This window comes from Microbacterium sp. Root322, from assembly GCF_001425645.1.
Lineage (GTDB): Bacteria > Actinomycetota > Actinomycetes > Actinomycetales > Microbacteriaceae > Microbacterium > Microbacterium maritypicum.
This window is the reverse complement of record NZ_LMCS01000001.1, coordinates 114,849-170,870: the sequence shown is the minus strand read 5'-3', so window position 1 is coordinate 170,870 and position 56,022 is coordinate 114,849. Positions and strand designations below refer to the sequence as shown.

Sequence of the window (56,022 nt, the reverse complement as noted above, 5' to 3'; positions counted from 1 at the left end):
GGCATCGGCTGGGCACAGACGCACACGTCGACGACGTCGCCGCTTTCGAGGCTGCAGCGCTGACCGACATCGGACTCGACGATCCGGCCGTCCCGACCCGATACTCATCCACCTACTTCGCCCATGTGTTCTCCGGCGGCTACAGCGCCGGCTACTACTCGTACATCTGGAGCGAAGTGCTCGACGCCGACACGGTCGAGTGGTTCCGCGAGAGCGGCGGTCTGACGCGAGGCAACGGCGACCGATTCCGCCAGCGCCTGCTCGGAGTGGGCGGCTCGAAGGATCCGCTCGAGGCCTACCGCGACTTCCGCGGCCGCGATGCCGACATCGAACCGCTCCTGAAGCGCCGTGGACTGGGCTCGTGAGTCGTGAGACCCTGAGCGCATGAGTGCATTCCCCGACGCCCCCTTCGGTCCTGCCGACCGGCTCGACCTCGACGCCGTCCCCCTCGCCGTCATCCGACACAAAGGCATCCGCATGGCCGACCTCCCGGCCGCGTTCGACGCGAGCTACTCGGCGATCGCACTGACGTTCGCGGGCGACGTGTTGATCCCGACCGGCCCTGCGCTGGCGATCTACCACGGTGATCCGATGGGCGTGTTCGACCTCGAGATCGGTTACCCCGTGCAGTCGCCGCCCGATCATCCCATCCCGACCGCCAGCGGGAGTGTCATCGTCGCCTCGACCCTGCCCGAAGGCCCAGCGGTCGCGACGACCCTGTTGGGTTCCTACGAAGAGCTCGGCGCCGCGTGGGCAGGGCTGGTCGAGCGCGCAGCGGCAGAAGGCCTCCGTCCCGGAGGCGTCTGGATCGAGGTCTACGTCTCCGACCCGAGCACTGCCCCGGCGGAGCTGCGCACCGATCTGCTCATGCAGACCGCCTGACCCGGGACCAGGCAGCGCCGACTACTGCGGCGGAGCGGTGTGGCGATCCCCGCCCCTCGCCGCGGCACCGGTCATCGTCCGAGCCAGTCCATCGCCTTGTACCAGGTGAGCTGGTGGTAGCTCTGCGAGAGACGGTCACCGAGCCCGTCGAGCGACAGCACGTGCACGGCGATCGACTCGCCGTCGTCGAGCGACTGCTCCGCGACGCGCCGGCATCCTCGCGCGAGGAAGTGGTGCACGCGGTTGGTGTGGTTGCCGAAGTTGGCCCACGTCGCACCGAGCCCGATGAGGTCGTCGGACTCGAAGCCCGTTTCCTCGAGGAGTTCCCGGACGGCCGCGTCCTCCGGCGACTCCCCGGGCTCCACTCCCCCGCCGATCGTGCCGATGGCCACGATGGCGGCGCCGTGACGGTACTCCTCGACAACGATCGCGTCGTCGTTCCCGTCGAGGGCCAGTACCGAGATCCAGTCGCCGTACTCCAGCACGTAGTACGGCGCTATCGACCGGCCGCTGGTGTCTTCGCAGTCGTCCGCGCGCAGACGGATCCACCGGTCTTCGACGACCGTCCTGCGGGCGATCGTCGTCCAGGCGGCCGGCTCAGCGCTCACGCGCTCTTGCGCTTGCGCTCCATCACGATGGTGGGCGGTGCGCCTTCGTCGACGGCCGCGCGCGTGACGATGACCTTCGCGACGTCTTCCGCCGACGGGATCTCGAACATGATCGGTCCCAGCACGTCTTCCAGGATCGCGCGGAGTCCGCGGGCACCGGTCTTGCGCTCGACAGCGAGGTCGGCGATCGATCGCAGTGCATCCTCTTCGAACTCGAGCTGCACGCCGTCGATCTCGAACATGCGCTGGTACTGCTTCACCAGAGCGTTGCGCGGACCGGTGAGGATGTCGATGAGCGCGGACTGGTCGAGAGGCGACACCGAGGTGACGACCGGAAGACGCCCGATGAACTCGGGGATGAGTCCGAACTTGTGCAGGTCTTCGGGGAGCACCTCGCTGAAGAGATCGAGGTCTTTGCCCTTGTCGTGCAGCGGGGCGCCGAAGCCGATGCCGTGCTTGCCGACACGCGCCGACACGATGTCTTCCAGGCCTGCGAAGGCTCCGGCGACGATGAACAGCACGTTCGAGGTGTCGATCTGCAGGAACTCCTGATGCGGGTGCTTGCGGCCGCCCTGCGGCGGAACCGAGGCGACCGTGCCCTCGATGATCTTCAGGAGAGCCTGCTGCACGCCCTCCCCCGAGACGTCGCGGGTGATCGACGGGTTCTCGGCCTTGCGGGCGATCTTGTCGACCTCGTCGATGTAGATGATGCCCTGCTCCGCGCGCTTGACGTCGTAGTCCGCAGCCTGGATGAGCTTGAGGAGGATGTTCTCGACGTCTTCGCCGACGTAGCCGGCCTCGGTCAGCGCGGTGGCATCGGCCACGGCGAACGGGACGTTGAGGCGCTTCGCGAGCGTCTGTGCGAGGTAGGTCTTGCCGCATCCGGTCGGGCCGATGAGCAGGATGTTGCTCTTGGCGATCTCGACCTCTTCCGCCTTCTGCTCGGCGGTCTGCAGGGTGCCGTGCGCACGCACGCGCTTGTAGTGGTTGTAGACGGCGACGGCGAGGGCACGCTTCGCAGGCTCCTGGCCGACGACGTACTCCTCGAGGAACGCGAAGATCTCACGCGGCTTGGGGAGCTCGAACTCGGCGACCCCGTCGGCGGACGACTCGGCCATGCGCTCTTCGATGATCTCGTTGCACAGCTCGACGCACTCGTCGCAGATGTACACGCCGGGGCCCGCGATGAGCTGCTGGACCTGCTTCTGACTCTTTCCGCAGAAAGAGCATTTGAACAGGTCAGCGCTTTCACCGATGCGTGCCATGCGCGTCCTCCTAGGGGGGATCAGAGATCGTCCTTCGAGCCTAACCGCTGCATACGACACCGGGCCGCATTGGCGCGTAGTGCTTTGCGCATACCGGCGAGCTCTGGTCTGCGGCGAGTCGGATCCGGACTCACTGCGCGGGCAGGCACCCTCCGTCCATGATGTATCCGCCCGCCTCGACGCGGACCGCGTCCTGACGCACCTCGCCGAACACGCACCCGCCCTCCGGCGCGCCGGCTCCGAACTCCACGGCAGCCTCGTCACCGCGGACCACGGCGTCCGGGAGACCGATCTCCTGCAACGCCTGCTCGACGGCCCGGATCGAGATCTCGCCTTCCGTCCGCAGTGCTTCCAGACGCACACGCAGGTCGGCCACCGGCTGCACCGCTGCTGCCGCAGCCTCGTCAGAGAGCTCCATGCGATCCCGATATCGATCGTTCTGCGCCATGGCGTGATCTGGATCGTACGGCGCGCATTCCGGGGGAAGCACCGCACCGTCCTTCTGGGGGCACGCCACGGTGGGCGTGGGCGGGGCCGGACTCCCCGCACCGCCCGTCTCGGCCGGCACCACGGCGCATCCCCCGAGCAAGAGTGTCCCGGCGAGCAGGAGCGACAAGACCGCGGAGGGATTCCGACGTGGCGTGATCGTCATGCCGTCATAAAACCACAGTGATGCTCCCGCAACGCCCTTTCGAGAGAGAAGGCCCTGCGGCGCGATGCGCGGCAGGGCCCTCCGTCGTTCCGACGTCCGTCAGACCATGCTCTTGGTGTGCCAGACGGTCTTGATCTCCGTGAACGCGCCGATCCGCTCCGGAGAGGCGACGACCTCACCCGGAGTCAGCACGCGCTTGAGCGTCTCGGCCGCAGCGATCTGCATGTCGACCCAGTCGAGAGCACCCGCTCCCGCCAGGTCGAGCGCGTTCACGTCCTGGTGCGAGGCCAACCACGGGGCGATCTCCGCCGGCGAGCCCGTGAGCACGTTGACGACGCCACCGGGGACGTCGCTGGTGGCGAGCACCTCGGCGAGGCTGATGGCCGAGAGCGGGTGCTGCTCGCTCGCGACGACCACCACCGTGTTCCCAGCGACCAGAGCCGGAGCCACGACCGACACCAGACCGAGCAGCGCCGAGTCCTGGGGTGCGACGATCGCGACGACCCCGGTCGGCTCCGGCACGGAGATGTTGAAGTACGGACCCGAGACGGGGTTCGCGTTACCCGCCACCTGGGCGTACTTGTCGCACCATCCGGCGTACCAGACCCAGAGATCGATGGCTTCGTCGACCTGCGAGGCCGCGGCCGCCGCCGAGACGCCTTCCTGCGCCGAGATCTCCTCGACGAACTGCGCACGACGGCCTTCGAGCACCTCCGCGACGCGGTACAGGACCTGTCCGCGGTTGTAGGCGGTCGCACCGGACCAGCCCTTGACCGCAGCACGAGCGGCCACGACGGCGTCACGAGCGTCCTTGCGGGAACCCTTCGCCGCATTCGCGAGGAAGGCACCCTTGGGGGTGAGCACCTCGTACGTGCGGCCGGACTCGCTCCGTGGGAAGGCCCCGCCGATCGCCAGTTTGTACGTCTTGGGCACGGTCAGTCGCTTGCTCATGCTGCGGCTCCCTTGAGGTAGGCGGTGAGACCCTGGCGGCCGCCCTCGCGGCCGAACCCGGACTCCTTGTAGCCGCCGAACGGGCTCGACGGGTCGAAGCGGTTGAAGGTGTTGGCCCAGATGACACCGGCACGCAGGCGGTCGGCCACAGCGAGGATGCGCGATCCCTTGTCGGACCAGATGCCTGCGGACAGGCCGTAAGGCGTGTTGTTCGCCTTCGCGATGGCCTCGGCGGGTGTGCGGAAGGTGAGCACCGAGAGCACGGGGCCGAAGACCTCATCACGGGCGATGCGATGCGACGCCTCGACACCGGTGAAGATCGTCGGGGCGAACCAGAAGCCCTGCTCCGGGATCGCGCAGTCCGCGCTCCAGCGCTCTGCGCCCTCGGCTTCCCCGATGTCGCTGAGCTCACGGATGCGCGCCAGCTGGGCTGCGGAGTTGATCGCACCGATGTCGGTGTTCTTGTCGAGCGGGTCGCCGAGGCGCAGCGTCGACAGGCGCGTCTTGAGCCGGTCGACGACCTCATCGTGGATCGACTCCTGCACCAGCAGGCGGCTTCCCGCGCAGCACACGTGACCCTGGTTGAAGAAGATCCCGTTCACGATGCCTTCGATGGCCTGATCGATGGGGGCGTCGTCGAACACGATGTTCGCGGCCTTGCCGCCGAGCTCCAGCGTCAGCTTCTTGTGGGTGCCTGCCACGGCCCGTGCGATGTCGCGGCCGACACCGGTCGAACCGGTGAAGGCCACCTTGTCCACATCCGGGTGGCGGACGAGAGTGGAGCCGGTGGCACCGGCACCGGTCACGATGTTCACGACACCGGCCGGAAGGTCGGCCTGCTGAAGGATCTCCGCGAAGATCAGCGCCGTGAGCGGCGTGGTCTCCGCAGGCTTGAGCACGACCGTGTTGCCGGCGGCGAGTGCAGGCGCGATCTTCCAGGCGAGCATCAGCAGCGGGAAGTTCCACGGGATGATCTGCCCGGCGACGCCGAGAGCGCGGGGGTTCGCGCCGAGTCCGGCGTGATCGAGCTTGTCCGCCCAGCCCGCGTAGTAGAAGAACCACGAGGCGACCAGCGGCACGTCGACGTCGCGACTCTCCTTGATCGGCTTGCCGTTGTCGAGGCTCTCGGCGACGGCGAGCTCGCGGGCGCGCTCCTGCACGAGGCGCGCGATGCGGAAGAGGTACTTGCCGCGATCGCGGCCGCTCATCTTCGACCAGGTCTTCTCGTAGGCGCGACGAGCGGCGGCGACCGCGCGGTCGACATCCTCGTCACTGGCCGAGGCGATCTCGGCGATGTGCTTCTCCGTCGCCGGCGAGATGGTGTGGAACGGGGTGCCCGAGCCGTCGACGAACTCGCCGTCGATGAACAGGCCGTAGCTGTCCTTGAGGTTCAGGATCGCGGTGGACTCCGGTGCGGGAGCGTATTCCAGAAATGACATGTTCGTCTTCCCGTCAGTCGATCGTGACGTAGTCGGGGCCCGAGTAGTGGCCGGAGCTGAGCTTCTGACGCTGCAGGAGCACATCGTTGAGGAGGCTGGATGCGCCGAAGCGGAAGAGGTGCGGCTGGAGCCACTCCTCGCCCACGGTCTCGGCGACGGTCACGAGATACTTCACCGCGTCCTTCGAGGAACGGATGCCACCGGCCGGCTTGACGCCGATCTTCTCTCCGGTGCCACGGTGCCAGTCGCGCACGGTCTCCAGCATCAGCAGGGTGGTCGGGAGCGTCGCGGCGGGCTGGACCTTGCCGGTCGAGGTCTTGATGAAGTCGCCTCCGGCCAGGATGCCGAGCCACGAGGCGCGCTTGATGTTGTCGTAGGTGTTCAGCTCACCGGTCTCCAGGATCACCTTGAGCGAGGCGTAGGAGCCGTCTTCGCGACGGCACGCTTCCTTGACCTGGGCGATCTGGTCGAACACGAGACCGTAGCGGCCCGACAGGAACGCCCCACGGTCGATGACCATGTCGATCTCGTCGGCTCCGGCGGCGACCGCCTCAGCGGTGTCGGCGAGCTTGATCGCGAGCGACGAGCGCCCGCTCGGGAATGCCGTGGCCACCGCCGCGACGGAGATCAGACCGTCGTCGGGGTCGCCGTGCAGGCTCCCCAGCGCCGTGACCGCGTCGGCGACCATGTCGCCGTAGACGCAGACGGCGGCAACCCGCGGGGTCGACGCATCGGCGGCATCCGGGTTCTTCGCCTTGGCGACCAGGGAGCGCACCTTGCCGGGGGTGTCCGCGCCCTCGAGCGTCGTCAGGTCGATCAGCTTGATGATCGTGTCGAGCGCCCACGCCTTCGAGGTGGTCTTGATCGAGCGGGTGCCGAGCCCGGCAGCGCGCTGCTCCAGACCGACGGCGTCCACTCCGGGAAGTCCGTGCAGGAAACGCCGGAGCGTGGCGTCGTCGGGCTCTCCGCCCAGAACGTCCACCGCCGTCCTGCGGTTGAGTTCTTTGGTCGTCACTGTTCCTCCAACAATGCTCGTGCTGTGGTCTCATCGGTCACCAGAACGCCGCACAGGCCGCTGGTCACGACAGTGCGCGCGATGTCGTGCTTGGCGGGTCCCGCCGTGACGAAGATCGCGCGGGTGGCTCCGCGCAGGCGGTCGAGCGAGACGCCGACCGTTCGCGCATCGAGCTGCGAGTCGACGATGTTGCCCTCGGCGTCGACATAGCGCCCGAGAACGTCTCCGACCGCGCCACGACGCGCGAGCTCTTCCACGTCCTCGGCGCTGAGGTATCCGTTCTCGACGTGAGCGGAAGAGGCATCGCAGGGTCCGGCGGTGAACAGGAACGCCTGCGCCTCCGCGGCTTCTTCGAGCACCGCGGCGACCGTGCGGTCGGACTCGATCGCCTGCTTCGTCTCCACGCGCTCGAGGATCGCGGGGCTCGGAAGCAGGGAGACCTGTCCCGAGGCGCGCTGCGCGATCGTGACAGCGAGGCCGGCAGCACCGCCGGAGCGCCGGTTCAGGCTCACTCCCCCGTTGAGCTGCACGACGGTCACGCCGTTCGCCCACCCGTCGGGGAGCGCTTCGGCGACTGCGCGGAGCGTGCGTCCCCAGCTCACCCCGAGAGTGCGGGGCACCGGCCGGAGGGCGGTCAGGAAGTCTGCGGCGGCCTGCGCGACGCGCTCGAGTGTGCCGTCATCGCCGTCGGGCGCCGGCACGACGACGGCATCCGTCAGTCCGAACCGGTCGACCAGAAGCCGCTCGAGGCCGAGCCTGCGGGCGCGCGGGTGCACGATCTCGATGCGCACGATGCCTCGTTCACGGGCCTGCGTGAGCAGCCGACCGACCTTCCACCGGGAGATCTTGAGGAGTCCGCCGATCTCGTCCTGGGTCTTGTCCTCGTCGTAGTACAGCTCGGCGACGCGAACCATGAGCAGATCTTCTTCCACGGCTTCCTCCTTCCTCCTCCAGAGTAGGCCTTTGACAGCGTTCGCGCACCATCTTGCTCATATGCGCATTCTCCACCAGGGCGAGTGCACATCCGCCGGGACGACGAAAGGGCGCCCGTCGTGATGACGGACGCCCTTCGAGTCGATCGGGATCAGACGCGCTTGCGCGTCGTGAGCACCTGGTCGACGATGCCGTACTCCAGCGCCTGCGATGCGGAGAGGATGTTGTCGCGGTCGATGTCGCGGTTCACCTGCTCCGGGGTGCGCTTGGTGTGCCCGGCGAGGGTCTCCTCGAGCCACGTGCGCATGCGGAGGATCTCCGCGGCCTGGATCTCGATGTCGGAGGCCTGGCCGTGCCCGGCCTCCCCCATCGCGGGCTGGTGGATGAGCACCCGGGCGTTCGGGAGCGCGAGGCGCTTGCCCGGCGCGCCGGCCGCGAGCAGCACGGCCGCAGCAGAGGCCGCCTGGCCGAGCACCACGGTCTGGATCTGCGGCGCGACGTACTGCATCGTGTCGTAGATCGCCGTCATCGCGGTGAACGAGCCACCGGGCGAGTTGATGTACATCGTGATGTCACGCTCGGCATCCTGACTCTCCAGGACGAGGAGCTGCGCCATCACGTCGTCGGCCGAGGCGTCGTCGACCTGCACGCCGAGGAAGATCACGCGGTCTTCGAACAGCTTGTTGTACGGGTCCTGACGCTTGAAGCCGTAGGCCGTGCGCTCCTCGAACTGCGGGAGCACGTAGCGGCTGGAGGGCAGGTCACCGGCTGAGCGGAAGGTGGGTGTGTACATGAGCGTCCTTTCGCTTTCCGTTACTCGGTGTCCTGGTCGGTTCCGCCGCCGCCGATGACGTCGGAGGCCGATTCGCGGATGTGGTCGACGAAGCCGTACTCGAGCGCTTCCTCGGCCGTGAACCAGCGGTCGCGGTCACCGTCGGCGTTGATCTGCTCGACGGACTTCCCGGTCTGGGCCGCCGTGATCTCGGCGAGGCGGTTCTTCATCGACATGATGAGCTGCGCCTGGGTCTGGATGTCGCTCGACGTTCCGCCGAAGCCACCGTGCGGCTGGTGCAGCAGCACTCGCGCGTTGGGCGTGATGTACCGCTTGCCCTTGGTGCCCGCGGTGAGCAGCAGCTGGCCCATCGAGGCGGCCATACCGATGCCGACCGTGACGATGTCGTTCGGCACGAACTGCATCGTGTCGTAGATCGCCATGCCGGCGGTGATGGAGCCACCGGGCGAGTTCACGTAGAGGTAGATGTCTCGCTCGGAGTCCTCTGCGGCGAGAAGAAGGATCTTCGCGCAGATCTCGTTCGCGTTCTCGTCGCGCACCTCCGACCCCAGCCAGATGATGCGGTCCTTCAGCAACCTGTCGAAGACGCTCGTTGCGAGGAGGGGTTCTGCAGCCATGTCAGCTCCTGATTCCGTGTTTCAGTGATTCGAATCTACCGGCGTCAACGCAGCACCCAGGCCGTGTTCGCCGTCGGCATATCAGGTGTCGGCGTCCGCGATCTCGCGGGCATATGCCGTCATCGACCGGTGGTAGCGCGGCAGATGCGGCACCAGGGCGAGCAGAGCCACCGACAGACCCTGCGCCGGCCGTCCCGCGCTCGCGAGGATGAGGGCATGGACGCACGCGATGGCGTCGCGATACGGACCGTCCGCCGACAGCTCCTCCTCGGCGCGGATCACGGCGAGAGCGTCGTCGTACTCGCCGAGGTTCCGCAGAGAGCTGGCCATCTGGATCACGCACTGCGGGCGATGCTCCTCGTCCAAGCCCAGCGTCAGGGCGCGCCGATACAGCACGACGGCCTCCGCCGGCCTCCCCGCGGAATCCCGCGCACCACCGCGCTCGAACTCCGCACGAGCGTCATCCGGTCCGCGTTCGGCGGCGAGGGCGTCGATGCGGGCGATCGTGTCGTCGCCGACCTCTTCGCCTGTCGCGTCATCCCACACCTCGTCGATGCGCTCATCCCACGTCTTCATCACTGTCCGCTCCCTGTATGGAAAAGAGGGCGGATGCCGCAGCATCCGCCCTCTTCACTGGATCGTGTCCGATCACTCGGCCTTGTCGGCCGCCTTCTTGGCCGGAGCCTTCTTGACGGCGGGCTTCTTGGCAGCCGGCTTCTCGGCCTCGTCAGCCGCGTCGGCCTTCTTGGCCGGAGCCTTCTTGGCAGCAGGCTTCTTGGCAGGAGCCTTCTTGGCCGGCTTCTCCTCGACCTCGGCGGACTCGGCCTCGGCGGCCTCGTCGTCGGTGACGATGAAGTCGGACAGATCGACGGGCTTGCCGTTGCTGTCGACGACCTTCACCTTGCCCAGGGCGATCGCGAGGGCCTTGTTGCGGGCGACCTCACCGACGAGCGCCGGCAGCTGGTTCGAGGACTGCAGCGCCTCGACGAACTCCTGCGGAGCCATGCCGTACTGCGCAGCAGACTGGATGAGGTACTGGCTGAGCTCTTCCTGCGACACCTGCACATCGGCCTGCTCGGCGATCGTGTCGAGGAGAACCTGCGTGCGGAACTGCTTCTCGCTGGCCTCGGTGACCTCGGCGCGGTGCACCTCGTCCTCGAGACGGCCCTCGCCCTCGAGGTGGTTGTGCACCTCGTCTTCGATGAGCTGCGGCGGGACCGGAATCTCGATCTGCTCGAGCAGCACCTCGACGAGCTTGTCGCGCGCGGCGGAGCCCTGCGTGAAGACGCCCTGCTGAGCGACGCGCTCGGCGAGGCTCTCGCGGAGCTCGGCGATCGTGTCGAACTCGCTCGCGATCTGCGCGAAGTCGTCGTCGGCCTCGGGGAGCTCGCGCTCCTTGACCGCCTTGACCGTCACGGAGACCTCGGCCTCGGAACCGGCGTGGTCGCCGCCGACCAGAGCCGAGCGGAACGTGGTGTCCTCACCGGCGGTGAGCGACTCGATCGCGTCGTCGATGCCCTCGAGCAGCTCGCCGGAGCCGACCTCGTAGGAGACGCCCTCGGCGCGGTCGATCTCGGCGCCGTCGATCGTGGCGACGAGGTCGAGCTCGACGAAGTCACCCTTCGCGGCGGGACGGTCGACCGGGACGAGCGTGCCGAAGCGGGCGCGCATGTTGTCGAGCTCTGCGTCGAGCGCGGCGTCATCGGCCTCGACGGCGTCGACCGTCACCGTGATGCCGTCGTAGGAGGGCAGCTCGATCTCGGGGCGGACGTCCACCTCGATGTCGACGAGCAGGTCGCCCGAGAAGTCCTTCTCGTTCGGCCACTGCGTGATGTCGGCGGCCGGGCGGCCGACGACGCGCAGCTTGTGCTCGACCGTCGCGTCGCGGAAGAACTTGTCCAGGCCCTCGTTGACGGCGTGCTCGATGACGGCGCCACGACCGATGCGCTGGTCGATGATCGGAGCCGGGACCTTGCCCTTGCGGAAGCCGGGGATCTGCACGTCCTGAGCAATGTGCTCGTACGCGTGAGCGATGCTGGGCTTGAGGTCGTCCGGGGTGACCGTGATGGTGAGCTTGACCCGGGTCGGGGTCAGCTTCTCGACGGTGCTGTTCGCCATGCTGGTGTGTTCTCCTTGTGATTTCCGCTTCGAATCGCGGCTGTAAGGTCCGTGGGGGCCGTGTCGGGGCGACAGGAGTTGAACCTGCGACCTCCCGCTCCCAAAGCGGGCGCTCTACCAAACTGAGCTACGCCCCGGGGAATCCGCACGCGGATTCAGCCCCACCGAGTCTAACGGACAGGAGCATGCGTCAGAGTCCGGTATAGTCGATGAGTCGGTACCGAACCTTTCCGAAGGTGCGGATCCGGGGCTGTAGCTTAGTGGTAAAGCCTCTGTCTTCCAAACAGATGATGCGAGTTCGATTCTCGTCAGCCCCTCCACTCCAGAAGGCCCCCACCATCGGTGGGGGCCTTCTCGCATTCCTGTCCCTCCCGTCGAATACGCTGACAGCACCGCTGCACGCAGTCTCCGACCGGAAGGCACCATCGAATGGGTCAGACGCTTCGCGACGGCGGGCACCAGCTGCCCGTCCAGTTCTCCGCGGCATCCTCCGCCCCTGTACCGACGCCGCCACGCCGAAGCACGCGCACCGGACTCCTCCTCGGCCTGCTCGGTGGAGCCGCCGTGATCGCGGCGTTGGCCATCACTCAGGTGACCTCGAATCTCGGATACGACAGCGCCGCGTCGCAGTACGAGAACGCCGCCGAGACGACATCGAGCGCGAAGGCGCAGGTGCGCGACGACATCGCCGACCTGCGTGCAGCAACCGATGCGGCCGGACGGGTCATCTCGGGAGGGAACCAGCCGATCGCCGTGCCCGACGATGTGCATGCCGGGCTCGCCTCGGCGGTCGAAGACAGCACCGCCACGGCCTCGGACGCGGATGGCGTCGTCGCGACGGACATCCCTGCCGTTGGCACGAAGCCCGGCTGGTTCTGGGAGCTGTTCGGTGCCACGTCGGAACTGGACGAGCGACTCCGCGACGTCGATGCCCTCGCCGACGAGCTCGTGGACGCCTCGACCGATATCGAAGACGCACGGGCGACGGTGACCGAGAGCGGTCTGGCTGTGATCACCACCGCGGGCGAGGCCGCGCCCGGGTTCGAAGGCGCTCATCTCTCGGCACGCACCGAGACCGTGATCGCCCTGCGTGACGCGGCCGCGGAGGCGACGGCCGCGACGGCGGTGGATGAAGATGCGGCCACGGCCTACCTCGCCCTGCAGGACGCGGCTGCGCAGGTCATCGCGACCGAGAACGAAGAGCTGGCGGAGAAAGCCGGGCCGCTTCTGGACACCCGGCTCGAGATCGAGACGTTCGCGCGGTCCCTCGCTCCCGGCGTGCTTCTCGACTTCGACTGGGCGCCGGTGGTCAGCGGCGCCGGCTACAACGGCAGCATGGGCGGCTATACGACCTGGTGGTGGGGAGAGAAGGGGCGGGCGACCATCGCACTCTCGAACTCGGTTGCCGAGCAGTGGCCGGGCGTCCGGAGCAAGGCGCTCGTCGCACACGAGGTCGGGCATGCGATCAGTGTCAAGTGTCAGAGCATGTACGACTCCTCCACGCAGGACAGCATCGAGAAGTGGGCGACCGCCTGGGCCATCAGCATGGGCTACACCGACGATGCCAACGGGGTCTGGGCATACGGATACCCTCCGCAGAACTACATCGACGCAGCGGCGGGCTGCCGCTGAGCACGGTCTCCGGATACGGAAGAAGCCGCCGCGATCACTCGCGGCGGCTTCTTCTAGGTCAGACCGAGGTCACTGTCCCCGGCGCTCACGCAACTGCGTGAGAGCATCGTCGAGAAGCTGGACGGCTTCCTCGTCGGTACGACGCTCCTTCACGTAGGCGAGGTGAGTCTTGTACGGCTCCGCCTTCGCGAGTGCAGGAGGATTCTCCTTGTCGCGACCGGCGGGAAGACCGGACTGCGGGTGATCGATCGTCTCCGGGATCTCCTCTTCCGGGAGACCGGCGGCGAAGTACCGCACGGTCTCGTTGCCGAGTCCGTCCCAGTACGAGACCGCGATGCGGTCGGCGTGATAGCCGTGGTCCTGCTCGCCCATGGGGCCGGAGCCCACGCGGGTGCCGCGGATCGCGTTTCCACCGGTTGCCATCAGATGACCTCGAATTTCGTGATGAGGCCCAGCGCGACGATGGAGACGAACCACGTCAGAGCCAGGACGACGGTGAAGCGGTTCAGGTTCCGCTCCGCGAGTCCGGAAGAGCCGACCGCGGAGGTCATGCCTCCACCGAACATGTCGGACAGGCCACCGCCGCGACCTTTGTGCAAGAGGATGAGGAGGGTCAGCAGAACGCTGGTGATACCCAGCACGACCTGCAGGACGAACTCGAGAATTGCCACGAGAAAGAGCCTTTCGATGGGGCCGGAGCGCCCCCGTAACGGTCAAGTATACGGTGCAGCGGGGCCGAAGCCCCGCTGCACTCACACGCCGACGTGCTTCTCGAAGCGGATGATCGCGGCGAACTCGTCCACGACGAGGCTCGCCCCGCCGACCAGAGCGCCGTCCACATCGGGTTCGCGCATGAAGCTGGCGATGTTGCCCGACTTCACCGAACCGCCGTAGAGGATGCGCGTGCGCGCGGCCGCTTCGTCGCCCAGAACCTTCGCGATGACGGCGCGCAGTGCGGCGCAGACATCCTGCGCCTGCTGCGGGGTCGCCGCCTGGCCGGAGCCGATCGCCCATACGGGCTCGTATGCCACGACGATGTCCGCCTTCGGCGAGACGCCATCGAGCGCGGCTTCGAGCTGCGACACCGGAACCGCACTGGCGCCGAACTTCTCGAGGTCGCCAGCGGTCTCACCGACGCAGATCACGGGCACGAGGCCGTGCTTGAGCGACGCCTTCACCTTGGCGGCCACGATGTCGTCGCCTTCGGAGTGGTACTCACGACGCTCGGAGTGTCCGATGATGACGTACTTCGCGTCGAGCTTCGCCAGGAACGCCCCGGAGACCTCGCCGGTGTACGCACCGGAGTCGTGCGCCGACACATCCTGCGCACCGAGCGCGAACGGGATCTTGTCCGCATCGATGAGCGTCTGCACGCTGCGGATGTCGGTGAAGGGCGGGAAGACCGCCACCTCGACGGACCCGTCCTCGTGCTTGGCATCCTTCAACGTCCAGTGCAGCTTCTGCACGAACGCGACCGCCTGAAGGTGGTCGAGATTCATCTTCCAGTTTCCCGCGATCAGCGGGGTACGGGAGTTCACGCCCATCCGAGGACCTCCAGCCCAGGTAGTTTCTTGCCCTCGAGGAATTCGAGGCTCGCGCCGCCGCCGGTCGAGATGTGACCGAACTGGTCGTCGGCGAATCCGAGCTGACGCACGGCCGCCGCGGAGTCACCGCCGCCCACCACGCTGAGGCCGTCGACCTCGGTGAGCGCCTGCGCCACGGTCTTGGTACCGGCCGCGAACGCGGGGAACTCGAACACGCCCATCGGGCCGTTCCAGAACACCGTCTTCGACTCGCGGATGACCTCCGCGAAACGCTCCGCCGTCGCAGGGCCGATGTCCAGTCCGATGCCGGAGGCACCGAACGGCGTCGATTCGATCGCGTCGGCTGCGGCGACTTCGTGCGCGGCGTCCGCGCCGAAGGATGCGGCGACCACGACATCGGTGGGGAGCACGAGCTCCACGCCACGCTCGGCGGCCTCCGCGATGTAGCCGCGAACCGTCTCGAGCTGGTCCTCTTCCAGCAGGCTCGACGCCACGGCGTGGCCCTGTGCCTTCAGGAAGGTGAACAGCATGCCGCCGCCGACGAGGATCCTGTCCACCCGCGGAAGCAGATGCGAGATGACGCCCAGCTTGTCGCTGACCTTCGATCCGCCGAGGACGACCGCGTACGGGCGCTCCGGGTTCTCGGTCAGACGATCGAGAACATCGAGCTCGGCGGCGATCAGCAGGCCTGCCGCCGACGGGAGCAGCTCGGCGAGCTCGTAGACGCTCGCCTGCTTGCGGTGAACGACCCCGAACCCGTCGGAGACGAGAACGTCCCCGAGCGTTGCCAGCTCCGCGGCGAACGCGGCGCGGGTGGCGTCATCCTTCGACGTCTCCCCCGCGTTGAACCGCAGGTTCTCGATGACGACGACCCCGCCGTCCTCGAGCGAGGCGACGGCCTCCTGAGCCGACTCGCCGACGGTGTCGCGTGCGAAGGCGACAGGAGCGCCAAGCAGCTCGGACAGCCGCTGGGCCACCGGCTCCAGGCTGTACTGAGGATCGGGCGCGCCATCCGGGCGGCCGAGGTGGGAGCACACGACCACGCGGGCACCCGCGTTGATCAGTGCATTGAGGGTCGGCAACGAGGCGCGGACACGGCCATCGTCCGTGATGATCCCATCCCGCAGGGGGACGTTGAGATCACAACGGACGATGACGCGCTTGCCCTCGAGCGACCCCAGTGTGTCCAGGGTGCGCAGAGTCATGTGTCTGAGCTTAGAGGCGCTCGGCCACGTACTCGGTCAGGTCGACGAGACGGTTGGAGTAGCCCCACTCGTTGTCGTACCAGCTGGAGACCTTGATCAGGTTGCCGCTGACGTTGGTGAGCGTCGAGTCGAAGATCGACGAGTGCGGGTTGTGCACGATGTCGCTCGAGACGATCGGGTCCTCGTTGTACTGGAGGAAACCGGCGAGGCGACCCTCGGCAGCAGCCTTCTTGTACGCCTCGTTGACCTCGTCGACCGTCAGGTTCTCGCGGTCCGTGATGAGGGTGAGGTCGACGATCGAGCCGGTGGGAACCGGGACGCGGTACGAGGAGCCGCTCAGCTTGCCCTGGAGCTCCGGCAGCACCTCGCCGATGGCCTTGGCGGCACCGGTGGAGGCGGGAGTGATGTTGATCGCGGCGGCGCGTGCACGGCGGAGGTCGCTGTGCGGGCCGTCCTGCAGGTTCTGGTCGGCGGTGTACGCGTGCGCGGTCATCATGAAGCCGCGGTCGATACCGAAGGCGTCGTTGAAGACCTGTGCCAGCGGTGCGAGGCAGTTCGTGGTGCAGGACGCGTTGGAGATGATGTGATCCGTCTCCGGGTTGTACGTGTCCTCGTTCACGCCCATGACGAACGTGCCGTCGACGCCGGTGCCCGGTGCCGAGATGAGGACCTTCTTCGCGCCGGCCTCGATGTGCTTCTTGGCGAGCTCGGCCTTGGTGAAGAAGCCGGTCGACTCGATCACGATGTCGACTCCCAGCTCGCCCCACGGGAGGCCTGCGGGGTCGCGCTCGGCGAACGCCTTGATCGTCTTGCCGTTGACGGTGATGCTGTCCTCGTCGTAGCTGATCTCGGCGTCGAGGACGCCGCCCACCGAGTCGTACTTCAGCAGGTGCGCCAGGGTCTTGTTGTCGGTGAGGTCGTTGACGGCGACGATCTCAAGGTCCGCTCCCTGCGCGAGAGCCGCGCGGAAGTAGTTGCGTCCGATGCGGCCGAAGCCGTTGATACCGATCTTGACAGACACTCAGGTCTCCCTGTTTCTCGTGCGCTGCACGCAGCTTTCCAGCAAGCGTGAAGCGCGGGGTTTTTTGGCTGAGAGGGCGTCCCGACGAGCCGTGGCCCGTCGGGACGCGACCCGATTACGACAGTACCAGCAGGCCGTTCGTCTGCTTACGGGCGACCTCGAGGCGCTGGGCGACGTTCTCCCAGTTCGCGATGTTCCACGCGGCCTTGACGTAGTCGGCCTTGACGTTGAGGTAGTCGAGGTAGAAGGCGTGCTCCCACATGTCGAGCTGGAACAGCGGGATCGTGCCCTGCGCGGTGTTCGACTGCTGGTCGAACAGCTGCTGGATGATCAGGCGCGAGCCGATCGAGTCCCAGCTGAGCACCGCCCAGCCGGAGCCCTGGATGCCGGTCGCTGCAGCCGTGAAGTGGGCCTGGAACTTCTCGAACGAGCCGAAGTACTCATCGATCGCCGCCTTCAGCTCACCCTCGGGCTGGCCTCCGCCGTTCGGCGAGAGGTTCGTCCAGAAGATCGAGTGGTTGACGTGACCGCCGAGGTTGAAGGCGAGGTCCTTCTCGAGCTTGTTGACGTTCGCGAGGTTGCCGCTCTCGCGGGCCTCGGCGAGCTGGTCGAGCGCCGTGTTCGCGCCGGCGACGTAGGCCGCGTGGTGCTTGTCATGGTGCAGTTCCATGATCTTGCCGCTGATGTGCGGCTCGAGAGCTGCGAAGTCGTAGGGAAGGTCGGGGAGCGTGTAGGTCGCCATATCGCTTTCATCCAATCCGCGCCGCGCCGCGGCGCTTGCCGATCCTCCGCGCCGCCGATGTGCGGCGTAGAGCGGACGTGATTCATCCTACTGACGACAACACGGCTGCGTCCCCGATCCTTCCGTCGTATGACGAAGACCCGCCGCCCTCATGTCGGGCGGCGGGTCTTCGTCGAAGGGTGCGGGGTCAGACGTCGAGTCCGACGGGGACCGCGGCTTCCGTTCCGGGGATGCCCTCCTGCTGGGCGCGCTTGTCGGCCATCGCGAGCAGGCGGCGGATGCGGCCGGCGACGGCGTCCTTCGTCAGGGGCGGGTCGGCGTGGTGGCCGAGCTCATCGAGGCTGGCATCGCGGTGCGCGAGACGCAGCTCGCCGGCCACCTTCAGATGATCGGGCACCTCGTCGGCCAGAATCTCCAGCGCACGCTCGACGCGCGCGCACGCGGCGACGGCAGCCTGCGCGGAACGGCGCAGGTTCGCGTCGTCGAAGTTCACCAGACGGTTGACGCCGGCCCTCACCTCACGGCGCTGACGGAGCTCTTCCCACGCGATCGCGGTCTTCTGGGCGCCTATCTCGTTGAGGATGGTGCGGATGGCCTCCCCCTCGCGCACGACCACGCGCGGCATGCCCCGCACCTCGCGCGCCTTGGCGGCGACGCCGAGTCGGTGAGCGGCGCCGACGAGCGCCATCGCCGCCTCCGAGGACGGGCAGACGACTTCCAGCATCGCCGAGCGTCCGGGCTCGCTCAGAGTGCCCGCAGCGAGGAACGCGCCGCGCCAGAGACCCGCGACCTCGGCGCGCGAGCCGGTGGTGAGCCGGTTGGGCAGCCCCCGCACAGGACGCCGACGCTGGTCGAGCAAGCCGGTCTGACGGGCGAGGGTCTCCCCCTGCGCGATCACACGCACCGCCCAGCGGGCGCCGTCGTTCGCTGTGCTCGACTGCACCTGGGCGATCTCGGGTCGCACACCGTAGATCTCGGCGAGGTCACGCGCGACGCGGCGCGCGAGAGTCTCGGCATCCACCTCGGCCTCCACGGCCACACGACCGGCGATCGAATGCAGACCGCCGGCGAACCGGAGGATGGCGGTCACTTCCGCGACTCGCACCGTCGGGGGTGCATTGCGGATGCTGACCAGCTCGGCCTTGACGTCGGTGGTTAGTGCCACGACACTCCTTCACGTTCACGCGCCGGATCGCGACGCAAACGTCCAGCTTACTCGGCCGGGCGGCCCACTACTCTCGGCCGAGGTCCCGGTGACGGACGTTCACGGCGACGCCGGGGATCGCGGCCAGACGGCGGCCCAACTCCTCCGACATCGCCACGGAGCGGTGCTTTCCCCCCGTGCAGCCGATCGCGATCGTCGAGTGGCTCTTGTTCTCGCGCTGATATCCCTCGAGCACCGGTGCCAAGGCCGCGGAGTACGCATCCAGGAATTCCATCGCGCCGTCGCGGGAGAGCACGTAGTCCCGGACCTCCTCGTCCTGGCCCGTCAAGCCTCGAAGCTCCTCGTTCCAGAACGGGTTCGGCAGGAACCGCATGTCGGCGACGATGTCGACATCGGTCGGCAGCCCGTACTTGAACCCGAAGCTCAGCAGGGTGACGCGATGGCGCGCCTGGCCCTCCTCCGAGAAGATGTCGGAGACCTGGGTCGCGAGCTGGTGGATGTTGAGGGTCGAGGTGTCGATGACGAGGTCGGCCGCTTCGCGGATCGGCGCGAGCCGGGCACGCTCGATGCGGATGCCGTCCAGCAGGGTTCCTTCGCCCTGCAGCGGATGCGGTCTGCGCACGGACTCGAACCGACGCACCAGCACGTCGTCGGACGCGTCGAGGAAGAGCACCCGCACGGAACCCCGTGAACGCAGCGCACGCGCCACCCCGGGGAAGTCGTCGAAGAGATTGCGGCCGCGCACATCGACCACGGCCGCGACCTTCGGAAGGGCGGTGCCGCCCATGTCGGTCAGATCCAGCAGCGGACGCAGGATCTGCGGGGGCAGGTTGTCGACCACGTACCAGCCGAGATCCTCGAGTGCGTTCGCCACCGTCGTCCGACCCGCGCCGGACATTCCCGTGACGATGAGGAACTCGCCCTTTTCCCCGTCAGCCATTGCTCAGTGCTCCCTCTCCCCCTCGGCCTCCAGCCTAGCGAGTGGACAGGTGCGTGTGGATGTTCTGAGCGAGCACGGGACCGATTCCCTGGACTTCTTCGATCTGCCCCGGCTCGGCCGCACGCAGAGCGGTGACCGAGCCGAAGTGCTTGAGCAGCACCTTGATGCGCGCGGCGCCGAGCCCCGGAACCTCGGCGAGCACCGAACCGATGTCGTTTCGCCGCTTCTTGCGCTGATGTGTGATCGCGAACCGGTGCGCCTCGTCGCGCAGACGCTGCAGCAGGTAGAGCGCCTCACTCGTGCGGGGCAGGATCACGGGGAAGTCGTCTCCGGGGAGCCAGACCTCTTCGAGTCGCTTGGCGATGCCGCAGACCGCGATCTCGGTGTGTCCGGCATCGCGCAGCGCTCGCGCCGCAGCTTCGACCTGCGGTTGGCCGCCGTCGACCAGGAGCAGCTGAGGCGGGTAGGCGAAACGGGGCTTGCGGCGCACCGTCGCCTCGCCGACGTCTTCCGCGACGACCTCGTCGGTCGTCGGGTCGATCGTCTCCGACTCGTCAGGACGATCGAGGTAGGCGAGCCGACGACGGAGCACCTGGTACATCGAATCCGTGTCGTCCGTGGTCTCGGCGATGTTGAACGATCGGTACTGATCTTTGCGGGGCAGCCCGTCTTCGAAGACCACCATCGACGCCACGACATTCGTGCCGCCCAGGTGCGAGATGTCGAAGCACTCGATGCGCAGGGGCGCCTCGTCCATGCCGAGCGCCTCCTGCAGGTCTGTGAGTGCCTGGGTGCGCGCGACATAGTCGGTGGTGCGACGGGTCTTGTGCCGGATGAGCGCCTGCTGCGCGTTCAGAGTCGCGGTGCGCATGAGGTCGGCACGCTGACCACGCTGTGCGACCGCGATCTCGACCTTCTTGCCCCGACGCTCGCGCAGCCACTCCTCGAGCTCCGCGGCGTCGTCGGGCAGGGTGGGGACCAGGATGCGCCGCGGAACGTCCTGTGCCTCGCCGTAGGCCTGCTGCAGCACCTGCTCGACGAGCTCGCCGCTGGAGATGTCGATCTCCTTCTCGATCGTCAGCGCGCGCACACCGCGCACTCTGCCACCGCGGATCACGAAGTGCTGCACCGCAGCGGCCAGCTCGTCCTCGGCGATGCCGAACAGGTCGGCATCCTCGTCACTGGGGAGCACGAGTGCGCTCTTGCCGAGTACCGCCTCGATCGCGGAGAGCTTGTCGCGATACTTCGCCGCCGCTTCGTAATCCATCGCCGCGGAGGCCGCCAGCATCCGCTTGGTGAGTTCGCGGGTGAAGCGCTCGTCGCCACCAGCCATGAACGCGACGAAGTCGTCGACCATGGCGCGGTGCTCCTCGATGCTCACCGTCATCGAGCACGGACCACCGCACTTGCCGATCTGGCCGGGGAAGCACGGCCTGCCCGTCTGCATGGCGCGCCGGTAGCTGGAGTCGCTGCACGTACGGATCGGGAACGCCTTGACCATCAGGTCGATGGTCTCGTGCACCGCCCACACCTTCGGGAACGGACCGAAGTACCGCGCCCCCGGGATCTTCCGGTTGCGGGTCACGATCACGCGGGGCGCTTCGTCCGCGAGCGTCACCGCCATGAACGGGTACGACTTGTCGTCTTTGTAGCGCACGTTGAAGGGCGGATCGAACTCCTTGATCCACATGTACTCGAGCTGCAGCGAATCGACGTCGGTCGGCACGACGGTCCACTCGACGGAGGCCGCGGTTGTCACCATGCGCCGCGTGCGCTCGTGCAGCGTGCGTAGCGGCGCGAAGTAGTTCGAGAGGCGCTGACGAAGGTTCTTCGCCTTGCCGACGTAGAGCACCCGACCGGCGGCGTCGCGGAAGCGGTACACGCCGGGGTCGGTGGGGATCTCCCCCGGCCTCGGCTTGTACGACAGGACGTCGGCCATCAGCTGGCCTTCCGCGCGGAGCGCCCCTCACCCAGGATCTCGGAGAGGAACAGACCGGTGTGACTCTCCTCGACGCGCGCGATCTGCTCCGGTGTGCCCGTGGCGATGATCTGTCCGCCGCCGGAACCGCCCTCGGGTCCGAGGTCGATCACCCAGTCGGCCGACTTGATCACATCGAGGTTGTGCTCGATGACGATGACCGTGTTGCCCTTGTCGACCAGACCGCCCAGCACCTCGAGGAGCTTGCGGACGTCTTCGAAGTGCAGACCCGTCGTCGGCTCGTCGAGCACGTAGATGCTGCGCCCGTTGCTGCGGCGCTGAAGCTCGGTCGCCAGCTTGACGCGCTGCGCCTCACCGCCCGAGAGCGTCGTCGCCGACTGGCCGAGCCGCACGTAGCCGAGCCCGACGTCGACGAGCGTCTTCATGTAGCGGTGGATCGCCTGGATGGGCTCGAAGAAGTCGGCTGCCTCCTCGATCGGCATCTCGAGCACCTCGGCGATGTTCTTGCCCTTGTAGTGCACGGCGAGCGTGTCGCGGTTGTAGCGCTTGCCGTGGCAGACCTCGCAGTCGACGTACACGTCGGGCAGGAAGTTCATCTCGATCTTGATGGTGCCGTCGCCGGAGCAGGCCTCGCAGCGGCCGCCCTTGACGTTGAAGCTGAACCGGCCGGGCTGGTAGCCACGGACCTTCGCCTCCGGCGTCTCGCTGAAGAGTGTGCGGATGCGGTCGAACACACCCGTGTAGGTGGCCGGGTTCGACCTCGGCGTACGGCCGATCGGCGCCTGGTCGACATGCACGACCTTGTCGAGGTTGTCGAGTCCGGTCACCCGTGTGTGCTTGCCGGGAACGGTGCGCGCACCGTTCAGCCGCGACGCCAGCACCTGGTAGAGGATGTCGTTGACGAGGGAGGACTTGCCGGAGCCGCTGACCCCGGTGACGGCGGTGAGCACGCCGAGCGGGAAGTCGGCCGTGACGTTGCGCAGGTTGTTCGCACGAGCGCCCACGACGCTCAGCATCCGCTTCTTGTCGATCTTGCGCCGCTTCGCCGGCATGGGGATCTCGCGGCGACCGGAGAGGTACTCCCCCGTCATCGACGCACGGTCCTCGAGCAGGGCCGAATAGGGCCCGGAGTGCACGACCTCGCCGCCGTTGACGCCGGCGCCGGGGCCGATGTCGACGACCCAGTCCGCCGCTTCGATGGTCTCTTCGTCGTGCTCGACCACGATCAGCGTGTTGCCGAGGTCGCGCAGCGCGAGCAGCGTCTCGATCAGACGGCGGTTGTCACGCTGATGCAGACCGATCGACGGTTCGTCGAGCACGTAGAGCACCCCGGTCAGGCCGGAGCCGATCTGCGTCGCCAGGCGGATGCGCTGGGCCTCTCCGCCCGAGAGCGAGCCCGCCGAGCGACTGAGGTTGAGGTAGGACAGACCGACCTGCAGCAGGAAGTCGAGACGGAGACGGATCTCGCGAAGCACCTGCGCGGCGATCTTCGCCTCACGGTCGGTGAGCGTGAGGGTCTCCATGAAGGCGCGCGCGTCGGCCAGGCTGAGATGCGAGACCTCGGCGATCGAGTGACCGTGCACCTGCACGGCGAGGACCTCCGGCTTGAGACGGTTGCCGTCGCACACCGGGCACGGCACCTCGCGGAGGTACTCGCCCCAGCGGTTGCGCTGGTTGTCGGACTCGGCCTGCAGGTACTGCCGCTCGATGTACGGCACCACGCCCTCGAACCCGGATGTGTACCGCATCTCTCGGCCGTAGCGGTTCTTCCACTTGACGGAGACCTTGTAGTTCTCGCCGCGCAGCACCGCGTTCTGCACATCGGAGTGGAGTTTGCGCCAGGGGGTGTCCAGCGAGAAGTCGAGGTCGTTCGAGAGCCCCTCCAGCAGGCGTTCGTAGTACTGGAACAGTCCCTTGCCCTGAGTGGTCCACGGGATGATGACACCTTCGCGGATCGAGAGGTCTTCATCGCCGAGCATCAGGTCGACGTCGACAGACATGCGCGTGCCGAGTCCGGAGCAGGCGGGGCAGGCGCCGAAAGGCGCGTTGAACGAGAACGTGCGCGGTTCGATCTCGGTGAGCGTGAGCGCGTGCCCGTTCGGGCACGCCAGCTTCTCGGAGAAGGTCTGCCAGGCGTCGTCGCCTTCGCCGTCGACGTAGTTGATCTGCACCACGCCGCCGGCGAGGCCCAGAGCGGTCTCGACCGAGTCGGTGACGCGTCCGAGGATGTCGTCGGAGGCGACGAGACGGTCGACGACCACCGCGATGTCGTGCTTGTAGCTCTTCTTCAGCGTGGGCGGCTCGGCCAGCTGGATGAGCTCGCCGTCGACGATCGCGCGGGAGTATCCCTTCGCGCCGAGTTCACGGAAGAGGTCGACGAACTCGCCCTTCTTCTGCGACACGATCGGCGCGACGACCTGGTAGCGGGTGCGCTCGGGAAGCTCCATGAGCTGATCGGCGATCTGCTGCACGGTCTGACGCTGGATCCGCTCACCGCATTCGGGGCAGTGCGGGATGCCGATTCGCGCCCAGAGCAGACGCATGTAGTCGTAGATCTCGGTGATCGTGCCGACGGTCGACCGCGGGTTGCGGTTCGTCGACTTCTGATCGATCGAGACGGCGGGGCTCAGGCCCTCGATGAAATCGACGTCCGGTCGATCGACCTGACCGAGGAACTGGCGCGCGTACGCGCTCAGCGATTCGACGTAGCGACGCTGCCCCTCGGCGAAGATCGTGTCGAACGCCAGGCTGGACTTCCCCGATCCGGACAAGCCGGTGAACACGACGAGCGAGTCGCGCGGGATATCGATGTCGACGTTCTTGAGGTTGTGGACGCGGGCACCGCGGACACTGAGTTTTCCGGAGGAGGCAACGGGGACGATGGGCACCGAACAAGTCTACGAGGGGCCACGGACATTGGCTCCGCGAGGACGCTGCCCCACACCTCAGTCCTGTACCTCAGGCACCTTCCGCGGAGCATCCGACCTCCGCACGGCTCGCACCGCGAGCAGCACCCCGAGCACGAGCGCCACGGCGGCGAGCGGGGCGAGCGCCGCGATCCCATGGTCGACGTTCGAGGGCGCGAGCACCCACACGCCGAAGACGACAGGTTGCGCCAGCAGCTGCACGACGAGGAAGCGCGCAAGGCTCGGCCACAGCACGGCGAGGGCGACGCGCGAGGAGATCGGGATCTCGAGACTCACCGATGCGAGGACGTGGATCGCGGGAACGAGCAGCACGGCGAGGGCTGTGCGTCCCGGATCCGATTCGGTGAGGAGGACGCCCAGAACGAGGCAGGCGGCCCCGAACCACGCCGCCAGTGATCGCGGGAGCGCCACCGCGACGAGAGCGGCGACGACCGCCACCCCCTGCCACAGGGGGAAGGGAACGAGCACGACAGCGCCGCCCCACACGATCGCGAGGATCAGGAGGCGGACGGTGATCCCGGGAACAGCGGCACGCACCCGGAACGAACGGAGACCGCGCGTCATCGCCGCACCGTCCGCATCCGTCGCTGGCGAAGGGCAGCGAGCCGCATCGCGACGTCGATGTCGGGATCCGTCCATGCGACGACCTCGACCCCGGCATGTCGGAGCTCGACGAGGATGTCGGAGCGTTCAGCGAGCAGCGTGCGCAGTGCGATGCGCTGCTCACGAGTGAGCCGACTCCGGTCGGGAATCGGGAGCACATCGACCGCGACCACGACATGACCCGCCGCCCGCCACCGGGTGGCCAGCTGAGCGGCGACGCCGTCGAAGAACGTCGAGAGCACGAAGACGATGGATCCCGACGGCACGACCGGCGACCGCCGGTACCGGGACACCTCCTCGCTCTGTCCGGTCGCCGCGATCATGTCCCGCACGCGTGCGAGGTGGCGCGGGCCGCCACCTGAGGGAAGACTGCGGCCGCCGGGCGACAACGCGTGGTATGCGACCCGATCACCGACACCGACCGCCGCTGTGGCGATGGAGAGGGCAGCCTCACGCGCGAGATCCAGCGAGGTGACTCCTGACCGGTCGGCGTCGTCCGCTCCCCAGGAGGCGACCACGGTCCCCAGATCCTCCGCGGTGTCCACGGCGATCACCACCGAGGAATCGCTGAGGGTCGTGCTGCGTCGAACGAGGAGTTCGCCCGGTCGACGAGCCGCGCGAGCCGTCGCCCGCCAGTCGACGCGGCGCAGCTCGTCGCCGGGGACGAACGGATGGATGTCGCGGAAGTCACCGCCCTGTCCGGGGCGGACACCTTCGTGGGCGCCGTGCAGACCCGTCAGCCGGGGAGCGACCGGAAGCTGCCCGATCCGGACCTGCCTGGGCGGGGTGTTCCACCCCAGCACGACGCGGGGGCCGGCTTCCGAGACCCATGCGCCGTCGAGCGCGACGCCGCGCACGGTCACTCCGAGGAGCTCCACAGGACCAGAGTGCTGCAGGCGGTTGCGGGTGAGGAGGATGGAGTGCCCCGGTCGCGCATCGGCGAGCCCGGACCGCCGCGCCTCCTGATCGATCGCCACCTGGACCCAGTCGCTGTCGAGGATCGCATCGACTTCCGCCAGTACCTCCGACGAGTCTCCCGAACCCTCGACATGCGCACGCAGTTCGATCGACATCGTGGAATCCCGAGGCCGACGCATCAGCATCCATGCTGTCCCGAGGGCGAGCGGAAGTCCGATGCCGACGACATCGGGCCGCGAGAACACGAGCCCCACGGCAGCCAGGATCGCCGAGCCGGCGACGCCGATCGCGATCACGGGCGTCCGGCTCCAGCGCGCAGAGGAGCGCGCCGTGACGCGGACCGGCTCGGTCACCGCACCGCGGCCACGGTCGGCGGCACGGGCGTGCTCTCGACCACCGCGGCCACGACAGTCCGGGGGTCGATTCCCTGTGCCCACGCCTGAGGCGTGAGCGTGAGGCGGTGCGCGAGCACCGCCTCCGCGATGCGTTTGATGTCGTCTGGACGGACGAAGTCTCGTCCGTCCAGCGCAGCGAGTGCGCGACCGAGCAGCACGAGAGACTGCGATCCGCGCGGCGAGGCTCCGACGGCGACATGCGTCACCTCCCGCGTGGACTTCGTCAGCTCCACGCAGTACCTGGCGACATCGGCGTCGACATGGATCCTCTCGACGGCTGCTTGGATAGCGAGGAGACCTGCCGCGTCGACGACGGAATCGACGGACGCATCGGGACTCTGTCGGCGGACGCGGTCGAGGATGATGCGCGTCTCGTCCTCCGGTGCGGGGTAGCCGACGGCGAGGCGCACCATGAAGCGGTCGAGTTGCGCCTCGGGAAGCGCGTACGTCCCCTCGTACTCGATGGGGTTCGAGGTCGCGATCACGTGGAACGGCAGTGGGAGCGGGAAGCTGTTCCCCTCGACGGTGACCTGATGCTCCGCCATGGCCTCCAGCATCGCCGACTGGGTCTTGGGGGTCGTGCGGTTCACCTCGTCGGCGAGGAGCAGCCCGGTGAAGATCGGCCCGGGCCGGAACACGAAGTCGCCGGTGGCCGGCGCGTAGACGTAGGAGCCGGTGACATCCCCAGGGAGCATGTCCGGAGTGCACTGCAGGCGACGGAAGTCGAGGCCGAGCGCCGACGCCAGACTCCGTGCGGCGAGCGTCTTCCCCAACCCCGGAACATCCTCGAAGAGCACATGGCCACCCGCGAGGATCGCAGCGAGGGCGATCGTGAGGGGCTCGTCCATCCCGACGACGGCGCCGCGGACGCTGTCGAGCACTCGACGCCCGGTCTCGGCGATCTGGGTGGTCTCCTGGCTGCTCATCCGGTCTCCTCCGTGTCGTTCGGGATTCGTTCGATCGCGTCGAGCACGATCTCGATGTCGGTGCGCTGCACTTCGCGACGGCGCAGGGCGTCGCGCACCCCCTCGCCGAGGAGGGCGTCGATGCGAGCGTGCTGCGTGGGGTCGTCGAGGTCGAGTCCACGCAGGGCGAGGCGTCTTCTCAGCACGCTCTGCACCCGGCGCACGACGACGTGGCCGGCCACACCCGTACGCGTGTTGATCGCCCAGGCCATGCGCGACACCTCGGAGCCGCGCGAGTCGCGGCCGGGCTTCTCGGGAGGCCACGCAGGTCCGACCTCGATGAACTCCTGGCGGCAGGCGACGACCACTGCGACGACGAGGATCATCCACGCGAGCACGAACGGCACGGGGAAGCCCAGCTGCGCGAGCAGCAGGAGCACGGCCAGGGCGAGAACGCCGCCGATCCCCAGGATCAGCATCCGTCGCTTCATCGCCACCCCTCCTGGATGCCTCGGAGGCACTGGGAGGCGCGGGCTCGATCGCTCTCGTCGGCGTCATGACCGCCGAAGCGGACCTGCTCGTAGAGGGCGAGCAGGGTGACCACGTCGGCGGCGATTCCGGCGCGCCGACCGATGATACGCGCAGTAAACTCCGACGGGGTCTCATTGCGTCCTCGCCCGGCACCGGCGTCCGCCGCCGACTCCTCCAGGCCCACCCACGCTGCCACGATGCTGTCGCCGGGCACGGGGCGGTCGTCGATCGTCCGCAGGGCTTCCTCGATTCCTCGTCGGATCGTCGCCTCGTCAGGCTCGACATCCGTCACGGGCGCGGCCACGACCTGGATGGCGACCTGCGCCGCCTCTCGGCGCGCGAGCGGGCGGTCACGCCACAGCCCCACGAGGTAGCGGATCAGGAGCCGCATACCGAGGTAGGCCATCGCGAGCACAGCGGCGACGACGACCGCGGCGAGGATGGTGCCGATGATCGCGAGCAGCGGCGAATCCTCCGGAGGCTCCAACGGCGTGGGCGCGGTCTCCGTCGGCGCGGTCGGCAGGACATCCTCGCCAGTGCGCCCCTCGGTGTCGTCCAACCCTCCGCCGAACTGCGGAATCCCCTGCGTGGCCGCCGCGAACATGATCGTCGCGAAGAAACCTGTTATGGCGAGCAGCGGGAGCAGAAGCCTCGTTCGAGGCCGTTCTTCACCGGCACGCTGCCGCTCCGGGACCGAGGGCTCGGAGCGCGACATGCCTCCACCCTAGGGGGCTGCTCCCACGCCACGGGCCCGACCGCGCCGTGAGACGACTCGTCAGGCGAGGTCAGGGCGACGACCGGCGAAAGGGCCGAGACCGTCCCGAAGGGCCGCGATCTCGTCGACGCCCATGCCCACCGCCGCCATGACCTGGTGCGGAACGTCGATCGCCCGATCACGGAGGGCCGACCCCGCTGCGGTGAGCGTGATCTCCAGACGTCGTTCGTCCTCGCTGCTGCGCTGACGTGCGACCAGCCCCTCGGCTTCGAGCCGTTTCACCAGCGGCGATGCGGTCGCCGGCTCCATGGCGAGATCGACCGCCAGATCGTTGAGGGTACGCGGGGCCCTCTCCCACAGCGCCAGCATGACGAGGTACTGCGGATGCGTGAGGCCCAGCGGCTCGAGGATCGGGCGATACAGGGCGACGACGTTGCGCGCCGCTGTCACCAGGGCGAAGCAGAGCTGGTTCTCGAGCCGGAGCAGGTCGTCGGATGCCGTCACAAGGGAGACTATACATCTGCACTAATAGTTAGTACACTAACGAACATGGCAAAGGATTCCGACCGCCCACCCCTCCGCACTCGCATCCGCGACGCAGGAGGGTTGTACTCCTGGGTGAACACGAACCTCATCCGGTTCGCGGGGCCCGCATCCGTCGGCCCGTACGAGAAGACCCCGCCGCCCAGCGCTGCCGAACGCGCAGAGCGCGCCTGCCCGCTCTGCGGCGCCCCGATGACGAAGCACGAGATCGACCGCACCGGACCCAAGACCCTGGTGCACTGCCCGTAGCGTCAGTCCTGCTCCGGCGTCTCGACCGCCGAGCCCGTCGACTCGCGGGCGACATCGAGCCAGAACATGAGCTCCGTGTCGTCTTCGATGGCACCCGGCACCACGTCGATCCACCCCGAACCCATCGTGCGCGAACCCATCACCGCACGTGCGGCTCCGGGGTGCGTGAGCAGCGCCGCGCCGTTCTCGTCGTCGACGCGCACCAGGAGGACTCCACCGGGACGCGCTCCGACGAGGATGTGGCCGTCATCGAGGAACGCCCTGGTGCCGAACATGCGCCGCTCTTCGATCCAGGTGTCGGCCCCCAACAAGGCACGTACCCGGTCGGCCAGCTCGTTCCCCGCAGCGTCCATCGACCAGCCCCCGTCTACGCGTGTCCAGCGCGCTCCATGGCGCGAAGCTCCTTCTTGAGATCCTGCACCTCGTCACGCAGACGCCCGGCGAGTTCGAACTTCAGCTCGGCGGCCGCGGCGAGCATCTGGTCGGACAGGTCCTGGATCGTGGCCTCGAGCTGCTGCGCCCCCTCAGCTGCGATACCCGTGCGCCGCAGGTTGGGCGTCGGCGATTTGCCCTTGCCCGTCGCGCGGCCTCGACCCGACAGCATCTCCGCCGTGTCTGCGCCCTCACGGGCGAGCACCTCGGTGATGTCGGCGATGCGCTTGCGGAGCGGCTGCGGGTCGATGCCGTGCTCCTTGTTGTACGCGACCTGCTTCTCGCGGCGCCGGTCGGTCTCCTCGATGGCCTTCGTCATCGAGTCGGTCATCTTGTCGGCGTACATGTGCACCTCGCCGGACACGTTTCGAGCGGCACGACCGATGGTCTGGATGAGGGAGGTGCCCGAACGCAGGAAGCCCTCCTTGTCGGCGTCGAGGATCGCGACGAGGGACACCTCTGGCAGGTCGAGACCCTCACGCAGGAGGTTGATGCCCACGAGGACGTCGTACACCCCGGCGCGCAGCTCGCTGAGCAGCTCGACGCGACGCAGCGTGTCGACATCGGAATGCAGGTAGCGTACCCGCACCCCGTGCTCGCCGAGGAAGTCGGTGAGCTCTTCTGCCATCTTCTTCGTGAGAGTCGTGACGAGCACGCGCTCGTCACGCTCGACTCGCAGGCGGATCTCCTCGAGCAGGTCGTCGATCTGCCCCTTCGACGGCTTCACCACGATCTCCGGATCGACAAGGCCCGTCGGGCGGATGATCTGCTCCACGATGCCGTCGGCGATCCCCATCTCGTACTTCCCGGGGGTGGCCGAGAGGTAGACCGTCTGCCCGATGCGGTTCTTGAACTCGTCCCATCGCAGCGGCCGGTTGTCCATCGCGCTCGGCAGGCGGAAGCCGTGGTCGACGAGCGTGCGCTTGCGAGAAGCATCACCCTCATACATGGCGCCGATCTGCGGCACGGTCACGTGCGACTCGTCGATCACCAGCAGGAAGTCATCCGGGAAGAAGTCGAGCAGGGTGTGCGGCGGCTCGCCGGGCGCGCGTCCATCCATATGCCGCGAGTAGTTCTCGATGCCGGAGCAGAAGCCCAGCTGCTGCAGCATCTCGAGGTCGAACGTGGTGCGCATGCGCAGACGCTGCGCCTCGAGGAGCTTGCCCTGCCGCTCGAACTCGGCCAGACGCTCTTCCAGCTCCGTCTCGATCGTGCCGATCGAACGCTGGATGACGTCGGTGCCGGCCACGTAGTGCGAAGCCGGGAAGATCGGCACGGCGTCGAGCTTCTCGATGACCTCTCCGGTCAGCGGGTGGAGCGAGTACAGCGCCTCGATCTCGTCGCCGAACAGCTCGATGCGGATGGCGTGCTCTTCGTAGACGGGGATGATCTCGATGGTGTCGCCGCGCACACGGAAGTTGCCCCGCGAGAAGTCGACGTCGTTGCGGTTGTACTGCATCGCGATGAACTGCCGGATGAGCGCGTCACGGTCATACCGCTCCCCCACCTGCAGAGCGACCATGGCACGCAGGTACTCCTCCGGCGCCCCGAGCCCGTAGATGCACGACACGGTCGAGACGACGATGACGTCGCGGCGGCTCAGCAGGGAGTTCGTCGTGGAGTGACGCAGTCGCTCGACCTCGGAGTTGATCGACGAGTCCTTCTCGATGAAGGTGTCGGTCTGGGGCACGTAGGCCTCGGGCTGGTAGTAGTCGTAGTACGACACGAAGTACTCGACCGCGTTGTTCGGCATGAGTTCGCGGAACTCGTTCGCGAGCTGAGCGGCCAGCGTCTTGTTGTGCGCGAGCACGAGCGTCGGGCGCTGGACCTGCTCGACCAGCCAGGCCGTCGTCGCGGATTTTCCGGTACCGGTCGCGCCGAGCAGGACGACGTCGGTCTCGCCCGCGTTGATGCGTGCCGCCAGGTCGGCGATGGCCTTGGGCTGGTCGCCTGCAGGCTCGTACTCGCTGATGACCTCGAAGGGTCGGACACTGCGCGTGGGTTGCATACCTCCAGCGTATGCCGCCCCTCCGACATCGAGGCCGTCGCCCGATGACGAGATGTACTCAGGCAGATGACTGGCCGCTCGACGCACCACGCAGTGCCGAGAAGGCCGCGAGAGCGGCGGCCGCGCACATCCCGACGATGACGGCGACGAACCACCCCCAGCTCGCGGCCCCGAACACGAGACCGAGCATCCAGCCGAACAGACTCGATCCCGCGTAGTAGGCGAAGTAGTAGAGGGACGAAGCCTGCGCCCTGCTGGCAGGACCGGCAGCGACAGGTGTCCAACCGGAGGCGATGGCATGGGCTCCGAAGAATCCAGCGGTGAAGAGCACGAGCCCCGGCAGCACGATCGCCACCATCGGCACCAGCAGCAGAACCGCGCCCGCGGCCATCACACCGATCGAGGAGAGGAGTACAGGGAAGCGTCCGATCCGCGAGGCGAGCGCGCCGGCCCACGGAGAGGAGGCGGTGCCTGCCAGATAGGCCAGGAAGAGCAGCGGCACCAACCAGGCCGGCAGGGCGAACGGCTCGGCCGAGAGATGGAAGCCGAGGTAGTTGTACACCGCGACGAAGGCCCCCATGAGCAGGAAGCCCTGTGCATACAGCGCCCATTGCAGCGACGAGCGCAACGGCGCGCGGAGCTTCTCCAGGATGCCGGGACCGCGGTCCACCCGCAGGCGTCCGGGGACGAACCCTCTGGCGCGGGGCGTGAGCCAGAGGAACAGTGCAGCAGCCAGCGCGCACATCAGCGCGACGGAGAGGATTCCGGCACGCCATCCGCCCACTTCCCCGACGATCCCCGACGCGATGCGGCCGAGGAGTCCGCCCACTGTGGTTCCGGCGATGTAGCTCCCTGCGGCTGCGGCGGCGTGGCGTGCCTCGACCTCCTCGCTGAGGTAGGCCAGGGCCACAGCCGGCACGGCGCCCAGTGCCACTCCCTCCGCGAATCGGAGGGACAGCAGCGTGATGATCTCGCCGCTCAACGGCGCGGAGAGCCCCAGCACCGTCGCCGTGAGAACGCCCGTGGCCATCGCCGGCACCCGACCGATGCGATCGGCCACGACCGACCAGGGGATGACGGCCAGTGCCAGACCGAGGGTGGCCGCCGACACGCTCAGGGCCGCCGTGGCCGGGCTGACGGAGAGGTCGGACGAGATCTGCGGCAGGACGGCCTGGGCGGAGTACAGCTGCGCGAACGTCGCGATGCCTGCGAAGAAGAGGCCGACGATCAGACGCCGATACTCGCGCGAACCCGGCGCGTGACCGGAGAAGGTCACTGTTCGCTGATCCGCTCCCAGAGGGCGTCCGTCTGCTCGAGCGTGCGCTCCAGGGTGTCGGAGGTATCGATCACGACGTCGGCGATCGCGAGGCGGCGGTCATCGGAGACCTGGGCGTCGATCCGGTCCTGCGCCGCGCTCTCGTCCATGCCGCGCAGGTCGACGAGCCGCTGCCGACGCAACGCTGCAGGAGCGTGCGCGACCACGATGAGATCCCACGGGTCGTCCACCCGAGCCTCGACGAGGAGGGGCACGTCGTAGACGACGACGGCTTTCGCGTCGTCGGCGAGGGCGGCATCGAAACGCCGCTGCGATTCCTCGCGCACCGCAGGATGCACGATCGCGTTCAGCTGCGCGAGGAGGCCGGCATGGCCGAACACCTTCGCCCCCAGCGCGGCTCTGTCGAGGGAGCCGTCCGGTGCGATGACGGCGGCGCCGAAGGCCTCCGAGATCCTCGCGAGGACCGGCGATCCGGGCGACTGCACGTCCCGCACGATCTGATCTGCATCGACGATCACGGCACCGTGCTCTGCCAGGCGCCGGGCTATGGTCGACTTCCCGGAGGCGATGCCGCCGGTGAGGGCGATGAGGGGCATGCCGCCAGTCTAGGCGTCGTCGAGATCGTGTCTCATCGGGCGAGCAGCTGACGGCGCGAGCTGATCACGCCGGTGTCGAAGCCAGCCAGATGCAGTCCGCCGTGGAATCGCGCGTGCTCGATCTTGATGCAGCGGTCCATGACCACCGAGAGACCGGCACCCTCGGCGATCGCTGCCGCGTCCTCGTTCCACGATCCGAGCTGCAGCCACAGCGTCTGCGCCCCCACCTCGATGGCTTCCTGGGCGACGCCGGGAAGATCGTCATGACGACGGAACACGTCGACGATGTCGGGCACCACTGGCAGGTCGCGCAAGGTCGCGTAGACGGGCTGTCCGAGGATCTCGGTCTCGCGCGGGTTCACCAGGTACACGTCGTAGGCCGTGCTGGAGAGCAGATACGTCGCCACGAAGTACGACGCGCGTGCGGGGTTGTTGGACGCTCCGACGATCGCGATCGACTTCGCGCGTCGCAGCAGTCCGAAGCGCTCCTGCTGGGTCGGCCCGATCCAGGTCCGCCCCGGCATCGTCGGCACCGCACCGGGGAGAGTGCAGGCCGCAGCATCATCCGTCACGGAGGGCAGCGCGCACGCATCGCCCGAGGTGGTCGCGCTCATCGGTTCGCTCCTGTCGCCGCGGTGAGGGCCTGATCGAGGTCCCAGACGATGTCCTCGGCATCTTCCAGTCCGACCGAGATGCGGATCAGGTCCGGACGCACACCCGCGGCGACGAGCTGCTCCTCGGTGAGCTGGCGGTGCGTCGTCGAGGCCGGGTGGATCACCAGGGTGCGGGCATCGCCGATGTTCGCGAGGTGCGAGGCGAGCTGCAGGTTCTCGATCAGGCTCTCCCCCGCCGCTCGACCCTCCGGCGACGCGACTCCGAAAGCGAAGACGGAACCGGGTCCGAGCGGCAGGTACTTGGCCGCACGGTCATGATGCGGATGCCCTTCGAGCCCTGCCCAGGTCACGTACGCCACGCGCGGGTCGGAGGCGAGCCAATCGGCGACGATGCGAGCGTTCGCGAGGTGCGCGTCGATGCGCTGCGGAAGGGTCTCGATCCCCTGGAGCAGATTGAACGCCGACTGCGGACTGAGCGCGGGACCGATGTCACGCAGCTGTTCGGAGCGGAGCTTGGTGAGGAACCCGTACTCGCCGAAGTTGTCCCACCATTTGATGCCGCCGTACGAGTCGACGGGTTCGGTCATCTGCGGGAACTTGCCGTTGCCCCAGTCGAACGTGCCCTTCTCGATGACGACGCCGCCGAGCGTGGTGCCGTGCCCGCCGAGGAACTTCGTCACGGAATGGATGACGATGTCGGCGCCGTGTTCGAGAGGACGTGCGAGGTAGGGGGTCGCCAGCGTCGCATCGACCACGAGCGGCACACCCGCCGCGTGGGCGACGGCGGCGAGCCCCTCGATGTCGGCGATCTCACCCGACGGGTTGCCGATCATCTCGACGTAGACGACCTTCGTCTCCGGGCGGATCGCGGCGGCGAAATCGGCCGGGTCCGTCGAGGCGACGAACGTGGTCTCCACGCCGAAGCGGCGCAGCGTGACATCCAGCTGAGTGATCGTTCCGCCGTACAGCTGCGCAGCGGCGACGACGTGATCGCCCGCGCCGACCAGAGCGGCGAACGTGATGAACTCCGCGCTCATGCCCGAGGCCGTGGCGACGGCGCCGATACCACCTTCGAGCGATGCGAGGCGCTCCTCCAGAGCGGCGACCGTGGGGTTCCCGATCCGAGAGTAGATGTTGCCGTACTTCTGCAGGGCGAAGAGGTTGCCGGCGTCCGCCGCGTCGTCGAAGACGAACGACGTCGTCTGGTAGATCGGCACGGCCCTCGCACCGGTGGAGGCGTCGGGGGTTCCACCGGCGTGAAGTGCTCTGGTACGAAATCCGAAGCGATGTTCTTCCGTCATGATGTCCTCAGTTCAGCGGCGGCGAGCACGTCGGCGATCTCATCGACGGCCCAGGGGTTCTGCAGCGACGTCGTGTCTCCCAGCGGCTGGGCTTCGCGACCGGCCCGTCGATCCTGCTCGGCTTCCCACAACTGCGCCAGGAGTCGTCGCATGATCTTGCCCGACCGGGTCTTGGGCAGATCGGGCACGACCACGATGTGCTGGGGCTTTGCGACGGGACCGATCGACTGCGCGACCTGAGCGCGCAGGTCGGCCGGATTCACGTCGGCACGGCCGGAAGGCGTCACGAAAGCCACGACGGCCTGACCGGTGACGGGGTCGGAGACCCCGGCGGAGCCCGCCTCGCCGACCGTGTCGTGTGCAACGAGAGCCGACTCGATCTCGATCGTGGAGAGCCGGTGCCCCGAGACGTTGACGACGTCGTCGAGGCGACCGAGGATCCAGATGTACCCGTCGGCGTCCCTGGTCGCGCCATCACCGGCGACGTAGAAGCCGCCGAAGCGTCCGTGACCGGAGAATGCCGACCAGTACGCGTCGCGATAGCGCACCGGGTCGCCCCAGACGGTGCGGGCCATCCCGGGCCACGGGCGGCGGATGACGAGTGTCCCCGAGCGACCGGGTGCCACCTCGATCCCGTCGGCGTCGACCACCGCGGCGTCGATCCCCGGCAGCGGCACCGAGGCCGAACCGGGCTTGAGCCGCGTGACGCCCGGCAGCGGGGCGATCATCGCGGCGCCGGTCTCCGACTGCCACCACGTATCGATCACCGGCAGCTCGTCACGGCCGAAGTTCTGCCGGAACCAGATCCAGGCCTCGGGGTTGATGGCCTCGCCGACCGTTCCGAGCAGTCGAAGGGTCGACAGGTCGTGGCCGCCCGGCAGCTCGGCGCCGAACCACGTCATGAAGGTGCGGATCAGCGTGGGTGCCGTGTAATACACGGTGACCCCGTACCGTTCGATGATCTCGAGATGGCGCTCCCGATGCGGCGAATCCGGCGTCCCCTCGTAGATGACCTGGGTGAGCCCGTTCGAGAGCGGGCCGTAGATCTCGTAGGTGTGCGCGGTGACCCAGGCGAGGTCTGCCGTGCACCAGTGCACGTCGTCCGGCTTCGCGTCGAAGTGCGCCCAGTGCGCCCAGCTCGCCTGCGTGAGATACCCTCCCGCGGTGTGCACGAGCCCCTTCGGCTTCCCGGTGGTGCCGGAGGTGTAGATGATGAAGAGGGGATGCTCGGCGTCGAACGCCTGGGCCTCGTGGGTCGACGGCGCGGTGTCGACCACGTCGTGCCACCAGAGATCGCGCCCGTCGGTCCACGGCACGTCCTGACCGGTGCGCCGAAGCACGAGCACGTGCTCGAGGTCGGGAAGACCGGCCGCCGCGACGTCGGCCGTGGTCTTGACCACGGTGGCGACGCCGCGACGATACTGCCCGTCGCTCGTCACCAGCAGCTTCGCGCCGGTGTCTTCGAGGCGGAAGCGTACGGCCTCGGCCGAGAATCCGCCGAACACCAGCGAATGCACGGCACCGATCCGGGCGCAGGCGAGCGTGATGACGATCGTCTCCACCAGAACGGGGAGATAGATCACGACGCGGTCGCCCGGTTCGATGCCGAGCGCGACGAGGGCGTTGGCGGCGCGGGAGACCCGCTGCTGCAGGTCGGAATAGGTCACCGCGACGCGGTCGCCCGGCTCGCCCTCGAAGTGCAGGGCCACCCTGTCTCCGTGGCCGGCATCGACGTGTCGATCGATGCAGTTCGCGGCCACGTTGAGCCTGCCGCCGACGAACCAGCGGGCTGCAGGAACCGCGTCGCCGATCGGCGGCTCCCACTCATGGGCGGTATGCCACGGCTCCGACCAGTCGAGGCGGCGGGCAGCATCCTCCCAGAACGCGACGGGATCTGCTGCCGCGCGCGCATAGGCTTCCCCCGTGACGTTCGCGTGCGGGAACTCGTTCGAGGGCTCGTAGACGCGTGTCTCGTGCAGCCGGGCCTCCGTCACGCTCACACCCATCGTCGGAGCAGGTACTTCTCCACCAGCACGAGGAGGCCGTTGGTGAGGGTGCCCAGCAGTGCCAGCAGAACGATCGAGAGCAGGATGCGGTCGACCCGGCCGCTGTTCTGGGAATCGGTCAGCAGGAAGCCGAGGCCCATGGACGACGCGATGAGCTCGGCGGCGACGAGGAACAGCCACGCCTGGGCGAGCGCGAGGCGAAGGCCGGAGATGACGGAGGGCACGACGGCGGGCAGTTGCACGATGCGGAACAGCGACCATCCGCGCAGGCTGAACGATCGTCCGGCCTCGACGAGCTGCGGATCGACATGACGCAGCGCCGAGGCGACCGTGGTGTAGACGGGGAAGAACGCCCCGATCACGATGAGCGTGACCTTGGACTCCTCGCCGATCTGCATCCAGAGGATCAGCAGCGGCACCCAGGCGAGCGAGGGCACCGCACGGACGGCGGCGAGCGTCGGGCTGAGCAGCACGTCTCCCAGCCGCGACAGCCCCACCACGCCGGCCACGGCGAGCCCGATCACGGATCCGATCGCGAATCCGAGCAGCACGCGCTGCACGGAGATGGCGATGTGCGTCCAGAGCTGCCCGCTCTGCGCCAGCTCGACACCGGCCTGGAAGACAGAGGCGGGTGTGGGAAGACGGTACGACGGAATCGCTCCGTTCGTCGTCACGACCTGCCAGACGATCACGATGATCGCCGGCAGTACGAGCCCGGCGATGATCCGCGCCGCGGGTCGATCCCACGTGCGCCGAACGACGGGGTCAGGGCGCCGGAGCTCTCCCCTGGCGAAGTCGAGGGCGTCTTGCGAGTCCGCAGGGACGATCACCCGCTGGTCGAGATCGCTCACTCGCCGTCGACCGCCTTCTTGGCGAACGTGTCGTTCACGATCGACGACAGTGCCTTGTCGACGGATTCCTTGCCACCCTGCACGTCGCCGGACTCCACGAGCACGGGAGCGATCTTCTCGAGCACGGCGACCTGGTCGTCTCCGGGGATCCCGCTCACGTCGAGATTCGAGCGCTCCTCGATCACGGTGGTGGCGACCCCGATGTCGATGCCGGCGACCTCGGCGAGAAGCGCCGCGGTCTTGTCGGGGTTCTCGAGCGCCCACTCACGGGCCTGCTCGTACGCGTCGACGACGGCCTGCGCCAGGTCGGGGTGGTTCGTGATGAACTCCTCGGTCGCATTGAGGAAGCCGTACGTGTTGAAGTCGACGTTGCGGTAGATGAGCTTGTCGCCGGACTCCGCCTCGGCCGCGGCCATGATCGGATCGAGACCCGACCACGCGTCGACCGAACCACCGTCGAGAGCGGCACGGCCGTCGGCGTGCTGAAGGTTCTGCACCTCGACGTCGGACAGAGACAGACCGCCCTCTTCGAGCGCCTGCAGCAGGAAGAAGTAGGGGTCGGTGCCCTTGGTGGCTGCGACGGAGGCGCCCTTGAGGTCTTCGATCGAGGTGATGTCGCTGTCGGGTCCGACGACGATCGCCGCCCACTCCGGCTGCGAGAAGATGTCGATGACCTGGATCGGCGAGCCGTTCGCCCGGGCCAGGAGCGCAGCCGATCCCGCCGTCGATCCGACATCGACCGACCCGGAGCGCAGCAGCTCGTTGGCCTTGTTCGAGCCGGCGGACTGCACCCACTCGACGGTGACATCGTCGCCGAGGATGTCTTCGAGGATGCCCTGGTCGCGGATCACGAGGCTCAGCGGGTTGTAGGTGGCGAAGTCGATCGAGAGCGTGTCGGATGACCATTCGGTCGTGCCGGACGTGGGCTTCGTGTCGGTGGCTGCGGCGTTCTCTCCAGCGACGCAGCCGGTGGCGACGAGCATCATCGTCCCGGCGATCGCGATCGCGGGGATGATTCGGCGGGTGGTGATGCTCATCGGTTCTCCTCGGCGGTGCGGTGGTGGGTGTCGACGCCGAGGCCTTCGAGAAGCTCGGCGCGCAGGTCGGCGAGGCCGCGATCGGCGCGGTCTCGGGGGCGAAGGCCCGGCACGGTGATCGTGCGGGCGATGGAGGACTCGTCGGTGCCGGTTCCGTCCAGCGTGCGCAGCAGCAGCACACGGTCGGCGAGGTAGAGGGCCTCTTCCACGTCGTGGGTGACGAGGAGAACCGTGGTCGGCTCCGCGGCATGGATCTTCAGCAGCAGGTCGTGCATGCGCAGGCGCGTGAGTGCGTCGAGCGCCCCGAACGGCTCGTCGAGCAGGAGGACGCCGGGGTTGCGGGCGAGGGCCCTCGCGAGGGATGCGCGCTGCGCCATGCCGCCGGACACCTCGCGCGGGCGCTGGTCGGCGGCATGGTCGAGGCCGACCAGGTGCAGCAGCTCGCGCACGCGTTCACGACCGGCACGACGGGCGGTGCCGCGTGGCAGGCCGAGCTCGACGTTCTGGGCGATCGTGCGCCACGGGAGCAGTCGGGGCTCCTGGAATGCGACGGCCGTGCGTTCGTCGACGTCGGCGACGAGCGTGTCATCGAGGCGGATGCTGCCCCGTGTCGGTGCGTCCAGGCCGCCGACGAGGCGAAGCAGGGTCGACTTTCCGCACCCGGAGGGTCCGACCACGGCGACGATCTCGCCCGCGGAGATGTCGAGATCTACAGTGCGCAGCACGTCGCGGCGTCCGCTCGCCAGCGGAAACGATCGTTCGATTCCGTCGAGCCGGACCGCCTGCGCGGTCCCCCACGCCGTCGGGACGGCTGTGGTGCGCGGCGCGGGCAGCAAGGCGGTCATGTGCCCATGCTGGCCGAGTGGGTCGATTGCGGCGAATACGGGCGTAATGCTGCGTCACGCACGGGAATCCGTCACGCGGACATGCGAAACGGGCCGCCACACCCGCCCGAAGGCGAGGTGACGACCCGTTTCAGAATGCTGCTTACGCGTTGCCGCCCGAGAGCTTCTCGCGCAGAGCGGCGAGAGCCTCGTCGTCCGCGAGGGTGCCGGCGCCGGCAGCCTCGCTGGTGAAGGACTGGCCACCGAAGTCGTCTCCGGCCGCAGCCTCGGCCTCGGCCGCCTTGACGACCTGAGCCTTGTGCGCCTCCCAGCGAGCCTGGGCTGCAGCGTACTCCTGCTCCCATGCCTCGCGCTGGGCGTCGAAGCCTTCCTTCCACGCACCGGTCTCGGCGTCGAAGCCCTCCGGGTACTTGTACTCGCCGTTCTCGTCGTACTCGGCGAGCATGCCGTACAGGGCCGGGTCGAACTCGGTGCCGTTGGGGTCGACCGACTCGTTGGCCTGCTTCAGCGACAGCGAGATGCGACGACGCTCGAGGTCGATGTCGATGACCTTGACGAAGACCTCTTCGCCGACCGACACGACCTGCTCAGCCAGCTCGACGTGCTTGCTGGAGAGCTCGGAGATGTGGACGAGGCCCTCGATGCCGTCTGCGACGCGAACGAACGCACCGAACGGAACGAGCTTGGTGACCTTACCCGGCGTGACCTGACCGATCGCGTGGGTACGGGCGAAGACCTGCCACGGGTCCTCCTGCGTCGCCTTCAGCGACAGGGAGACGCGCTCGCGGTCGAGGTCGACCTCGAGGATCTCGACGGTGACCTCCTGGCCAACCTCGACGACCTCGGAGGCGTGCTCGATGTGCTTCCAGGACAGCTCGGAGACGTGCACGAGGCCGTCCACGCCACCCAGGTCGACGAACGCACCGAAGTTGACGATCGACGAGACGACACCCTTGCGGACCTGACCCTTGTGCAGGTTGTTCAGGAACGTGGTGCGCGACTCCGACTGCGTCTGCTCGAGCAGCGCGCGGCGGCTCAGGACGACGTTGTTGCGGTTCTTGTCGAGCTCGAGGATCTTCGCCTCGATCTCCTGGCCGAGGTACGGCGTGAGGTCGCGGACGCGGCGCAGCTCGATGAGCGAAGCCGGGAGGAAGCCACGGAGGCCGATGTCGACGATGAGTCCACCCTTGACGACCTCGATGACCGTACCGGTGACGACGCCGTCGTTCTCCTTGATCTTCTCGACGTCTCCCCAGGCACGCTCGTACTGTGCGCGCTTCTTGGAGAGGATCAGACGGCCTTCCTTGTCCTCCTTCTGGAGAACGAGGGCCTCGACCAGATCGCCGACAGCGACGACCTCGTTGGGGTCGACGTCGTGCTTGATCGAGAGCTCACGCGAGGGGATGACACCCTCGGTCTTGTAGCCGACATCGAGGAGGACCTCATCGCGGTCGATCTTGACGATCGTGCCTTCGATGATGTCGCCGTCGTTGAAGAACTTCAGGGTCTTCTCGACCGCGGCCAGGAAGTCCTCAGCAGATCCGATGTCGTTGATGGCGACCTGCTTGGTGGCCGGGGCGGTCGTTGCGGTAGTCATGTAGTGGGTTGTCCTTGTTGAATGGAGACTCGGGCTGGGAGGCAAAGGCCGCGCACGGCCGACTGCATGCTTCACAGCAGTTGGATTTTGGTTTTCTCGCCACGAGGGCACGCGTATGCACGCCACGAGTGACAGTTAACGCTATCAGAAGTTCCGACACTGCAGGAGTCGGATTCCCCCGAGCATCGCGCTGTGGATAACTCACACGGGCCGTCGACCCTCCGGGTTACCGTGACTGGGTGATCCCGCCGACAGCTTCCTCCGCCATTCCCCCTCGTTCCGGTGCGCTCATGATGGTCTCGATCGTCGTGATGCTCGCGGGCTGCGCGCCGACGCCCGAGCCGACACCCACCCCCACCGCGGCCTTCGCCTCGGAGGAAGAAGCCTTCGCCGCCGCAGAAGAGACGTTCAGTGAGTATGTCCGCGCGCTCAACGCGGTCGACGCGTCGGACCCGGCCACTTTCGAGGAGTTGTTCGAACTGTCGAGCGGCAGCGTAGAGAAGGCAGATCGCGAGAATTTCTCCGCCATGCACGCCGAAGGCAAGGTGATTGAAGGAGATACTCGAGTGTTCTCGTTCAGCGGCGTGCACAGCGCCGCGCCGTTCGACAAAGTGACCGCAACGCTCTGCTTAGACGTGAGCCAAGTCGCGATCCTCAATCCGGACGGTTCGTCTGCAGTCAGTCCGAATCGCCCAGATGTATATGGCCTTGAAGTCACATTCGTGACGTCGGACTCAGTTGGACTACTGGTTGATTCGGCGACTTCAGATGACGACGTTCAATGTCCCGTCTCCTAGCCGTAATGGGCGTGGTCGTTGCGCTCGTTCAGCCGAGCGAGGGCAGCAAGCCTCCCGGCTTCTCCGATTTCTTGGCAGGAACGGATGGCAGTCAGGTTACGACTACTGCAAGCCAAACAGAGGGCAATGACGGTCCCCGCAACAGCGCCCCGCGACCCGACTCCCCGTCCTTTCCCGTCTTCCCTGTGCACGAGTTCGACTTCGATTCATGTCTCGACGACTGGAACAGCTCCCGCGGCTGCTTCCGCACCGTCATCGATGAGGAACCGTCGTCACCGGGTGCGGACTCCCCTGCAGCCCCGGCGATCACGATCGACGACCTCGCGCAGTTCGCTCCGGATCCGGTCGCGAACGAGGGCGAGCCCGACAACGTCGGCGTGGCCGGGATGCCGACGAACTTCATCGCAGCGGCATCCGTGCACACGCGCTCTGGCACGCTTTTCGGCGCACCGCTCAGCGTGCGCTTCACGCCTGTCGGCTATGAGTTCGTGCACGGCGACGGCACGTCCGCCACCTCGAGCACAGGCGGACAGACGTGGTCGGCGCTCGGTCAATCACCGTTCACCCCCACTTCCACCAGCCATGTGTACAGCGAACGGGGCACGTACCAGGCGCACGTCACGGTCCGTTACGCCGCCGAAGTCGACCTCGGCGGCGGCTGGTTCCCAGTGGCCGGCGACCTCACGATCCCCGGCCCCGCGCGGGAGATACGCATCTTCGAGGCGCACACCGCGCTCGTGGCGTTCACCTGCGCGCAGCGACCGTCGGCACCTGGCTGCTGAGACGACGCACGCGGACTAACCCACGGCGGTCACGACGACCGGAGCACCGTCCGCATCCACATAGCCTTCCAGCGTCAGCTTCGCATCCGCGGCGACGCCCTCCGCCGGCACGAACGTGACCTGCGGAACCAGATCCATTGTGCAGACCTGGTTCGCGCTCGGCTGCAGCCGGACGATCCCCTCCGTCTCGCTGACGACTTCGACGGTTCCGGCGGCCGGCATACACGTCGACGACCCCCACGTCAGGATCGCGAGCTCGTGCTCATCGATCCACGTCGCCGCCGGTGTCTGCGGAGACATCCTGTCCGCAGGGATGATCTCCCCGTCCGCGAGGCCGGGCAGAGTGAGCTCGCTCTTCACGCCTGCCGCGTCGGTCACCGTCAGCTCCACCGGGCGTGAGGAATCGAACCCGGCCGGCAAGCCCATGTAGGTTCCGTGCGCGGTCTGTACGTCCGCACATGCCTCGTCCTCCCCGTCGACGAGCACGATCTCGAGGGACTGATCCCCCGCGACGATGTCCCCGATCTGCGGCACGCACGCATCGCCCCATGTCTTCAACACGAATGACGTCCCATCGAGCCACGCCGCCTTCGGGGCATATGACGTGTCAGAGGTGTTCGGATCGGACGTCGACTCCGGAACCGGAGAAGTTCCCGCCGACGTCGCGCATCCGGCCAGTGCCGCGGCGAGCACCACCCCGCCCAGGACGAGGGACGAGAACGTGCGAAGAGGAGCTTTCATACCCGTGAGTGTCCCCACCGAGCGGATCGTCTCAGTCTGCGACCGACAAGCGCCGGCCCGCGCCACGTGCCCGTGTCAGACTGTCGTTCGTGACCGATCGCCTCATGCTGCTCGACACCGCCAGCCTCTACTTCCGTGCCTTCTACGGCGTCCCCGACAAGGTGACCGCACCGGACGGCTCGCCGATCAACGCGGCACGCGGTCTGCTCGACATCATCGCCAAGCTCGTCACGCTCTACGAGCCCACTCATGTGGTCGCCTGCTGGGACGACGACTGGCGCCCGCAGTGGCGCGTCGACCTCATCCCCAGCTACAAGACGCACCGCGTCGTCGAAGTCGTCGAGAGCGGGCCAGACGTCGAAGAGGTTCCCGACCCTCTCGAAGCCCAGATCCCCCTCATCCGCGAGACGCTCGCGGCGATCGGGATCCCCATCGTCGGGGTCGCGGAGCACGAGGCCGACGACGTGATCGGCACGCTCGCGACCACCGCGACGATGCCGGTCGACATCGTCACGGGCGACCGTGACCTGTTCCAGCTCGTCGACGACGCCCGCGACGTGCGGGTCATCTACACCGCACGCGGCATGAGCAACCTCGAGATCGTGACCGATGTGACGGTGGTCGCGAAGTACGGCGTGCTCCCCTCGCAGTACGCCGACTTCGCCACCATGCGCGGCGATGCCTCAGACGGACTCCCCGGGGTGGCCGGCGTCGGCGAGAAGACCGCGGCGACCCTGCTCCAGGCGCACGCCGATCTCGAGGGCATCCGCGCCGCCGCGGAGGCAGGCGAGGGCATGAGCGCCGGAGTGCGTGCGAAGCTGCTCGCGGCATCCGCCTACCTCGATGTCGCGCCGACGGTGGTGGCCGTCGCCACCTCCCTCCCCCTCACCGCTCCCGACGTTCCGCTTCGAGTGCTCGACCCCGCAGAGGTGGACGCGGCCACGGCACTCGCGGAGAAGTGGAACCTCGGCGGCTCCATGACGCGTGCGGTCGCCGCGGTGTCCAACGCCGCGCTCAAAGCCGGCTGACAGGGCGACGGAGCGGGTCTACTCCGCCCAGGCGAGCAGACGCGAGAGCCCCCAGGTCGTCACGATCCGCGACGCGGGGATCCCCGCCCGCTCCGCGCGCTCGGCGCCGTGGTCCAGCAGTGAGAGCTGGCCGGGAGCATGAGCATCCGAATCGATGGAGAACAGGCATCCCGCCTCCAGGGCGATCGCGATCAGCTCATCCGGCGGATCCTGACGCTCAGGCCGGGAATTGATTTCGACGGCCACTCCGTTGTCGGCGCAGGCGGAGAAGACCGCTGCCGCATCGAACGCCGACTGCGGGCGCGTGCCCCGCTCGCCCTGTACGAGTCGACCTGTGCAGTGTCCGAGCACGTTCACCCTCGGGTGCGACACCGCGGCGATCATCCGCGCGGTCATCGGACGCGAGTCCATGCGCAGCTTGGAGTGAACCGATGCCACGACGATGTCGAGCTCGGCGAGCAGGTTGTCTTCCTGATCGAGCGCCCCGTCTTCGAGGATGTCGACCTCGATGCCGGTGAGAAGGGTGAAACCGTCGCCGGATTCCGCACGCACGAGGGGCATCTGCTCGCGCAGCCGCTCCGCAGAGAGCCCTCTGGCCACCCGAAGGCGTGGCGAGTGATCCGTGATCGCTTGATACTCGTGCCCGAGGGCGCGTGCAGCAGCAGCCATCACCGAGAGCGGAGTCGTTCCATCGGACCAGTCGGTATGCGCGTGCAGGTCGCCGCGGAGCTTCGCGCGAAGCTCGGAGACGCGCTCGGGTTCGACATCTCCCCGCAGCTCGACGAGGTAGTCGGGAACCTGCCCCGCCTGGGCCTGACGGATCACCGCGAACGTCGACTCGCCGATGCCCCTCGCCGCACGCAGTCGGGTGGGATCGGCGCTGAGGTCGTCGGGAAGGTCCTGCAGTGTCGCCGCGGCCTGACGAAACGCCTTCGCTCGATACCGCGACGCCCGCTCGCGCTCCAGCAGAGAGGCGATCTCCAGCAGCGCGTCGACGGGGTCCACGGTCACTCCTTCGGAGCAGCCAGTTCGCGACTCACCGAGATCCATTGGTCGAGCTTCGCCAGGGCGCGACCGTCGTCGACCGCCGCCGACGCCTTGTCGTAGCCTTCACGCAGGCGCTCGAGGATCGGCCGCTGCACCTGAGTGGCATCCTGCGAGAGCTCGAAGGCGACGATGCCCGCCGCGGCGTTGAGCAGCACGATGTCACGCACGGCGCCGGTCTCCCCCGCCAAGGTGCGCCGGAGCACCTCCGCATTGTGCTGGGGCGAGCCGCCGATGAGGTCGGCGAGATCAGCGATCGGGATGCCGAGGTCGCGGGGGTCGAGGTCGTGCTCGTGGATGTCCCCGCGGGTGACCTCCCAGATGCGACTGTGTCCGGTGGTGGTGAGTTCGTCGAGTCCGTCATCGCCACGGAAGACGAGCGCCGTCGCACCACGGGTACGGAACACACCCGTGATCAGCGGGACGCGCTCGATCTGCGCGACGCCGACCGCGTTGGCCTCGGCACGAGCGGGGTTGCACAGCGGTCCGAGCATGTTGAAGACAGTCGGCACTCCCAGCTCCGCCCGGACGGGACCGGCGTGCTTGAAGCCCGGGTGGAAGGCTCCGGCCCAGGCGAAGGTGATGCCGGTGCGGTCGAGGATGGATGCGACGGCGGCAGGGTCGAGGGACAGCTCGAGCCCGAGGGCCCCCAGCACGTCGGAGGACCCGGAGGCGGAGCTCGCCGCGCGATTGCCGTGCTTGACCACGGGCACACCCGTCGCGCCGATGATGATTGCCGCCGTTGTCGAGACGTTCACCGTGCCGACTCGGTCACCACCGGTTCCGACGATGTCCAGCACGTCGGGTGAGACGGGAAGGGGAACCGCAGCCTCGAGGATCGCATCGCGGAAGCCGACGATCTCGTCGATCGTCTCGCCCTTCGCACGGAGGGCTACGAGGAAGCCCGCCAACTGCGCTTCGGTGACGCCTCCCTGCATGATCTGACGCATGGCCCACGTGGACTCCCACACACTGAGATCACGGCGCTCCAACAGAGAGGTGAGCACGTCGGACCAGGTCAGGGAATCAGCCATGTGTGCGATCCTATCGGCGCAGAGAAAACATGCAGATGCTTCCGAACACACGTGCACAGGGGCCTCACCCCTTGTTTCCCGCGGATTCACCGGGTATTCGCAGTGTTTTCTTAGGGTCCCCTAAGTCCAAGGCAGGCTATTCGAGGGCCGTCGGTGCAAGAATCACGCCCGCGGATCGGCCATAATGGAGGGGTGACGACCTCAGCGACGTATGCCCCGGCGGCGAGAACGATTAAGCGGCCCAACCCGGTAGCTGTCGGCACCATTGTGTGGCTCGGCAGTGAGGTGATGTTCTTCGCGGGACTCTTCGCGATCTACTTCACCCTCCGCAGCACCTCCCCGGAGCTGTGGGCAGACCGGACCGAGCTGCTGAACGTCCCGTTCGCCGCAGTGAACACTGCGATCCTCGTGCTCTCCTCGTTCACGTGCCAGATGGGCGTGTTCGCGGCGGAGGACCTGCAGCCCTACAAGATCGGCAAGGGACAGAAGAACGGCGCCGGACGCCGTCGCCTGTTCGGCTGGGGAATGGTCGAGTGGTTCTTCCTCACCTTCGCCCTCGGCGCGATCTTCGTCTCCGGCCAGGTCTGGGAGTACGCCCAGCTGGTCGCTGAAGGCATGCCGATCGGCGCCGACTCCTACGCTTCCGCGTTCTACCTGACGACCGGCTTCCACGCCCTGCACGTCACCGGTGGTCTGGTCGCGTTCCTGCTCGTCATCGGCCGCGCATACGCCGTCAAGAACTTCCGGCACAAGGAGGCGACCTCCTCGATCGTGGTGTCCTACTACTGGCACTTCGTCGACGTCGTCTGGATCGTGCTGTTCCTCGTTATCTACTTCCTGAAATAAGAGCGGAGCTGATCCCCGAGATGGCACGAGAGAAGAAGCGCCGTTCCGGCGGTCGTCGCAGCCCTTTGGCGGCAGCGGCGCTCATCGGAGCAGGCCTCATGATCACCGGCGCTGTGTACGCCGGAGCGACCGCCGCGTTCGCTGCATCCGACACCCAGTCGGCCGCGACCTCGCAGCTGACCGTCGAAGACGGCGAGAAGCTGTTCACGGCCAACTGCGCCACCTGCCACGGTCTCGACCTGGAGGGAACGGCCAACGGCCCCAGCCTCTACGGCGTGGGCGAACTGGCAACCGAGTTCCAGCTGTCGACCGGTCGCATGCCCCTGCAGATGCAGGGACCGCAGGCGCCGCAGAAGGCACCGCAGTTCACCGAGGACCAGATCCTCGCGATCTCGTCCTTCGTCCAGTCCGAGGCACCCGGCCCGACGTTCCCGTCGGACCACATCCTCGACGGCAAGGGTGACGTCTCCAAGGGCGCGGAGCTGTTCCGCGTCAACTGCGCGATGTGTCACAACGTGGCCGCCGCCGGTGGAGCGCTCACCGAGGGCAAGTACGCCCCCGGACTCAGCGAGACCAGCGCACTGCACATGTACGCGGCCATGGTCACCGGTCCGCAGAACATGCCTGTCTTCGGCGACATGAACCTGTCCGACGAAGACAAGCGCGACATCATCTCGGCGCTGCTCTTCCAGCAGCAGTCCGTGCAGGTCGGCGGATTCTCGCTGGGCTCGCTCGGACCGGTCTCCGAGGGCCTGTTCGTGTGGATCTTCGGTATCGGCGCACTCGTCGCCGTCACCGTGTGGATCACGGCCAAGTCCAACTGACGCTTAATCATCGAAGAGGAACGTACGAGGAGCACCATGGCACACGACGACGACTCGCAGGCTCTTGACAGGGCCTACCAGCCCTCTCCGGGGCTGGGTGTCGCAGTCAGCGATCCCGTGCAGAACCCCGGGCTTCCGCCGCACCGCGAGCGGATGACCGACAAGGACCCGCGCGCTGAGAAGGCCGCTGTCCGCACTGTCTACACGCTGTTCTACCTCTCGCTCGCCGGCAGCATCTGGGCGGTCGCCGCCTACATGCTGTTCCCGATCGAGAGCGGCGCGCTCATCGACATCCGGCAGAACAACCTCTTCATCGGTCTCGGCATCGCCCTCGCGTTGCTGGCCCTCGGTATCGGTGCGATCCACTGGTCCAAGGCGCTCATGTCCGACAAGGAGTTCATCGAGCACCGCCACCCCACCCGTGGCACGGACGCAACGCGCGAAGCTGCCATCAAGGCCTTCTCCGACGCGAACGAGGAGTCCGGCTTCGGTCGTCGCTCGATGATCCGCAACTCGCTGTTCGCAGCGATCGTCGCCTCGATCATCCCCGGCGTGACGCTGTTCCGTGGCCTGGCGCCGCACTCCACTCCGGAAGACCCCACGGCGGGCGACCCGGTCGTGCTGCTCAAGCACACGATGTGGGAAGAGGGAGCGCGCCTGGTGCGCGACCCCGACGGCACCCCGATCCGCGCCGCTGATGTCACGCTCGGCTCCGCGTTCCATGTGATCCCGGAAGAGCTCGCGACGCTGAGCCACCACGACGGCTACCTCGAGGAGAAGGCCAAGGCCATCGTGCTGATGATGCGTCTGCGCCCCGAACAGCTGATCGAGGCCGAGGACCGCAAGGACTGGTCCTACGACGGCATCGTCGCCTACTCCAAGGTCTGCACGCACGTCGGTTGCCCCGTGGCACTGTACGAGCAGCAGACCCACCACCTGCTGTGCCCGTGCCATCAGTCGCAGTTCGACGTCACGGACCACGCAAAGGTCATCTTCGGCCCGGCGGCACGTCCGCTGCCGCAGCTGCCCATCACCGTCGATGACGAGGGCTACCTGATCGCACGCAGCGACTTCACGGAACCCGTCGGCCCGAGCTTCTGGGAGCGCCATTGAGCACCGCAACGCTGTCCAAAGACGACAACGACACCAAGGCACCTCTCGGCGGCCGCTTCGTCGGTGCCGCGTCGAACTACATCGATGAGCGCACCAGCCTCTCCGGCTTCGTCAAGGAGCTCGGACGCAAGATCTTCCCCGACCACTGGTCGTTCATGCTGGGCGAGATCGCGCTGTGGAGCTTCGTCGTCGTGTTCCTCTCCGGAACCTTCCTGACGTTCTTCTTCGACGCGTCGATGGTCGAGACCCACTACACCGGCGCCTATGCGCCGATGCGTGGAATCGAGATGTCCGCAGCGCTGGAATCGTCGCTGCACATCTCCTTCGACCTGCGAGGCGGTCTGCTGGTCCGTCAGATCCACCACTGGGCCGCGCTGGTGTTCATCGCCGGAATCGGCGTGCACATGCTCCGCGTGTTCTTCACCGGTGCGTTCCGCAAGCCGCGTGAGCTCAACTGGGTGATCGGCTTCATCCTCTTCATCCTCGCCATGGCAGAGGGCTTCACCGGCTACTCGCTTCCCGACGACCTGCTCTCGGGCAACGGTCTTCGCATCATCGACGGCATGATCAAGGGCCTCCCCCTGATCGGCACCTGGACCTCGTTCCTCCTCTTCGGCGGAGAGTTCCCCGGTACCGACATCGTCGGACGCCTGTACACGCTGCACATCCTGCTGCTGCCCATGCTCGTCATCGCACTGATCGTGGTGCACCTGATGCTCATGATCATCAACAAGCACACGCAGTTCGCCGGCCCCGGCCGCACGAACGACAACGTCGTGGGCTACCCGATGATGCCGGTGTACATGTCGAAGATGGGCGGATACCTGTTCATCGTCTTCGGCACCATCGTGCTGATCGCGACCTTCTTCCAGATCAACCCGATCTGGAACTACGGACCGTACGACCCGTCCCCCGTCTCCGCCGGCACGCAGCCGGACTGGTACATCGGCTTCGCCGACGGCGCCCTGCGTCTGGCACCGTCGAACTGGGACATCGTCTTCCTCGACCACACCTGGTCGTTCGGCATCATCGCGCCGGTCCTCGTGCTCGGTCTGTTCATCGTGCTCGTCGCGATCTACCCCTTCATCGAGGCGTGGGTCACGGGCGACAAGCGCGAGCACCACATCGCTCAGCGCCCGCGCAACGCCGCGACGCGCACGGCGATCGGTGTGGCCGGCGTCATCTTCTACGCGGTGCTGTGGGCTGCAGCCTCGTCCGACCTCATCGCGACGCACTTCATGCTCACGATGGAAGGCGTCATCCACACGCTGCAGGCGATGCTCTTCCTGGGCCCGATCCTCGGCTACTTCGTCACGAAGCGCATCTGCATCGCGCTGCAGAAGAAGGACCGCGAGATCGTGCTGCACGGCTTCGAGTCCGGTCGCATCGTCCGCCTTCCCGGCGGAGAGTTCATCGAGGTGCACCAGCCGGTCGACAAGTACGACCGTTGGAAGCTCATCGACGTCGACACGTACGAGCCCCTCGTGGTCCGCCCGAACGCCAAGGGACGTATCCCGTGGACGGAGAACCTCCGCTCCTCGATCTCCCGCTGGTTCTTCGAAGACCGCCTGGCACCGCTCACGCAGGCCGAGGTCGAGGCAGCAGACGCTCACCAGCACCACGTCACGGCTCACAACGACGAGACCGAGGCCGCGGAGATCCAGGGCGCTCACGAGCGCGCAGGCTTCCCCGACGCCCCGCTCACGGTCGATGAGACGCACGTCGACGAGACGCCGAACACCCCCAGCACGGTCATCGCGACCGAGCCGGTGAAGAAGCCTCGCAAGAAGTCGGAGGACGGCGAGTAGTCGCCACTCCCCCATCTGATGAAGGCCTCGTCCATACGGACGGGGCCTTCATCGTTAGTACCCGAATGAGAGGATCCACCCATGTCATCCGCCGTCCAGCTGATCCGCGCCACCTCCCTCGCCGACACTCCTTACGCCTACGCCGCGACCGCACCGGCGGGATCCCGGCTCATCTTCCTCGCCGGAGCATGCCCCCTGAACGATGACGGCACGACCGCGGCACCGGGCGACTACGCGGCCCAGGCGGCGCGCTGTGTGGAGACCCTGCAGGCGGCGCTCGACGTGGCCGGCGCCACGCTCACGGATGTCATCAGCACCCGGGTCCTGGTGGCCTCCTCCGCGCAGGCCGACCTCGTGACGGCCTGGGACGTGGTCCATGCCGCTTTCGGCGCTCACGACGTCCCCAGCACCCTCCTGGGCGTCACCGTGCTCGGCTACGACCATCAGCTCGTGGAGATCGAAGCGATCGCCGCCGTCACCGACTGATCATGGACATCGTCATACGCCCTTCCACGCCGAGGGACGATGCTCTGACCGAACAGATCGAGCGCGCCGCCGATGCCCTGCTCATCGACCTGTTCGGCGCGGTCACTTGGCCTCCCCCGACGCCGCCGCAGGATCGTACGGAGTCACCGGGATTCGTCCTGGTCGCCGAGCTCACCGACGACGTCGCGGCACCGATCGTCGTCGGCTTCGTCCATGTCCTCGAGATCGACGGACACGCCCATCTCGAGCAGCTCTCGGTACTCCCCTCGTTCGGACGTCGTGGCATCGGTCGTCAGCTCGTCACGGCCGCGCTGGCGGAGGCGCGGCGACGCGGCCTCACCGACGTCACGCTGCGCACCTACACCGACGTGCCCTGGAACGCGCCGTTCTACGCTTCGTGCGGCTTTGTCGAGAGCGAACCGGACACGGCGCTGCTCCGAGAGCTCGTGGCCATCGAAGAGAGTCTGGGACTCTTCGAGCACGGACCTCGTGTGCAGATGACCGCAACGCTCTGACCGGTCGGCGCTCCGAGCGCTCTCATGGGCTCTGTTCCAGTGTCATTGACGGCAATCGGACGCCGGCCGACCGGAATCCGCTGGGGACGACGCCGCCGCCTCCCTAGGCTGAGGTCATGATCGATCGCGCCGATTTCTTCGCTGCCAAGCTGGCCTATGAGACAGACCCCAGCGACGTGCATGCCGCGCTGGAGTCAGGCGAGAGCATCGTCGTCGTCGACGTCCGCTCCGACGCAGCCTGGGCGCAGGGCCGCGTCACCGGCGCCGTGCACATGCACTACAGCGAGATCTCCGCTCGTGCACCGGCGGAGGTGCCGAAGGACGCTGACGTCGTCGTCTACTGCTGGAGTCCCGGATGCAACGCCGGCGCGAAGGGCGCGCTCGAGTTCGCCCGTCTCGGCTACCGAGTCCGCGAGATGATCGGCGGCTTCGAGTACTGGGTCAGAGAAGGGTACGCGGTCGAGGACTCGGATGGCGTCCACCACCGTCCGGTCGATCCGCTGACCGGCATCCCCCGCATCCGTGCCCGCGCCTGATCGCGGCGCCGTCCGCACACGAAGAAGGCCCCCGGAGGAATCCGGGGGCCTTCTTCGATGAGGAAGTATCAGCGGGCGAAGTTGCCGCGGTAGTACTCGTACACCCAGCCGACGATGGCGACCACGAAGATCGCGAGACCGATCGGCAGAAGGAAGTGTCCGACCGCGAGACCGACGACGAAGACTCCCGCCGAGGCCGCCAGCACGATCGGCCACCAGGACCACGGGCTGAACTCGCCCAGCTCCGGGTCACCGTCATCGATGTCGGAGGTCAGGATGTCCTCGGGAAGCTCGCCCCGCTGAGCCTTGTGCGTGCGGTCGAGGTAGAACGCGATCATGGCTCCCATGAAGGCGCCGAAGAACAGGGCGACCGTTCCGACCCACTCGATCCGCATGGCGAAGTTGTCCGCCGGCGTGGCCAGGATGTGCCAGCCGGTGTACACCACACCGACGAGGGCGAAGAACGCCGTCAGGATCCACCAGAGAATGACATTGTCGCGCATGACTTAGTGGGCCTCTCGCTCGCCGGGAGCCGTCGTAGCGAACTCGGCGGCTTCGGGGTGATTCAGATCGAACGCAGGACGCTCGCTGCGGATGCGCGGGATCGACGTGAAGTTGTGTCGCGGCGGCGGGCAGGAGGTCGCCCACTCGAGCGATCCGCCGTAGCCCCACGGGTCGTTGACCGTGACCTTCGGAGCCTTGCGCGCCGTGATCCAGACGTTCAGGAAGAAGGGCAGCATCGAGGCGCCGAGGATGATCGCACCGATCGTCGAGACCTGGTTCTGCCAGGTCCAGCCGTCCGCCTCCGAGTAGTCGGCGTAACGACGCACCATGCCGTCAACGCCCAGCCAGTGCTGGATGAGGAAGGTCATGTGGAAGCCGATGAACAGCAGCCAGAAGTGCACGTAGCCGAGGCGCTCGTTCAGCATGCGTCCGGTCCACTTCGGCCACCAGAAGTAGAAGCCGGCGAACATGGCGAACACCACGGTTCCGAACACCACGTAGTGGAAGTGAGCGACGACGAAGTACGAGTCGGAGAGGGCGAAGTCCAGCGGCGGTGCTGCCAGGATGACGCCGGTCAGACCACCGAAGACGAAGGACACGAGGAAGCCGAGGGAGAAGACCATCGGAGTCTCGAATGTCACGGACCCTCGCCAGAGCGTGCCGATCCAGTTGAAGATCTTCACACCCGTCGGCACGGCGATCAGCATGGTCATCAGCGCGAAGAACGGAAGCAGGACCGAGCCCGTCACGTACATGTGGTGAGCCCACACCGCGACCGAGAGCGCCGCGATGGCGATCGTCGCGTAGACGAGGGTCTTGTATCCGAAGATCGGCTTGCGGCTGAAGACCGGGAAGATCTCGGAGACGATGCCGAAGAACGGCAGCGCGATGATGTACACCTCAGGGTGACCGAAGAACCAGAACAGGTGCTGCCAGAGCAGGACACCACCGTTGGCCGGGTCGTAGATGTGAGCGCCAAGGATGCGGTCTGCCGCTGCAGCGAAGATCGCGGCTGCGAGAACGGGGAACGCCATCAGGATGAGCAGGCTCGTGATCAGCGTGTTCCACGAGAAGATCGGCATGCGCCACATCGTCATGCCGGGCGCACGCATCGTGATGATCGTCGTGATGAAGTTCACGGCACCGAGGATCGTTCCGAAACCGGAGATGCCGAGGCCGACCATCCACAGGTTTCCACCCGCCCCCGGCGAGAAGGATGCTCCTGCCAGAGGCTGATAGGCGAACCATCCGAAGGAGGCCGCGCCCTGCGGGGTGAGGAAGCCGGCGACCGCGATGGTGGAGCCGAAGAGGAAGAGCCAGAACGCGAAGGCGTTCAGACGCGGGAAGGCGACGTCGGGAGCACCGATCTGCAGCGGCAGGATGGCGTTGGCGAAGCCGGCGAACAGCGGCGTCGCGAACATCAGCAGCATGATCGTGCCGTGCATCGTGAACAGCTGGTTGTACTGCTCCTTCGTCGGGATGATCTGCATGCCCGGCGCGAACAGTTCGGCACGGATGACGAGTGCCATCACGCCGCCGAGCAGGAAGAACATCACCGAGGCGATCAGGTACATGTACCCGATGGTCTTGTGGTCCGTGGAGGTGATCCACTTGACGACGATGTTGCCCTTCTGCTCCACACGCGAGGAGCTCATCAGAGCAGCCTGGCGTGCAGGCAGGGTGTTAGGACGCGAGCGGGGAGACTCGTCGGTACGGGGAGCTTCTGTGGTCGACATGGCTTACTCCCCTCCTTCCTCGGTGTCGGTCTTCGGGGTCGTCCCCGGGAGGTTCGAGAGACGGTCGTAGGCGCCGGTGATGTCACCGGTGTTGCCCTGCTCCTCGAGCGACGCGAGGTAGGAGTCGTACTCGCTCTGCGAGACGACCTTCACGTTGAAGAGCATCATCGAGTGGTACTCGCCGCAGAGCTCGGCGCACTTACCGGCGTACTCGCCCTCTCGCGTCGGGATGAACGACCAGGAGTTGTCCTTCCCGATGAACATGTCCTTCTTGTAGAGGAAGTCGATGATCCAGAAGGAGTGGATGACGTCACGGGACTGAAGGTTGATCGTCACCTTCTTGTCGACGGGCAGCACCAGCGTCGGCAGCTGCGCCTGGTCGATGTTGCCGTCCTTGTCGGGCTGGGCCTGGATGCCC

At 67.3% G+C, this 56,022-nt stretch carries 58 protein-coding genes and 2 tRNA genes (2 of these 60 running past the window's edge); 15 read left to right on the top strand and 45 right to left on the bottom strand.

Translation table 11 applies throughout. The features are described 5' to 3' along the window. Window positions 1–365: the end of a M3 family metallopeptidase gene (locus ASC55_RS00825; RefSeq protein WP_055872368.1), read on the top strand. The gene continues 1,687 nt to the left of window position 1, outside the view; the window shows 365 of its 2,052 coding nt (coding positions 1,688–2,052); its start codon lies off the left edge, out of view; its stop codon occupies window positions 363–365. A 19-nt stretch (window positions 366–384) separates the two neighbouring features. After that, on the top strand, window positions 385–882 hold the full coding sequence (locus tag ASC55_RS00820) for a GyrI-like domain-containing protein (RefSeq protein WP_055867507.1): 498 nt from the start codon (window positions 385–387) through the stop codon (window positions 880–882). Window positions 883–953: 71 nt separating this feature from the next. Here ASC55_RS00820 and ASC55_RS00815 read toward each other — a convergent pair whose 3' ends face one another. From ASC55_RS00815 to ASC55_RS00760, 12 genes are all read right to left on the bottom strand, one after another. Continuing rightward, complete coding sequence (locus ASC55_RS00815) at window positions 954–1,490, bottom strand: NUDIX hydrolase (RefSeq protein ID WP_055872367.1); 537 nt, start codon at window positions 1,488–1,490, stop codon at window positions 954–956. Then, window positions 1,487–2,755 carry an ATP-dependent Clp protease ATP-binding subunit ClpX gene (clpX, locus tag ASC55_RS00810; protein ID WP_017830302.1) on the bottom strand — a complete coding sequence of 423 codons (1,269 nt, stop codon included), beginning with the start codon at window positions 2,753–2,755 and terminating at the stop codon, window positions 1,487–1,489. The genes ASC55_RS00815 and clpX overlap by 4 nt, the downstream gene beginning before the upstream one ends. A gap of 130 nt (window positions 2,756–2,885) precedes the next feature. Then, the gene (locus ASC55_RS00805) at window positions 2,886–3,173 is read right to left on the bottom strand and encodes a hypothetical protein (RefSeq protein ID WP_151486516.1); all 288 of its coding nucleotides are present in this window, start codon (window positions 3,171–3,173) and stop codon (window positions 2,886–2,888) included. 333 nt (window positions 3,174–3,506) lie between these two features. Then, on the bottom strand, window positions 3,507–4,358 hold the full coding sequence (locus ASC55_RS00800) for an aldehyde dehydrogenase family protein (protein WP_017830300.1): 852 nt from the start codon (window positions 4,356–4,358) through the stop codon (window positions 3,507–3,509). Beyond that, window positions 4,355–5,797, bottom strand: a complete 1,443-nt coding sequence (locus ASC55_RS00795; protein WP_017830299.1) for an aldehyde dehydrogenase family protein — start codon at window positions 5,795–5,797, stop codon at window positions 4,355–4,357. Before ASC55_RS00795 ends, ASC55_RS00800 begins: the two co-directional genes overlap by 4 nt. Before the next feature lie 13 nt (window positions 5,798–5,810). Then, window positions 5,811–6,812: a deoxyribose-phosphate aldolase gene (gene deoC, locus ASC55_RS00790; protein ID WP_017830298.1), complete on the bottom strand. Its 1,002-nt coding sequence runs from the start codon at window positions 6,810–6,812 to the stop codon at window positions 5,811–5,813. Next, window positions 6,809–7,744, bottom strand: coding sequence for a sugar-binding transcriptional regulator (locus tag ASC55_RS00785; protein ID WP_235563064.1), 936 nt, complete (start codon window positions 7,742–7,744; stop codon window positions 6,809–6,811). The genes deoC and ASC55_RS00785 overlap by 4 nt, the downstream gene beginning before the upstream one ends. Window positions 7,745–7,896: 152 nt before the next feature. Next, the gene (locus ASC55_RS00780) at window positions 7,897–8,538 is read right to left on the bottom strand and encodes an ATP-dependent Clp protease proteolytic subunit (protein WP_017830296.1); all 642 of its coding nucleotides are present in this window, start codon (window positions 8,536–8,538) and stop codon (window positions 7,897–7,899) included. Window positions 8,539–8,558: 20 nt separating this feature from the next. Beyond that, window positions 8,559–9,155 carry an ATP-dependent Clp protease proteolytic subunit gene (locus ASC55_RS00775; RefSeq protein WP_017830295.1) on the bottom strand — a complete coding sequence of 199 codons (597 nt, stop codon included), beginning with the start codon at window positions 9,153–9,155 and terminating at the stop codon, window positions 8,559–8,561. An 81-nt stretch (window positions 9,156–9,236) separates the two neighbouring features. Next, complete coding sequence (locus ASC55_RS00770; RefSeq protein ID WP_055872365.1) at window positions 9,237–9,731, bottom strand: tetratricopeptide repeat protein; 495 nt, start codon at window positions 9,729–9,731, stop codon at window positions 9,237–9,239. Between the two features lie 72 nt (window positions 9,732–9,803). Next, a complete protein-coding gene (gene tig / locus ASC55_RS00765) occupies window positions 9,804–11,273 on the bottom strand; it encodes a trigger factor (RefSeq protein WP_055872364.1) in 1,470 nt (489 codons plus the stop codon). A gap of 63 nt (window positions 11,274–11,336) precedes the next feature. Further along, window positions 11,337–11,410: transfer RNA gene (locus ASC55_RS00760), tRNA-Pro, on the bottom strand. Window positions 11,411–11,519: 109 nt separating this feature from the next. On the opposite strand from ASC55_RS00760, the gene ASC55_RS00755 reads away from it, so the two are divergent. Together ASC55_RS00755 and ASC55_RS00750 are read left to right on the top strand one after the other, a co-directional pair. Beyond that, window positions 11,520–11,593: transfer RNA gene (locus ASC55_RS00755), tRNA-Gly, on the top strand. Window positions 11,594–11,702: 109 nt separating this feature from the next. Next, window positions 11,703–12,905 (top strand): hypothetical protein, encoded by a 1,203-nt coding sequence (locus ASC55_RS00750; protein WP_055872363.1) that lies wholly within the window; start codon window positions 11,703–11,705, stop codon window positions 12,903–12,905. A 69-nt stretch (window positions 12,906–12,974) separates the two neighbouring features. Here ASC55_RS00750 and ASC55_RS00745 read toward each other — a convergent pair whose 3' ends face one another. The 16 genes from ASC55_RS00745 to ASC55_RS00670 all read right to left on the bottom strand — a co-directional run bounded on the left by ASC55_RS00745 (window position 12,975) and on the right by ASC55_RS00670 (window position 28,959). Continuing rightward, on the bottom strand, window positions 12,975–13,328 hold the full coding sequence (locus ASC55_RS00745; protein ID WP_017830291.1) for an RNA polymerase-binding protein RbpA: 354 nt from the start codon (window positions 13,326–13,328) through the stop codon (window positions 12,975–12,977). Further along, the gene (gene secG, locus ASC55_RS00740) at window positions 13,328–13,576 is read right to left on the bottom strand and encodes a preprotein translocase subunit SecG (protein ID WP_017202783.1); all 249 of its coding nucleotides are present in this window, start codon (window positions 13,574–13,576) and stop codon (window positions 13,328–13,330) included. The genes ASC55_RS00745 and secG overlap by 1 nt, the downstream gene beginning before the upstream one ends. A gap of 81 nt (window positions 13,577–13,657) precedes the next feature. Next, entirely contained in the window at window positions 13,658–14,449 is a 792-nt protein-coding gene (gene tpiA / locus ASC55_RS00735) for a triose-phosphate isomerase (protein WP_055872362.1), read from the bottom strand. After that, window positions 14,440–15,654 (bottom strand): phosphoglycerate kinase, encoded by a 1,215-nt coding sequence (locus ASC55_RS00730; protein WP_055872361.1) that lies wholly within the window; start codon window positions 15,652–15,654, stop codon window positions 14,440–14,442. The genes tpiA and ASC55_RS00730 overlap by 10 nt, the downstream gene beginning before the upstream one ends. A gap of 10 nt (window positions 15,655–15,664) precedes the next feature. Beyond that, the gene (gap, locus tag ASC55_RS00725; RefSeq protein WP_017830288.1) at window positions 15,665–16,675 is read right to left on the bottom strand and encodes a type I glyceraldehyde-3-phosphate dehydrogenase; all 1,011 of its coding nucleotides are present in this window, start codon (window positions 16,673–16,675) and stop codon (window positions 15,665–15,667) included. A 115-nt stretch (window positions 16,676–16,790) separates the two neighbouring features. Continuing rightward, complete coding sequence (locus ASC55_RS00720; protein ID WP_017830287.1) at window positions 16,791–17,417, bottom strand: superoxide dismutase; 627 nt, start codon at window positions 17,415–17,417, stop codon at window positions 16,791–16,793. Between the two features lie 187 nt (window positions 17,418–17,604). Next, window positions 17,605–18,582: a DNA-binding protein WhiA gene (gene whiA / locus ASC55_RS00715; protein ID WP_055872360.1), complete on the bottom strand. Its 978-nt coding sequence runs from the start codon at window positions 18,580–18,582 to the stop codon at window positions 17,605–17,607. A gap of 67 nt (window positions 18,583–18,649) precedes the next feature. Then, window positions 18,650–19,522, bottom strand: a complete 873-nt coding sequence (rapZ, locus tag ASC55_RS00710; protein WP_017830284.1) for an RNase adapter RapZ — start codon at window positions 19,520–19,522, stop codon at window positions 18,650–18,652. 34 nt (window positions 19,523–19,556) lie between these two features. Then, window positions 19,557–21,461 (bottom strand): excinuclease ABC subunit UvrC, encoded by a 1,905-nt coding sequence (uvrC, locus tag ASC55_RS00705; RefSeq protein ID WP_055867479.1) that lies wholly within the window; start codon window positions 21,459–21,461, stop codon window positions 19,557–19,559. Further along, window positions 21,461–24,349 carry an excinuclease ABC subunit UvrA gene (gene uvrA / locus ASC55_RS00700; protein WP_055867475.1) on the bottom strand — a complete coding sequence of 963 codons (2,889 nt, stop codon included), beginning with the start codon at window positions 24,347–24,349 and terminating at the stop codon, window positions 21,461–21,463. The genes uvrC and uvrA overlap by 1 nt, the downstream gene beginning before the upstream one ends. A gap of 57 nt (window positions 24,350–24,406) precedes the next feature. Next, window positions 24,407–24,952, bottom strand: coding sequence for a hypothetical protein (locus ASC55_RS00695; protein WP_055872359.1), 546 nt, complete (start codon window positions 24,950–24,952; stop codon window positions 24,407–24,409). After that, window positions 24,949–26,262, bottom strand: a complete 1,314-nt coding sequence (locus ASC55_RS00690; RefSeq protein ID WP_235563063.1) for a DUF58 domain-containing protein — start codon at window positions 26,260–26,262, stop codon at window positions 24,949–24,951. The genes ASC55_RS00695 and ASC55_RS00690 overlap by 4 nt, the downstream gene beginning before the upstream one ends. Continuing rightward, the gene (locus tag ASC55_RS00685) at window positions 26,259–27,230 is read right to left on the bottom strand and encodes an AAA family ATPase (RefSeq protein WP_055872358.1); all 972 of its coding nucleotides are present in this window, start codon (window positions 27,228–27,230) and stop codon (window positions 26,259–26,261) included. Before ASC55_RS00685 ends, ASC55_RS00690 begins: the two co-directional genes overlap by 4 nt. Next, on the bottom strand, window positions 27,227–27,700 hold the full coding sequence (locus ASC55_RS00680; protein ID WP_235562490.1) for a hypothetical protein: 474 nt from the start codon (window positions 27,698–27,700) through the stop codon (window positions 27,227–27,229). Before ASC55_RS00680 ends, ASC55_RS00685 begins: the two co-directional genes overlap by 4 nt. Then, window positions 27,697–28,455 (bottom strand): DUF4129 domain-containing protein, encoded by a 759-nt coding sequence (locus ASC55_RS00675; protein ID WP_055872357.1) that lies wholly within the window; start codon window positions 28,453–28,455, stop codon window positions 27,697–27,699. Before ASC55_RS00675 ends, ASC55_RS00680 begins: the two co-directional genes overlap by 4 nt. A gap of 60 nt (window positions 28,456–28,515) precedes the next feature. Next, window positions 28,516–28,959 (bottom strand): MarR family winged helix-turn-helix transcriptional regulator, encoded by a 444-nt coding sequence (locus ASC55_RS00670; RefSeq protein ID WP_017830276.1) that lies wholly within the window; start codon window positions 28,957–28,959, stop codon window positions 28,516–28,518. Between the two features lie 45 nt (window positions 28,960–29,004). On the opposite strand from ASC55_RS00670, the gene ASC55_RS00665 reads away from it, so the two are divergent. Beyond that, complete coding sequence (locus tag ASC55_RS00665; RefSeq protein WP_017830275.1) at window positions 29,005–29,247, top strand: hypothetical protein; 243 nt, start codon at window positions 29,005–29,007, stop codon at window positions 29,245–29,247. Window positions 29,248–29,249: 2 nt separating this feature from the next. On the opposite strand, the gene ASC55_RS00660 is transcribed toward ASC55_RS00665, so the two are convergent. The 11 genes from ASC55_RS00660 to rpsA form a co-directional block, all read right to left on the bottom strand. Continuing rightward, complete coding sequence (locus tag ASC55_RS00660) at window positions 29,250–29,600, bottom strand: TfoX/Sxy family protein (protein WP_235562489.1); 351 nt, start codon at window positions 29,598–29,600, stop codon at window positions 29,250–29,252. A 14-nt stretch (window positions 29,601–29,614) separates the two neighbouring features. Then, window positions 29,615–31,687, bottom strand: coding sequence for an excinuclease ABC subunit UvrB (uvrB, locus tag ASC55_RS00655; protein ID WP_055867449.1), 2,073 nt, complete (start codon window positions 31,685–31,687; stop codon window positions 29,615–29,617). A 58-nt stretch (window positions 31,688–31,745) separates the two neighbouring features. After that, a complete protein-coding gene (locus ASC55_RS00650; protein WP_082524186.1) occupies window positions 31,746–32,963 on the bottom strand; it encodes an MFS transporter in 1,218 nt (405 codons plus the stop codon). Next, window positions 32,960–33,559 (bottom strand): dephospho-CoA kinase, encoded by a 600-nt coding sequence (coaE, locus tag ASC55_RS00645; protein WP_055872355.1) that lies wholly within the window; start codon window positions 33,557–33,559, stop codon window positions 32,960–32,962. Before coaE ends, ASC55_RS00650 begins: the two co-directional genes overlap by 4 nt. Window positions 33,560–33,591: 32 nt before the next feature. Further along, complete coding sequence (locus tag ASC55_RS00640) at window positions 33,592–34,083, bottom strand: CoA-binding protein (RefSeq protein ID WP_055869131.1); 492 nt, start codon at window positions 34,081–34,083, stop codon at window positions 33,592–33,594. Between the two features lie 86 nt (window positions 34,084–34,169). Next, window positions 34,170–35,474, bottom strand: coding sequence for an O-acetylhomoserine aminocarboxypropyltransferase/cysteine synthase family protein (locus ASC55_RS00635; RefSeq protein ID WP_055872354.1), 1,305 nt, complete (start codon window positions 35,472–35,474; stop codon window positions 34,170–34,172). Further along, window positions 35,471–37,480 (bottom strand): acetate--CoA ligase, encoded by a 2,010-nt coding sequence (acs, locus tag ASC55_RS00630; RefSeq protein WP_055872353.1) that lies wholly within the window; start codon window positions 37,478–37,480, stop codon window positions 35,471–35,473. The genes ASC55_RS00635 and acs overlap by 4 nt, the downstream gene beginning before the upstream one ends. Next, the gene (locus ASC55_RS00625) at window positions 37,471–38,331 is read right to left on the bottom strand and encodes an ABC transporter permease (protein WP_055872352.1); all 861 of its coding nucleotides are present in this window, start codon (window positions 38,329–38,331) and stop codon (window positions 37,471–37,473) included. The genes acs and ASC55_RS00625 overlap by 10 nt, the downstream gene beginning before the upstream one ends. Then, complete coding sequence (locus ASC55_RS00620; protein ID WP_055872351.1) at window positions 38,328–39,368, bottom strand: aliphatic sulfonate ABC transporter substrate-binding protein; 1,041 nt, start codon at window positions 39,366–39,368, stop codon at window positions 38,328–38,330. The genes ASC55_RS00625 and ASC55_RS00620 overlap by 4 nt, the downstream gene beginning before the upstream one ends. Then, window positions 39,365–40,213 carry an ABC transporter ATP-binding protein gene (locus tag ASC55_RS00615; RefSeq protein WP_055872350.1) on the bottom strand — a complete coding sequence of 283 codons (849 nt, stop codon included), beginning with the start codon at window positions 40,211–40,213 and terminating at the stop codon, window positions 39,365–39,367. Before ASC55_RS00615 ends, ASC55_RS00620 begins: the two co-directional genes overlap by 4 nt. A gap of 142 nt (window positions 40,214–40,355) precedes the next feature. Next, window positions 40,356–41,810: a 30S ribosomal protein S1 gene (rpsA, locus tag ASC55_RS00610; RefSeq protein WP_017830264.1), complete on the bottom strand. Its 1,455-nt coding sequence runs from the start codon at window positions 41,808–41,810 to the stop codon at window positions 40,356–40,358. Between the two features lie 239 nt (window positions 41,811–42,049). Here rpsA and ASC55_RS00605 point away from each other — a divergent pair, with 239 nt between their 5' ends. Both ASC55_RS00605 and ASC55_RS00600 read left to right on the top strand, forming a co-directional pair. Next, the gene (locus ASC55_RS00605) at window positions 42,050–42,607 is read left to right on the top strand and encodes a hypothetical protein (protein ID WP_157559396.1); all 558 of its coding nucleotides are present in this window, start codon (window positions 42,050–42,052) and stop codon (window positions 42,605–42,607) included. Window positions 42,608–42,792: 185 nt separating this feature from the next. After that, window positions 42,793–43,389, top strand: a complete 597-nt coding sequence (locus tag ASC55_RS00600) for a hypothetical protein (RefSeq protein WP_235563062.1) — start codon at window positions 42,793–42,795, stop codon at window positions 43,387–43,389. A 15-nt stretch (window positions 43,390–43,404) separates the two neighbouring features. Here ASC55_RS00600 and ASC55_RS00595 read toward each other — a convergent pair whose 3' ends face one another. Further along, window positions 43,405–44,130: a hypothetical protein gene (locus ASC55_RS00595; RefSeq protein WP_055872348.1), complete on the bottom strand. Its 726-nt coding sequence runs from the start codon at window positions 44,128–44,130 to the stop codon at window positions 43,405–43,407. An 89-nt stretch (window positions 44,131–44,219) separates the two neighbouring features. Here ASC55_RS00595 and ASC55_RS00590 point away from each other — a divergent pair, with 89 nt between their 5' ends. Next, window positions 44,220–45,158, top strand: a complete 939-nt coding sequence (locus tag ASC55_RS00590) for a 5'-3' exonuclease (protein WP_055873054.1) — start codon at window positions 44,220–44,222, stop codon at window positions 45,156–45,158. Window positions 45,159–45,176: 18 nt separating this feature from the next. Here ASC55_RS00590 and ASC55_RS00585 read toward each other — a convergent pair whose 3' ends face one another. After that, window positions 45,177–46,163, bottom strand: a complete 987-nt coding sequence (locus tag ASC55_RS00585; RefSeq protein ID WP_200935122.1) for a PHP domain-containing protein — start codon at window positions 46,161–46,163, stop codon at window positions 45,177–45,179. Between the two features lie 2 nt (window positions 46,164–46,165). Then, window positions 46,166–47,236, bottom strand: a complete 1,071-nt coding sequence (gene trpD / locus ASC55_RS00580) for an anthranilate phosphoribosyltransferase (RefSeq protein WP_017830258.1) — start codon at window positions 47,234–47,236, stop codon at window positions 46,166–46,168. A gap of 192 nt (window positions 47,237–47,428) precedes the next feature. On the opposite strand from trpD, the gene ctaE reads away from it, so the two are divergent. From ctaE to ASC55_RS00545, 7 genes are all read left to right on the top strand, one after another. Further along, complete coding sequence (gene ctaE / locus ASC55_RS00575; protein WP_131491265.1) at window positions 47,429–48,082, top strand: aa3-type cytochrome oxidase subunit III; 654 nt, start codon at window positions 47,429–47,431, stop codon at window positions 48,080–48,082. 20 nt (window positions 48,083–48,102) lie between these two features. Continuing rightward, complete coding sequence (gene qcrC / locus ASC55_RS00570; protein ID WP_055872347.1) at window positions 48,103–48,906, top strand: cytochrome bc1 complex diheme cytochrome c subunit; 804 nt, start codon at window positions 48,103–48,105, stop codon at window positions 48,904–48,906. A gap of 36 nt (window positions 48,907–48,942) precedes the next feature. Beyond that, complete coding sequence (gene qcrA, locus ASC55_RS00565; protein ID WP_017830255.1) at window positions 48,943–50,019, top strand: cytochrome bc1 complex Rieske iron-sulfur subunit; 1,077 nt, start codon at window positions 48,943–48,945, stop codon at window positions 50,017–50,019. Further along, a complete protein-coding gene (gene qcrB / locus ASC55_RS00560) occupies window positions 50,016–51,827 on the top strand; it encodes a cytochrome bc1 complex cytochrome b subunit (RefSeq protein ID WP_055867417.1) in 1,812 nt (603 codons plus the stop codon). Before qcrA ends, qcrB begins: the two co-directional genes overlap by 4 nt. A gap of 81 nt (window positions 51,828–51,908) precedes the next feature. Then, on the top strand, window positions 51,909–52,313 hold the full coding sequence (locus tag ASC55_RS00555) for a RidA family protein (RefSeq protein ID WP_055867414.1): 405 nt from the start codon (window positions 51,909–51,911) through the stop codon (window positions 52,311–52,313). Between the two features lie 2 nt (window positions 52,314–52,315). After that, complete coding sequence (locus tag ASC55_RS00550; protein WP_055872346.1) at window positions 52,316–52,828, top strand: GNAT family N-acetyltransferase; 513 nt, start codon at window positions 52,316–52,318, stop codon at window positions 52,826–52,828. Between the two features lie 116 nt (window positions 52,829–52,944). Further along, complete coding sequence (locus tag ASC55_RS00545) at window positions 52,945–53,364, top strand: rhodanese-like domain-containing protein (protein WP_055872345.1); 420 nt, start codon at window positions 52,945–52,947, stop codon at window positions 53,362–53,364. A gap of 68 nt (window positions 53,365–53,432) precedes the next feature. On the opposite strand, the gene ASC55_RS00540 is transcribed toward ASC55_RS00545, so the two are convergent. The 3 genes in view from ASC55_RS00540 to ctaC are tightly spaced (at most 3 nt apart) and all read right to left on the bottom strand, a layout consistent with a single transcriptional unit that may run on beyond the window. Further along, window positions 53,433–53,867, bottom strand: coding sequence for a cytochrome c oxidase subunit 4 (locus ASC55_RS00540; protein ID WP_017830250.1), 435 nt, complete (start codon window positions 53,865–53,867; stop codon window positions 53,433–53,435). Between the two features lie 3 nt (window positions 53,868–53,870). Continuing rightward, window positions 53,871–55,604: an aa3-type cytochrome oxidase subunit I gene (gene ctaD / locus ASC55_RS00535; protein ID WP_017830249.1), complete on the bottom strand. Its 1,734-nt coding sequence runs from the start codon at window positions 55,602–55,604 to the stop codon at window positions 53,871–53,873. A gap of 3 nt (window positions 55,605–55,607) precedes the next feature. Next, window positions 55,608–56,022: the end of an aa3-type cytochrome oxidase subunit II gene (gene ctaC / locus ASC55_RS00530; RefSeq protein WP_055867399.1), read on the bottom strand. The gene runs 488 nt beyond the window's last position; 415 of the gene's 903 nt are visible here — the last part of the coding sequence; its start codon lies beyond the right edge, outside the window; its stop codon occupies window positions 55,608–55,610.

Excerpts from the sequence above, each read along its gene's own strand:
- ASC55_RS00675 (WP_055872357.1), bottom strand. The coding sequence starts at position 28,455 with ATGTCGCGCTCCGAGCCCTCGGTCCCGGAGCGGCAGCGTGCCGGTGAA.
- uvrB (WP_055867449.1), bottom strand. The coding sequence starts at position 31,687 with ATGCAACCCACGCGCAGTGTCCGACCCTTCGAGGTCATCAGCGAGTAC.
- ASC55_RS00775 (WP_017830295.1), bottom strand. The coding sequence starts at position 9,155 with ATGGCTGCAGAACCCCTCCTCGCAACGAGCGTCTTCGACAGGTTGCTG.
- ASC55_RS00745 (WP_017830291.1), bottom strand. The coding sequence starts at position 13,328 with ATGGCAACCGGTGGAAACGCGATCCGCGGCACCCGCGTGGGCTCCGGC.
- ASC55_RS00615 (WP_055872350.1), bottom strand. The coding sequence starts at position 40,213 with ATGACCGCCTTGCTGCCCGCGCCGCGCACCACAGCCGTCCCGACGGCG.
- ASC55_RS00800 (WP_017830300.1), bottom strand. The coding sequence starts at position 4,358 with ATGAGCAAGCGACTGACCGTGCCCAAGACGTACAAACTGGCGATCGGC.
- rpsA (WP_017830264.1), bottom strand. The coding sequence starts at position 41,810 with ATGACTACCGCAACGACCGCCCCGGCCACCAAGCAGGTCGCCATCAAC.
- ASC55_RS00595 (WP_055872348.1), bottom strand. The coding sequence starts at position 44,130 with ATGAAAGCTCCTCTTCGCACGTTCTCGTCCCTCGTCCTGGGCGGGGTG.
- ASC55_RS00540 (WP_017830250.1), bottom strand. The coding sequence starts at position 53,867 with ATGCGCGACAATGTCATTCTCTGGTGGATCCTGACGGCGTTCTTCGCC.
- acs (WP_055872353.1), bottom strand. The coding sequence starts at position 37,480 with ATGGGTGTGAGCGTGACGGAGGCCCGGCTGCACGAGACACGCGTCTAC.
- ASC55_RS00820 (WP_055867507.1), top strand. The coding sequence starts at position 385 with ATGAGTGCATTCCCCGACGCCCCCTTCGGTCCTGCCGACCGGCTCGAC.
- ASC55_RS00795 (WP_017830299.1), bottom strand. The coding sequence starts at position 5,797 with ATGTCATTTCTGGAATACGCTCCCGCACCGGAGTCCACCGCGATCCTG.
- ASC55_RS00680 (WP_235562490.1), bottom strand. The coding sequence starts at position 27,700 with ATGAAGCGACGGATGCTGATCCTGGGGATCGGCGGCGTTCTCGCCCTG.
- ASC55_RS00780 (WP_017830296.1), bottom strand. The coding sequence starts at position 8,538 with ATGTACACACCCACCTTCCGCTCAGCCGGTGACCTGCCCTCCAGCCGC.
- ASC55_RS00660 (WP_235562489.1), bottom strand. The coding sequence starts at position 29,600 with ATGGACGCTGCGGGGAACGAGCTGGCCGACCGGGTACGTGCCTTGTTG.
- trpD (WP_017830258.1), bottom strand. The coding sequence starts at position 47,236 with ATGGCTGATTCCCTGACCTGGTCCGACGTGCTCACCTCTCTGTTGGAG.
- clpX (WP_017830302.1), bottom strand. The coding sequence starts at position 2,755 with ATGGCACGCATCGGTGAAAGCGCTGACCTGTTCAAATGCTCTTTCTGC.
- qcrC (WP_055872347.1), top strand. The coding sequence starts at position 48,103 with ATGGCACGAGAGAAGAAGCGCCGTTCCGGCGGTCGTCGCAGCCCTTTG.
- ASC55_RS00665 (WP_017830275.1), top strand. The coding sequence starts at position 29,005 with ATGGCAAAGGATTCCGACCGCCCACCCCTCCGCACTCGCATCCGCGAC.
- ASC55_RS00550 (WP_055872346.1), top strand. The coding sequence starts at position 52,316 with ATGGACATCGTCATACGCCCTTCCACGCCGAGGGACGATGCTCTGACC.
- qcrA (WP_017830255.1), top strand. The coding sequence starts at position 48,943 with ATGGCACACGACGACGACTCGCAGGCTCTTGACAGGGCCTACCAGCCC.
- ASC55_RS00730 (WP_055872361.1), bottom strand. The coding sequence starts at position 15,654 with ATGACTCTGCGCACCCTGGACACACTGGGGTCGCTCGAGGGCAAGCGC.
- ctaD (WP_017830249.1), bottom strand. The coding sequence starts at position 55,604 with ATGTCGACCACAGAAGCTCCCCGTACCGACGAGTCTCCCCGCTCGCGT.
- ASC55_RS00685 (WP_055872358.1), bottom strand. The coding sequence starts at position 27,230 with ATGAGCAGCCAGGAGACCACCCAGATCGCCGAGACCGGGCGTCGAGTG.
- ASC55_RS00635 (WP_055872354.1), bottom strand. The coding sequence starts at position 35,474 with ATGACGGAAGAACATCGCTTCGGATTTCGTACCAGAGCACTTCACGCC.
- ASC55_RS00805 (WP_151486516.1), bottom strand. The coding sequence starts at position 3,173 with ATGGAGCTCTCTGACGAGGCTGCGGCAGCAGCGGTGCAGCCGGTGGCC.
- uvrC (WP_055867479.1), bottom strand. The coding sequence starts at position 21,461 with ATGGCCGACGTCCTGTCGTACAAGCCGAGGCCGGGGGAGATCCCCACC.
- tpiA (WP_055872362.1), bottom strand. The coding sequence starts at position 14,449 with ATGGGCGTGAACTCCCGTACCCCGCTGATCGCGGGAAACTGGAAGATG.
- ASC55_RS00555 (WP_055867414.1), top strand. The coding sequence starts at position 51,909 with ATGTCATCCGCCGTCCAGCTGATCCGCGCCACCTCCCTCGCCGACACT.
- tig (WP_055872364.1), bottom strand. The coding sequence starts at position 11,273 with ATGGCGAACAGCACCGTCGAGAAGCTGACCCCGACCCGGGTCAAGCTC.
- ASC55_RS00770 (WP_055872365.1), bottom strand. The coding sequence starts at position 9,731 with ATGAAGACGTGGGATGAGCGCATCGACGAGGTGTGGGATGACGCGACA.
- ASC55_RS00750 (WP_055872363.1), top strand. The coding sequence starts at position 11,703 with ATGGGTCAGACGCTTCGCGACGGCGGGCACCAGCTGCCCGTCCAGTTC.
- ASC55_RS00640 (WP_055869131.1), bottom strand. The coding sequence starts at position 34,083 with ATGCCGGGGCGGACCTGGATCGGGCCGACCCAGCAGGAGCGCTTCGGA.
- ASC55_RS00545 (WP_055872345.1), top strand. The coding sequence starts at position 52,945 with ATGATCGATCGCGCCGATTTCTTCGCTGCCAAGCTGGCCTATGAGACA.
- ASC55_RS00695 (WP_055872359.1), bottom strand. The coding sequence starts at position 24,952 with ATGACGCGCGGTCTCCGTTCGTTCCGGGTGCGTGCCGCTGTTCCCGGG.
- ASC55_RS00720 (WP_017830287.1), bottom strand. The coding sequence starts at position 17,417 with ATGGCGACCTACACGCTCCCCGACCTTCCCTACGACTTCGCAGCTCTC.
- coaE (WP_055872355.1), bottom strand. The coding sequence starts at position 33,559 with ATGCCCCTCATCGCCCTCACCGGCGGCATCGCCTCCGGGAAGTCGACC.
- ASC55_RS00620 (WP_055872351.1), bottom strand. The coding sequence starts at position 39,368 with ATGAGCATCACCACCCGCCGAATCATCCCCGCGATCGCGATCGCCGGG.
- rapZ (WP_017830284.1), bottom strand. The coding sequence starts at position 19,522 with ATGGCTGACGGGGAAAAGGGCGAGTTCCTCATCGTCACGGGAATGTCC.